This window comes from Natrinema sp. DC36 (genome assembly GCF_020405225.1).
Lineage (GTDB): Archaea > Halobacteriota > Halobacteria > Halobacteriales > Natrialbaceae > Natrinema.
This window is the reverse complement of the sequence record NZ_CP084472.1, coordinates 1168594-1224775: the sequence shown is the minus strand read 5'-3', so window position 1 is coordinate 1224775 and position 56182 is coordinate 1168594. Positions and strand designations below refer to the sequence as shown.

Genomic DNA, 56182 nt, shown 5'->3' with positions numbered 1-56182 from the left:
GTCGAGCGATTACCGAAAACCGCTCGAGTGGGCTGTGGATCGCGCGCTCTCGCCGCTCGCCAGCGCCACGGTTTTGTGACTCGTGTGCCAACTGACTGTATGGTCGTAATCACCGGCGGCGGGACTACCGTCTCGTCCTCGCCGCCGAGCGACGTTCGCCGTCCCGTCGGGTCGACGGTGGGACCCCATCGAATCGGTACTCGAGCACAGAACGGACCCGACGCGACGGTGACGGCACGGCGTCGCTCGCAGCCACTGGGGTGGAGCCGATGGTAGAAGTGGATCTCGCGTTCTCGTTCGGGCGGCTCCTCTTCGCTCTCTTTCTGGTCTTCCTGAACGGCTTTTTCGTCGCCGCGGAGTTCGCGTACGTCCGGATTCGGCCGACGCAGATTCAGACTCTCGTCGACGAGGGCCGGTCGTCGGCGAAGCTCGTCCAGGAGGCCGAGGAGAACCTGGACGATTACCTCGCGACCACCCAGTTAGGGATCACGATCGCCTCGCTGGGACTGGGGTGGGTCGGTGAACCGGCCATCGCCTCGCTGCTCGAGCCCGTACTGGGGCCGGTGCTTCCCGCCGGCACGCTTCATCTGGTTTCCATCGCGATCGGGTTCAGCATCATCACGTTCCTGCACGTCGTCTTCGGTGAGCTCGCGCCGAAGACGCTCGCCATCGCTGACGCCGAGCGGATCGCGCTGCTCGTCGCCGCGCCGATGAAGTTCTTCTACTACATCTTCCTCCCAGGAATCATCGTGTTCAACGGGACGGCGAACTTCTTCACGCGACTCATCGGCGTCGCGCCGGCCTCCGAACGCGACGAGAGCCATACGCCAAAAGAGATCATGCGCATCGTCTCGCAGTCGGGAGACCAGGGAGCCGTCGACACGGACGAGGTCGAGATGATCGAGGCCGTCTTCGATCTGGGTGATACGATCGCCCGCGAAGTGATGGTCCCTCGGCCGGACGTCGTTACCGTTCGCGCCGGGATGCCCCTCTCGGAACTCCGGAGCGTCGCCGCGAGCGGGAACTTCACCCGGTTCCCCGTCGTCGACGAAGCGGACGACGAACCGGTCATCGGCTTCGTTCACGCGAAGGACGTCCTCAAAGCGATCGAAGCCGCGGACGGAACCGATGGGCAGGCGGGCGAGGAATCAGCCGACGAGCCGACCGCGCGCGACCTCGCTCGAGAGGTCCTCATCGTCCCCGAGACACGCCGGATCGACGAGGTGCTCGCGGATTTCCGCCGACAAAACGTCCAGTTGGCGGTCGTCATCGACGAGTGGGGTGCCTTCGAGGGGATCCTGACGATCGAGGACGTTATCGAAGAGGTCGTCGGCGAGATTCAAGACGAGTTCGACGTGGCGTCGATGGAACCCTCGATCGAGGAACTCGCCGACGGCCGCTACGAGATGGACGGCAGCGTCCCGCTGGACGTGGTGAACGAGACCCTCGGAACGACGTTCGAAAGCGACGCGTTCGACACCATCGGCGGACTGGTGTTGAGCCGTCTCGGTCGCCCGCCCGAGGTCGACGACGCGATACAGGCCGACGGCTACGAGGTAACGGTCGACGACGTCGAGGGAACGCGCGTCTCGAGCGTAACCGTCAGTGAGGCCGTCCCGGAGGCCGAGGAGTCCTCGGACTGATACGGACTACTGTCAGTCGGTTTCGGCGCACCCGCAGGACGGTCGCAGTCGCGTCGGGGAACCGTTACAACGATTCGTCTGACCACTCGGCCACGGTTTTCGCGCCGAACAGACTCGATGTCGATCCGCCCCATCACGTCCGGATCGATGACTGTAATCGGACATAACATATTTCATACATTTTATGGTGCGGGGCGGACTGGTCCAGTTATGGACCGCCGAACACTCATCGCCTCCGCGGGACTCGGAGTTGGACTAACGGGTTGTCTCAACGTGAACGGCAACGAAACGGACGGAGAGAACGGAACGAACGACGGCTCCGACCGTCTGGATTCCGGGACTGGCTCGGAAACGAACGGGACCGAAGGAGGAGCCGACGGTTCGGCAGCTGACAGCGGCGCGGAGAACGATAGTTCGGACGGCGAGACGGAAACGGGAGACGAGAGTTCGGACGACGATTCCGAGACGGAGACCGACGACTCGAGCGGCGAGACGGAACGGACGGTGGCGTTCGACTCCTGTTCTCGAGCAACGGTTACCGGCACGTTCGAGGCCGGCGACGTCGCCTACGCAAGCACGGGATTCTACGCCGACGATGACCTGTATGGCGACACCATCCTCGAGGACGGCGTCACCTTCGGCGAGGACGTCGACGCCCCGTTCTCGGGAACGGTCGTTTTCGAGATCGGGGACGGGTCGAACGTACGCGCGGGTTCCGACGAGATCGCCGTCGAGGTACCGAACTACGGCAGTACCGGCACCGTCCTCTCGTCGCTGACGACACGGAAGGCGGACTACCAGCGAGTGTCCGCGACCCACGAGAACCCGCGTGCCAGCGAGTGTCTCAGCGAAATCGATCCAGACGGCGGCGACGATAGCAGCAGCGATGACAGCGACAGCGGTGACGCGACGTTCGAAGTCGGCCCGCTCGAGACGAACACGCCCGTCGACTCCGGCGAGTTCCTCGAGGTGAGCGTGACGGTCGAGAACACCGGTGGGGCCGCCGGCACGCAGGACCTCGAACTCCTCGTCGGTACCAGCGCGGAACTGGTCGAACGGCGTTCGGTGTCGCTCGATGCCGGCGAGCGGACGGTCCTCTCGACGGGGTACGAAACGCCCGTCATCGCGAACGATCACGAGTTTCCCGTTCGGGTCGAATCGGCGGACGATGCGGCTGAGCGGTCCGTTCTCGTCTACGGGAGGGAGTGACAGGGCGGAGGGAGAGTGAGACGTCACCCGGTTGCGACGTGTTCGCTTGCAGCACGCACCGAAGCAATTTGCCAGGTCGAAGCGCTGGTCGTCTCCCAGTTCATGACCACTGGACGAGTGGTTCGTCGGTCGCGGCTCGACGGATGTAGTCGGCTTGCATTTCGTGCACGGCGTCGTCGAATCGTTTGCCAGCGTCGAGATAGTCCGCGACGCGGGCCAGTTTCCATCGACTTGGAGTCGTCCGATCGGTCCAGCGCGCCTCGATCGGCCCGACATAGTCCTCGATGATTTCCGACGAAACTCCCTGCTCGCGGAGGCCGCGGCGAGCGAACTCGAAGAGCTCGTCGTAGATTACAGTCAGATCGGTCGTTCGATCACCGTCCGCAGTGACCCATGCAATCTCGGCGTCGAGCCCGTCTTCGACGGCGGCGTAAAAGCTTCGTTCGGCGATGTCGTGATCGAGGCTCGAGAGCGGATGGTCGGCCGTACACAGCCCGTGGACGAGCCCCGCAACCAGGACCTGGAAGCCGATGTTCTCCGCGATGGTCGGCTGCGTGGGAAGCGGTCGGTATTCGATGCGAACCGACCAGTGGTCCCCCTGCTCGACCGGTTGCCCGCCGATGACGGCGCGGAGCCACCGCCAGTACGTTCCCCGCTTGTGATCGAGTTCCCAGAACTGGTCCGCGAAGGTCTCGCGAGCCCCGTCTTCGAGCCACTCGCGGAGAAACGGCGCACACGTCCGGTCGGCGACGAGCCGGTCGACGGTGTCGACCGCCCGCTGTATTCCGTTCGGGAAGCGAACCTTCTCCCATCCGTGGTTGACGGATTGCTCGAACACCGGAATCCGAAGTTCGTGAGACGTTTCCTCGAGCAAGCGGGACGGATCGTCGATCTCGTACAGCTCCGGGGGCAGCAGCGGCGAGTTCGTCGCGAGCGCGAGCACCGGACCGAGCGTCCGGATCGCGGTGTTGTAGTAGGGCGGAAACGCCTCGACGTCGGGAATCTGGATGTGGGGCTGGATCGAGGTCGCCAGCGACTCGAACAGGATCGACGGAAACGCACGCTCGACGCCCGGAACCGAGAGGGTGACCGATCCGTCGGCTCGCGCCAGAATGTCGTTGTCGATCGCACAGTATCGCGGCGACGGCGTCATGTTGTCGGCTATCGTCATCCCCTCGCTCTCGCGCACGGCCGTGAGGTAGTCGTCACTGCCGTCCGGCGGCGGAATCGTCCACATCGCATCCAGGACGATCTCGAGCCCTTCGCGCTCTGCGGCGCGCTGAACGGCTCGATAGTCCCGCCGGAGCGTCGCCGCCTGCGTTTCGATCCCGTCGCCGTCGAACGAGTTCGGATCGGTGTGGAGCTCGACGTTGTGTCGGCCGAGCTCCTTCTCACAGCGGCTCTCGAACAGGGAGTCCGGCACTCGAGCGAGGCGGTTTTCCTCGTCGACGACGTAGGCCTCGAGTTCGATGCCGAGCCCGAAGCTGGGGTTGTCGAGTCGCCCCGCCCGAAGGGCGTCGGTGAGACGGACGGCCTGCTCGTCGACGCGCCGGTCGAACTCGATTCGCGTCTCCTCGCGGAGCGATCGCGTGACGAGGTCGATGAACGCCGCCATCATCGAAACACAGCGGGGCCAGTCGCTTAGAGGTGGGGTACAATGCTCATCGGTACAGTGCGCAGATCGTCTCTCGGAACCCGACTGTCCCGTTTGATAGTCGGATCCCTACGGATGTGATGAACCCGTTATTGGCCGTTCGTCCGACGACATGCATGGGTATGTCTTTGGGTGAGGGGAATATTCTTATTTCTGCCCACAATACGTTCGCGTATGTCCGATGCGACACTGGACGACCGGGGTCGTCTAACACTCCCGAAAGGGCTGCGAGAGCGATACGGCGACCACTACCATATCGTCGAGCTTCAGGACGGAATCAAGTTGATTCCGATCGCAGAGAACCCGCTCGAGGCGCTCCGTGACGAGTTCGAAGATGTCGAAAAGACGGCTGACGAGCTTCGGAAGGAGGCACGCGACGCGGCGCTGGACGAGGCGGGACGCTGAATGTACGCGGAAACGGATTTCCTCCTCGCACTCATCAAAGACGACGACTGGCTCGGAGAGGCCGCCGAGTCGATGTACCAAGAACACCGAGATGAGTTGTGGACGTCACAGTTCACGCTTATCGAACTCCTGATGGTCGCCTACCGCGAGGAACGTGATACCGAGCGCGTCGTCTCGAACGCCGCCAACCTCGTCGAGGTACGCGGTGACATGGAGACGGTCATTACGGCGGCGACATACGTGGAAGACCACGAGTTCACACCGTTCGACGCACTTCACCTCGTCGAATCGAATGGAGATTCCATCGTCTCGAGCGACGACACGTACGAGGACGTCACCCCTCGTCTTGACCTGAAAATAGTCGGCGAGGAGTGACGCTCCGCAACCACTAAACGCGACTCGCACCAACCGGTATCCAATGACCGACTGGACGGAAACGTACCGCCCGACGACGCTGTCGGAGGTACGCGGCAACAACAAGGCCCGCGACAAACTCGAGGAGTGGGCCCAGAGCTGGGACGACCACCGCAAGTCGGTGATCGTCCACGGCAGCCCGGGCGTCGGGAAGACCTCGGCCGCCCACGCGCTGGCCAACGATATGGGCTGGCCCGTCATGGAGCTCAACGCCAGCGACAGCCGGGGGGCCGACGTCATCGAAAAAATCGCCGGCGAGGCCGCCAAGAGCGGGACGCTCACCGCCGGCGGGGCGGGTCGGCGGCTCGTGATCCTCGACGAGGCGGACAACTTTCACGGCAACGCCGACTACGGCGGCTCTCGAGAGGTCACGCGCGTCGTCAAAAACGCGAACCAGCCGATCGTCCTCGTGGCCAACGAGTTCTACGACATGAGCCAGTCGCTGCGCAACGCCTGCGAGACGATCGAGTTCCGGGACGTTTCGAAGCGCTCGATCGTCCCCGTCCTGCGGGACATCTGCCGGCGCGAAGGAGTCGAGTTCGAGGAGGAGGCGCTCGAAAAGATCGCCGAATCGACGAGCGGCGACCTGCGCTCGGCGGTCAACGACTTGCAGGCGGTCGCCGAGGAGGCCGAGCGATTGACCGTCGACGACGTGGTCACGAGCGAGCGCGACACCACCGAGGGCATCTTCGACTTCCTCGACGAACTCATCAAGGAGAAAGACGCCGAGGGTGCGCTGCGGGCATCCTACGACGTCGACGAGACGCCCGACGAACTGCTCAACTGGATCGAGGACAACGTTCCAAAGGATTACGAGGGAGCGGAGTTGGCTGACGCCTACGGATTCCTCTCGAACGCCGACCGGTGGCTCGGTCGGGTGCGCGCCACGCAGAACTACTCCTACTGGCGCTACGCGACCGACAACATGACCGCGGGCGTCGCCGCCTCGCGCCGCGGCGACAAGGGCGGGTGGACCCGATACGGTCCGCCGAGCTACTGGTCGAAACTCGGCCGCACCAAAGGAACGCGGAACACCCGCGATTCGATCGCCGAACGTATCGCCGAACGGGAGGGCGCGAGCGTCGCGACGGTCCGCCGGGACATCCTCCCTTTCCTCTCGGCGATGACCCACCACTGCAAGAACCGCGACCTGACCGTTCGGATGGCGGCGGCCTACGATCTCGACGAATCGGAGGTCTCGTTCGTCACCGGCAGCGGGAAGGACACCAACAAGGTCCAATCGATCGTCGAGGACGCCGCGGAGCTGAAAGCCGACGCGGCGGTCGAACACTCGGGTAACGCCTTCTTCGAGGCCGAGCGCTCGAGTGACGAGAGTACTGCAGCCACTGCCGATACCGAGGCCGGAGACGACGGCGACGAGTCGAACGAGCAACGGGCGCTCGCAGCGACGGAGTCGGACGACGGGACCGACACCGAGCCGGCATCGGATCCCGCGTCAGCGGACGACGAACCGGACGACGATCAGTCGGGATTGAATGACTTCTTCTGAGCAGCGCTCATCTCTCGACACCCACCGGCGAGATCGATTCTGACGCCCGAACGTAGTACTGTAGCACGAAAGACAGCGTGGCGGATGGTGATGAACCGGTTTTATTCGCCGAGAATATATCTATACATAGATTGATCGACACTATTACGGTGGTGAGCGACGAGGGTTCCTCACGGTGATCCACGAGTGACAAAACCACACAGCTGCCCGCTCTGTGCGGAAGCGTACGACGACAAAACCGGTCTCCGGGTCCACCTCGAGGTGGAGCACCGGAAATCCGAAGTGGTCTCCTACCTGGTCGAGCTCGACGGGGCGAGCACCGATATTTCGTCCGACTACGAGTCCACGACGGCCAACGAGGAGCGACCGGCACCGTCGGCCTGATCGCACGGTTCGATCAGCAGTCTTCTACCGGGAGCCGATCGCGGAACGCCGGTGACAGTGCATCGCTGACGCCGGCAGCGAGGGTACCTGGTTCAGTATCGCCGTCGCTCGCAGCCGCGTCGAGCGACGGGACCGTCTCCACCGGAGAGCCGGTCATCCGCTCGAGTTCGGCGGGATTCGTCCGCTCCGCCATCGTCTCGCCGGCGTATTCGTTGACGATAACGCCGCAGACGTCGATTCCGCGAGACTCGAGGGCGTCGACCGAGAGCGCGGTGTGGTTCAGGGTCCCGAGACCCGAGCGCGTGACGACGACCGCCGCGGCCTCGAGGTCGGCGACCAGATCGATCACCTCACGATCGCCGGCCAGCGGAACCCGCAGGCCGCCGATTCCTTCGACAATCGGGACCGATGTCGCCTCGATCTCGCGCTCGCACGCCGCCCGGATCGACTCGTACTCGAGTTGCTCGTCGGCGACATCGGCGGCGACGCTGGGTGCCAACGCCGGTTCGAGATAGCGCGGACAGGTTGCGGCCTCGGAATCCCCACAGGCCGCGGCGACGAACCTCGCGTCGTCGTCCGGCGGGTGGCCGGTCTGGGCGGGTTTGATGGCCCGCGCATCGTGTCCCGCCTCACGGAGCAGGCGCGTGAGTCCGGCCGTAATAACCGTCTTCCCGACGTCCGTCCCGGTTCCGACGACCGCGATCGGCTTCGTCGCGGTCACAGCAGCCCCGCCTCCTCGCCCGCCGCGCGGAACGCCTCGAGGCAGTCGATGATATCGTCACGGTCGTGGGTCGCCATCGGGGCGACGCGGATCCGACTGGTCCCCTCCGGGACCGTGGGCGGCCGGATGGCCGGCGCGACGACGTCACGTTCGCGGATCCCCTCGGCGAGAGCCATCGCGTCCGCGCGGTCGCCGACGGCCACCGGGAGGATCTGGGAGTCCCCTCGGACTGCGAACCCCATCGACTCGAGGCCGTCGCGAAGGTGGGCGACGTTCGCCCAGAGTCGCTCGCGCGCGTCGCCGTGTCGAGCGACGTGCAGCGCCTCGCTCGCGGCCGCGGCGGCCGGCGGCGCGAGACCGGTCGAGAAAACGAACGAGCGCGCGTCGTTGCACAGGCACTCGATCAGTTCCGCGCTACCGGCGACGTACCCGCCCTGGCTGGCCAGCGCCTTGGAGAGCGTCCCCATCTGAATCTGGACCCTGTCCTCGAGTCCTTCGGCCTGCACGACGCCACCGCCGTCCGCGTACAGCCCGGTCGCGTGGGCCTCGTCGACCATCACCCACGCGCCGAACGCCTCGGCGGCGTCACAGATCGCCCGCAGCGGTGCGACGGTGCCGTCCATGCTGAACACGGAATCGGTGAGGATCAGCCACGATTCGTCGGCCGGCTCGCGACCGTCACGGGTCGCTCGGTCGGCTCGCTCCTCGAGCATGGATCGCAGGCTCTCGGCGTCGCAGTGGTCGTAGACGACCGTCTCGGCGTCCGCGAGCCGACAGGCATCGATGATGCTCGCGTGGTTTAACTCGTCCGAGAAGACGACATCCGGCTCGAGCGCGGTGATCGTCCCGACGTTCGCGGCGTAGCCCGAGGAAAAGGCGAGCGCGCGGTCAGTACCTTTGGTCTCGGCGAGCAACCGCTCGAGATCGCGATGGACCATCGTGTCGCCGGTAACGAGCCGGCTCGCGCCGGCACCCGTGCCGACGGTCGCGGCGGCCTGTCGGGCCGCGTCCTGGACGCGCTGGTCGTCGGTCAGTCCGAGGTAGTTGTTGGAGGCGAAGACCAGCGCCTCATCCGCCTCGAGCACGGGCAACTCGCCGCCGGAGGGCTCGGCGAAGTAGCCTCGCTCGGCGACCCGATCGACGGGCGAGAGGGCGCGTTTCAAATCGTTTGCCTCGAGCGTCTCGAGTCGGTCCTCGAGGTCGAACCCGCGGTCGGCCATTCGGCTAAACGAACTCAGCGCCACGGTTTCACTCTCACGGTTCGGCGCTCCGCGGCAGCTGGGCTCGCTCGAGCCTCGAGCCGCCAGGTTTCGGAAATTGCGGATTCGCGTCGGTCCCGCGCGAGCGAAACCGACGAGGGAAAGGGTGACATCTCACTCGCGATCAGAAGCCCGGCATCAGGTCGGCGGGACCGAAGACGCCGTACTCGCCGGCGCGGTTCCGCCGGACGCCGGCTTTGAGGTAGCCCAGCGCGGGTCCGTTGACGTTGGCCTCCATGCTCGTCTCATCGCCGAGCTGGAACGTGTTGGTCGCCGTCTCGCCGTCGAAAGTTCGGCCGGTCACGCGGACCGTCGTCGTCGTCGGCTTTTCGTCGTTTCGCACGTCGAGGATCCCGCCGACGGTGACGTCCGCGGCGTCGCAGACGCCGGCGCGCTCGAGCAGGACGTCGTCGGCGTGTTCCATGTCTTCGAACTCGATGACGCCGTCGTGGTCGTCGATGATCGCCTCGATCTCCTCGTCGGAGAGGTTCCGTGCGGTCTCGATATCGTACTCGGGGAGGTGGGCGATGTCTTCCCGGACGGTGCCGCGGTTGTCCTCGTAGCCCGATTTGAGGCCGACGCCCCAGTGGATGTCGACATCCGTGACCTCGACGAACGACTGGGCTGCGAGCGCGGCCGCACCCGTCAGGAGGCCGGGCGTCGCGCCCGCACCGCAGATGAACGTGATGCTGGCCTCGGCGAACTCATCGCTGCGGTCGTCGAGCATATCGATCACGCGCGAGCGCTTGAGTACGTCGATCATGACTCCGGAGTAGCCGCCCTCGGCGAAGCGGTCGGCCGTCCGCGGGATGAAGTCGTGCTCGTAGTTCGGTAGCGCGAGCAGGACCGCGTCGATCCGGTCGCCGTGATCGATGATCTCCTGAATCGGATCCTCGCTGGGCCGGGCCTGACTCGAGGCGACGACACCCCTGTCCTCGCCGTGTTGTTTGACGCCGCCTTCGGCAGTGGCTGCGCCACCGTCGGTTGCGACTTCGTTGTCAATATTGCCCTCCGTCGCCGCCAGCAGTTCGTCGACGTCGAGGCCGTCGAAGTCGAATGCGACGCCGTGGCGGTCACACGCCGCGACGGGCGTAAGCGCGTCTTTGTGCTGGCTCACTTCGAGTGCTCGTCGGCCGATGCCACCCGTTCCGAGTACCGCAAACGTGATTTCGTTCATGGATATCGTCTGCTGTTATCGTTTCGCGTCAGTCGTCGCTCGGTTCCGCGCCCGTACTCGCCGTCGTATCGGTCGACGACTCTGCGGAGTCGCTCCGTCGGGCCTTGACCGCCTCCGGATCGAAGTCGTTCGTGTCCCGGTTGGGCTCGAGGCCCGCGCGCTCGATGATCTCTAAGTCGTCGCCGGGCGATTGGCCCTCGGTCGTGAGGTAGTCGCCCGTGAGGATGCCATCAGCGCCGGCCTCGAGGGGCAGGTGCTGTTCGTCCGGCTCGAGGTTGACCTCGCGGCCGCCGGTCAGTCGGACTCGTGACTCGGGGTGGAGCAGTTTGTAGACCGCGACCGTCTTGACGATCTCCTCGGTCGTGATCTCGCCGCCCTGCTCGGCCATCGGCGTCCCCTCGACCGGGTTCAATACGTTCACCGGAAGCGAGGAGACGCCGATGTCCTGCAATGCGATAGCCGCTTCGACCCGGTCGGTCGGCGTCTCGCCCATCCCGAGGATGACGCCGGCACAGAGATCCATCCCGGCCGCCTTGGCGACCTCGAGCGTCTCGACTCGATCATCGAAGCTGTGGGAGCCAACGATTTCGGGGAAGTAGTTCGGAGAGGTCTCGATGTTGTGATTGTAGTGGTTGATCCCTTCCTCGGCGAGAATCGCGGCCTCCTCCTCGGTTAGAATGCCCAACGAGGCGTCGACCTCGAGGTCGCACTCGTCGCGGACGAGTCGGATCGACTCGAGGACCTCCGCCCACTCTTCGGGGCGGTGTTTCTTCGAGACGCCCTTCTCGGCGACGACGATTCCGAAGCGCTGAGCACCGTCGCGTTCGGCTCGTTTGGCCGCCTCGAGGATCTTCTCGGGGCCGAGGAAGCCGTAGGTGTCGATGCCGGTGTCGAAGTGGACCGACTGCGCGCAGAAGCCACAATCCTCGGCGCAGTTGCCCGCCTTCGCGTTGACGATCGAGCAGGCGTCGACCGTGCCGTCGCCGAAGTGATCGCGCACGGCCGCGCCGGCCTCCGCGAGCGCGTCGACCGGCTGGGCGATCAGCGCAAGCCCGTCGGTCCGGTCGAGGTGTTCACCGGCTAGCACCCGCTCGAGTGCGTCGTCGACCGTCTCGTTTCCAGTCTCGTAAACCACAATTCTAAACTTGGTTGACGACATTATAATGGTTTTGGATAGTCGTGGCTGTTGTCGGGTACTCCTCGATCGGTCCGCTTCGGGTGAACCCGGCGCGTCGCCGAGTGGGGTTTACGGCCGAAACTGTCGGTCCGAACAATGCTTACAGCGTTCACATCGGTTCCCCAACCTTTGAATAGTGGTATGTAATATCACATCGTATGGTCGTTCGTGTACCAGCGGAGCGATTCGAGGACGTGCCGAATTTCGACTACGAACCGCAGTACGTCGACGTCGGCGAGTTACGGATGGCGTACGTGGAAACCGGCGGCAGTGCAGACGGAGACGAAGCCGAGGAAACCTTCCTCTGTCTGCACGGCGAGCCCACGTGGTCGTTCCTGTACCGGAAGATGATGCCCACGCTGGCCGAGCGCGGGCGCGTGGTCGTCCCCGATCTGATCGGTTGTGGACGCTCCGATCGGTACGAGGACCGCGACGAGTACTCCGTCGAGATGCATTACGACGCGCTGAAGACGTTCGTCGAGGAACTCGACCTGACGAACATCACGCTCGTCTGTCAGGACTGGGGTGGCGTCCTCGGTCTCCCGCTCGCGACCCACGAGCCCGAACGGTTCGCGCGTCTGGTGCCGATGAACACCGGCGTCCCGAACGGGTCACAGGAGATGAGCGACAGGTGGCACGAGTTCGCCGAGATGGTGGCGACCGCAGAGGACCTCGATATCGGGAGGCTCGTCCGGAACGGCTGTTACCGCGACCTCTCCGAGGACGTGGTCGACGCCTACCGCGCGCCGTTCCCCGACGAGCGGTACATGGCCGCCGCGCGGACGTTCCCCGGCCTCGTTCCCACGTCGCCCGACGACCCAGGCGCGGAACTGTTCGACGAAACCAGAGAGCGTCTCGGCGAGTGGGAGAAACCGGCGTTCGTGCTGTTCGCAAAGGAGGATCCGATCACGTCCCACGACCGCGATCCGCTTCGACACCACATTCCGACTGCGACCGAACAGCCCGATGTCTGGATCGACGAGGCGGCCCACTTCCTGCAAGAGGACGCCGGCGAGGAAATCGCCGAGCATATCGTCGACTTCGTCGACCGGACACCGCTATCCGAGTGACGCGGACTCCGACCCGAGGAGATCGTATTCATTCGTAGAGTACGCTCAGCGTCGCTCGTCGAAGAACGACCGGAGCAGCGGGTACCACGCCCCGAAGACGGCCCCGAACAGCAACAAGGCGTAGAAACTCCCCCAGTGGTGGAAGGGAACGGGATAGGTGTCCCCGGTGATGAAACCGAGCACGAACGGGGCCGTATAGGCGACGATGGCGGCCCATAGTACGACACCGTACGAGAGTCCCACGCAGGCACAGAGAAACGGGCTTCGGTAGCTCTCCGCGAGGGGGCTCGGGACGCGTCGACCCCTCGAAAGCCGCGTGATGATCGCGACGAACGGCCCACCCGCGACGAGGCTGTGACAGAAGACGAGCGTCCACTCGTTGACGACGCCCTCGAGCCCGTACACGCCGGCCACCGTTCGGAGGTTTCCGGTCGCGTGTAACGCGCCGCCGAGGGCAGCCCCGGCGATCAGGGCGGCCGCCACCGTGGTGAGGACGGTCACCGGCGACGGACGATCACTTCGGCGTGATTGTCTATATGTCATTGACGGATATCTCAATCACATTTATAAATATCTATCTTACTTCTAGACGAATGTCTAGTTTTTCGAGATTATAAGAAGTAATCGGTCGGGGAACGGGTGACCGGCGATGAAACCGACGTCACCGCGGCGTCTCAGCACCCCACTTCTCGAGCGCCGTCGCCAATTCCGCGTGGTCGTCGGCGTCGGCCTCGAGACTGTCGCCCGCCATCGACGCCTCGACGGACTGGCGGGACGCTTTCTCGCCCGCGCGGGCGTCATCGGGATTGGGCGTGGATCGTCAGCCCGTGATCGTCGCATCGCTCCTGTACCGACTGGACAGCAGCCCAGCCGTAGGTGATCACGTCGACCATGACGAACCCGCCGCCGTGTTCCGCGACGAGGTCGACGCGGTCGAGCGACAGTTTTCCGAATCAACAACTACGATGACGTTCCACTGGTCGATTGTCAACCTCCACGACCGTCGATCCCCGCTGATGGCCAGCACACTAATACGTCATCGATCTCATCTCACGTGACTGAAAAAATTCCAAAAGTTAAAGGCGCGTGATAATCGACTAGCAGAGAAGAATTTCATGACAGATAGTACGACAGACACGCAGTCGGCCGACGACGGGTTCGACGTGGGCTCGAGCGTCGACGATCTCTTCGGGGAGATCGAGTCGGACGCTGATTCGGGGGGCGACCAGTGGGCCGAAACCGAAGACGGGGACGGGTCCGACGCCGTCGAAGATCAGACGGCCGCCGACGTCTTCGACCAGCTTCGGACGGACGCCGGCGACGAGAGCGGTGCCGACGACATTCTCGCGGACGAGAGCCCGGACGACATCATCGCGAGCGCGGACGAGCCGGACCCCGAGCCCGACGCGACGGTCGATGCGGACCTGCTGGCCGACGACGACGAGCTCGCGGATCTCCTGCTCACCGGCCGGTCGAAGGAGACCGACGGGGAGTTCCTCTGGATCGATCCCGCAGACGACGCGGGGACGGACGGCGTCGAGACGGGTGACGAAGGTCGACTCGAGGAGAGCGCAGACGCGACACCTGCCGGGGAATCCGACGACGCAACCGACGATACGGCCGACGTCGAGCAACCCGACGCGGACGAGTCGATCACGGACGATACTGACGGCGACGTCGACGAATCTCCCACCCCGAACGATATCGAGGCCAAACCCGAGCCCGCCACGTCGTCGACGCCCGAGATCATCTCCGACGACGGTTCCGAGACGATAGCGGACTCGAGCGACGACACGGACGAAATCGACGAGGCCGACGAAACTGCGCCAGAACCCGCCGCCGACGGAGACGACGCCGAGGAGGAGTCGGGCCGTGTGGACGCGGACGATGAACCCTCCGGTCCCCTCTCCAAAGTTCGTGCGACGCTGGGCGGACTCTTTTAACCGCCGTGAAATCGGTCGCGGCAACTCCCGGATAATCGGTACGCGTTCGTTCTACGCTCTCGACTGTTTCGTACGCAGGGCGTTACAGGTCGGGATGCCACGCGATGTCTGCCCGCCGAACCGTGTACGGGCGCTCGCCGCACTCAGGACAGCGCGTCCCGTCGCCGGGATCGTCGGCCCGCTCCGGAATCGTGTGCTCGTCCCCGCAGTCGTCGCACTCGAGCCAGACTGGCATACGAGATACTGACGGGTGACGCACCCATGATCGTGCTGCGGGAGAGCGACGGGGCGACCGTACCGAGCCGGAACGGCGATAGGAGTTGTGACTCGAGAAGCGAGATCGCTCGAATCGTCGAAACGAGAGAAAGAAAAGACGGAGAGATAGCCCGCTGCGTCGGTCACGGGCCGTCTCGAGAGCGAGACCGCGACGTTAGTCGAGGAAGCCTTCGATGTGGTCGGCGACTTCCTCGGGCGTATCGCCGACGGGAACGCCGGCGTCGTTGAGCGCCGAGATCTTGCTTTCCGCGGTCCCCGTTCCGGAGCCGGAGACGATCGCGCCGGCGTGGCCCATCCGCTTGCCCGGCGGCGCGGTGCGGCCGGCGATGAAGCCGGCGACCGGCGTGTCGACGTAGTCGTCGATGAACGCGGCAGCTTCCTCCTCGTCCTCGCCGCCGATCTCGCCGCACATGACGATGGCGTCGGTCTCGGGGTCGTCCTCGAACAGCTCGAGGGCGTCGACGAAGTCGGTGCCGATGATCGGGTCGCCGCCGATACCGATGGCCGTCGTCTGGCCGATGCCGCGGTTAGTCAGGCTGTCGACGACCTGATAGGTCAGCGTCCCGGAACGGGAGACCAGCCCGACGTTCCCCTCGGAGAAGATGTTCCCGGGGAGAATGCCGAGTTTGGCCTCGCCGGGCGTAATGAGGCCGGGACAGTTCGGGCCGATGAGTCGCGTGTCGGTCTCGGAGAGGCGCTTGTTGACTCGCGCCATGTCCTGGGTCGGGATGCCCTCCGTGATCGCGACCGCGAGGTCGAGACCCGAATCGAGCGATTCGAAGACGGCGTCGCCGGCGAACGCCGGCGGGACGAAGATGACGGACGTGTCCGCGTTCTCCTCGTCGACCGCTTCGTGGACCGTGTCGTAGACCGGCACGCCTGCGGCCTCCTGGCCGCCCTTGCCGGGGACCGCGCCGGCGACGACGTTGGTGCCGTACTCCATCATCTGTTCGGCGTGGAACTTGCCTTCCCCGCCGGTGATGCCCTGTACCACGACGCGCGTGTCGTCGTCGACTAGTACACTCATTGGTCGTTCACCTCCCCAGCGTACTCGACAGCACGCTGGACCGCGGACTCGAGGGTCTGTTCGACCGTCACGAGGTCCTCGTTCAGAATCTCCATGCCTTCCTCCCAGTTCGTCCCGGCCAGTCGAACGACGACCGGCTTGGGAATCTCGTCGAACTGCTCGAGCGCCTCGTTGATTCCGCGGGCGACCTCGTCGCCGCGCGTGATCCCGCCGAAGATGTTGAAGACGACCGAATCGACGTTGTCGTCGGAGAACACCATGTCGAGCGCGTTCGCAATGCGGGCGGCCTTCGCGCCGCCGCCGACGTCCAGGAAGTTCGCGGGCTCGCCGCCGTAGTGGTCGACCAGATCCAGCGTCGTCATCACGAGTCCGGCACCGTTGCCGATGATGCCGACGTTGCCGTCGAGGCGGACGTAGTCGAAGCCGTACTCGTCGGCCTTCTGCTCGAGTTCGTCGCCGCCGGCGGCCGCCTCCTCCATCTCGGCGAGTTCGGGCTGACGGAACAGCGCGTCCTCGTCGATGTTCATCACGGCGTCGGCCGCGATGACCTCGTCGTCGCTGGTGACCATCAGCGGGTTGATCTCGGCGTCAGCGCCGTCCTTGTCGTCCCAGAGCTGATAGAGGGTCGTGAGAACGCTCGAGACGTCGCGCGCGACGGACTGATCGACGCCGGCGTCGTAGACGGCCTTGCGGGCCTGATAGGGGTGCATCCCGAAGGAGGGATCGATGTGCTCCCGGGCGATCGCCTCGGGATCCTCCTCGGCGACCTCCTCGATGTTGACCCCGCCCTTGGTCGAGACCATCGCGACGGGTTTGCCCTCGCCGCGGTCCATCGTGATCCCCACGTAGAGTTCGTTCGTAAAGTCGACCGCTTCCTCGACGAGGACGCGATCCACGTGATACCCCTTCAGATCCATTCCGAGGATGGACTCGGCCGCCTCGCGGGCCTCGTCCGCGTCATCGACGAGTTTGATCCCGCCGGCTTTCCCCCGACCGCCGACCTGTACCTGCGCCTTGACCGCGACTGGATAGCCGATCTCCTCGGCCGCGGCGACGACGCCGTCGACGTCGGACGCGAGCTGCGAGTCCGGCGTCGGTATCCCGGCATCGGCGAAGACCTGCTTCGCCTGGTACTCGTGTAATTTCATACCATTCGAACGGGCGTTCCGACCTTGCTTAAATCCTGCCAGTTTCCACTCGCCACCGGTATCCATCGACGTGTATCAACGACACGACCGATGTTACTCCCATAGCGTGTTCTCGTTTCCCTCGTTTGTGTAGATTTTCAATTGAAGCGGGGAGAGAGACAATCACACGTCCGAACTCGAGCCCGCAACGGCGTCACGAGTGGTCGATCTTCAATACCTCATCACCGTCCGTTCGAGAGAGACTGCGGAACGCCTTGGACTCTGACGTGTAGGCTGTAAACACTCCACACGGTATAGGATGCCATACGCTGGCCGCGAGCGCTGGGAACCGAGCAGGTCGACATCGACTCGAGCGCCGACCTCCAGCAGAGCATTCAATGCTCGCCTCTCCCTACCGACGCGTAGAGGCCGCCCTGTGACCAACCCTACCGCAACTCGTCGACAGTCGGGGTGGCTGTCGTCGATAACGGCCGTACTGCGGTTTCTGGTTCACAGCAACCTCTTTATCTCGCTGGCGACGGTCAGCGTGGCCGTCACGACGCTACTCCTCGCTGACCTCCCCCTCGAGCCCCTGCCGCTGTTCATCGTCTTCGCGGCGACGATGTTCGTCTACACCGTCAATCGGTTCACCGATCTCGAGGAAGACGAGCAGAACGTCCCACAACGCGCGGCGTTTACGAAGCGGTACGGCCGCCTCTGGCTGACGGCGGGAATCGCCCTCTACGTCGCCGCGATCGGGATCGCCGTCGCGCTCGGTCTCTCGGGGGCCGCGTATCTGTTCCTCCCGCTCGCGGTCGCACTGATCTACTCCCTCGGCGGCGTCAAACGGACCTTCCTCGTGAAGAACCTCGTCGTCGGCCTCGCGTGGGGCGCGATCCCGCTCGGCGTCGGCTACTACTACGATCAGCTCGGCTCGCTCGAGATCCTGTTCCTGTTCGCGTACGTGACGGTCATGATCACCATCGCCGCGGTGATCTTCGACGTGAAGGATATCGAGGGCGACCGCGAGGAAGACATCCCGACGGTTCCGAACCTGTTCGGCCCGCGAGCGACGCGAGCGGGGTCACTGGTGGCGACGGTCGCCGTCGCCGCCGCGGTCGTCGCCCTCGCGGCGACGGGCACGATACCGCGCGAGTTCCTCGTCGTCCTCGCGATGAACGCCTACGTCTGCGCGTACGTGCCCTTCGCGACCCCCGACCGCGGCCCGCTCTACTACGGGCTCGTCGTCGACGGCGAACACGTCTTTCTGGCCGCCGTCGTGTGCGCGCTCGAGTGGCTGATCTGATGACTCGTACCCGTTCTCAGTCTTCTGGTGACGCGGAATCGCCCTCAGTCGCCCGTGTCGCCAGTCGCTCGCAGGGACCCCCCGATCTTCCTCGAGCAGCGTCGGGACCCGATCAGTCCCGTCGAGATTCGGCCTCGATATCGGCCACGGAAGCGGAATCCCCCGGGCTCGAATCGGGGACCGAATCGACCCCACGGAATTCGAATCTGGCACCGCCGGTCTCGCTTTCGGTACTACCGCTCGTCCAGCCGTGGGCCGTCGAAATTCGGTCGACGATCGAAAGCCCGAACCCCGTCCCCTCCTCGTCCGTCGTGTACCCGCCTTCGAAGACTCTCTCCCGTCGGCAGGCCGGAATACCGATGCCGTCATCCTCGACGTAAAACCCGTCGAAAGAGCCGTCCGCGGAGTCGTCGATCGTTCCCACTCGAATCTCGAGGCCGGGACCGTCCGCGCTCTCCGTCCCGTGGTCGATCGAATTGCGAAACAGGTTCTCGAGCAACCGCGTCAACCGCGTCCGGTCCGCGAAGATCGAGACGTCCGCGTCGATGGCGAGCGATGCCGATCCGGTATCGACGCCGTCCCAGGCCGTTTCGGCGATCGTGTTGAGCGCAACGGGCTCCGGGTCGGTGACGGCCGCCCCCTCACGGGCGAGCGTGAGGACGTCCTCGATAATCGTTTCCATCCGCTCGTGAGAGCGTTCGATTTCGTCGAAATACCCATCGTTGTCGTCCGTTTCGGACGCGAGTTCGAGATAGCCCCTGGCGACGGTTAGCGGGTTCCGGAGATCGTGCGAGACGACGTTGGCGAACTGCTCGAGACGCGCGTTCGATTCCTCGAGTTTCGATTCGCGGTTGGTACGGTCGGTGATGTCGCGGGCGATCAGCAGCCAGCCGACGTGTCGATTTCGGTCGTCGTCGATCGGCGTCACCGTCAACAGGAAATGGGACGAGTCGATCGTCGCCCGTGCGGCCGTCCCTTCCCCGCCGTCGGTGAGGGTCTCGTACCGGTCACTGAAGTCCGTTCCGGCGAACACCGATGGAAACGGTCGACCGATGGGAGAAGCGGTATCGTCACCGACGCGATCGAGCAGCCGGCGGCCTTCGGGGTTGATATCGATGAGGCGATCGGTATCGTCGATGACGAAGATAGCGTCGGTGACGCTGTCGAACACTCGATCTCGGGCGACGGGCATGAGGTCCAACAGTCGGTACCGAACGACGGCGACCGTAAACAGGATGCCCGACGTGATACCACCGATCGGCGTCGGATCGATCGGGACGAGGTCGAGTGCGTAGGTCACGTGTGCAAGCCATGGTGCCACCGCCGCACCGAGCAGGACGAGACTCTGGCCGCGATATACCGCCCGCGATCGATACAGAAACCCGAGGATCATCGCGGTAGTGACGGCGTTCACTGCGTACGCGTACCCGAGGTAGAGCACGACTGCGGGGCCGAACTCGTAAGTGATCGCTATCGGTCCCGCCGTGGCCGGCTCCAGCGTCGTATACAGGAGATTGCCTGGGTTAGTGTACGCGAAGACCACGAGAGCCACCGACGGAATCGCGAGCGCGCCGACGATTCGCGGCCGAAGCAAGCGTTCCCGCCCGGTGTACTCGAGGACGAACACGAGTTTCATTAGCGAGACGAGCGCGATACCGACCGACACCGTTCGGAGCGAGAGCGAAGCGACTGTGACGCTTTCGGTGAAGAGAACGATCGAAACCGACCCGTTCCAGATCGCAAGCCCGCCCAGCAGCGACAGGAGCGTCAGCGCGCCGGTTCGGTTCCGATACTGCCAGAGGAAGGCGCTCGCCACGACGGCCGTGAGCGTGGCGAGCACGTAGATCATCTGAGTGATCGACAGGAGATCCGCCATCGCCTGATACGAAGTCCGAATCAAGTAATAGGCACCGGCCGATGATGTCGCTCGAACGACCGGTCGACTGCCCGACAGCGTCGGTTCAGGACGGCCTCGGTTCAGGACGGCGTCGTATCCGACAGCTATCCGTCGGACGCTCGCGCGGGAGACCCGGGTGTCCCGAGCGAATCGTCCGCGCCGGACTCGCTGGCACCGTCGGAATCGACACCGGTGAACTCGAACCTGGCACCACCGCGCTCGCTCTCACCGGCAGTGACGGTCCAGCCGTGAGCGGCCGCGATTCCCCGAACGATGCTCAGGCCGAATCCGGTTCCCTCCGCATCGGTCGTGTAGCCGTCCTCGAAGACGTCTTCGCCCCCATCGGGCAGTCCCCGACCGTCGTCGGCAACGGAGAACCCCATCGATCCTCCGCCATCGTCCGCGGCGATGGGGGCCACCTCGACCTCGAGCGACGAACCGATCGGGTCCGCGCCGTCGTCCGTTCCGTCCGGTGTCCCGTGCTCGACGCTGTTCCGAAACAGATTCTCGAGCAGGCGTGTCACCCGCTTCGCATCGGCGAGAATCGTCGTATCGGACGTCACGGAGAGGGAGGCATCGCCGGTGTCGACGCTCTCCCAGGCTTGCTCGGCGAGATCGGCGAGTGAGACCGGTTTCGGATCGGTGACGTCCGCTCCGTTGCGGGCCAGCGCGAGCACGTCCTCGATGATCGTCTCCATTCGGTCGTGTGATCGCTCGATCTCGTCGAAATACGGGGCCGGATCGTCGGCCTCGCGAGCGAGACCGAGGTAGCCGTCGGCGACGTTCAGCGGGTTTCGCAGGTCGTGTGAGACGATATCCGCGAACCGCTTGAGTCGTTCGTTTTGCTGCTCGAGGCGCTCCTCGTGACGTTTTCGTTGGGTGACGTCGTGGGCGATCAACAGCCAGCCGACGTGGCGATCGCGACCGTCGTCGATCGGGGTCGCGATCACCTGAAAGTGATTCGCCGCGGTCGAAACCTCGACGGTGGTCTCCTCGTCCCGACTCGTTATCTCTCCGTACTGATCCAGAAACGCCGTCCCGTCGACCAGTGACGGGAACGGGCGTCCGATGAGCTGCTCCCCCTCGTCGACACCGACGATCCGCAGGATCCCGCGTCCCTCCGGATTGATGTCGATAAGTCGATCCTCGTCGTTAACGACGAAAATGCCGTCGGAAACGGTCTCGAGGACGCGGTCGCGCGCGATCGGGACGATGTCGGTCAGCCGGTAGCGAACGATCGCGACACCGTACAAAATTCCAGCCACGAGGAAGCCGATCGGCGACGTATCGAACTCGATCGGACCGGCGATATAGACGACGTTGGCGATCCAGGCGGCGATCGTCCCGACGAGCAGTGCGGCGCTCTGCCCGCGGTAGAGCGATCGCGAGCGGTAGAGCAGGTCGAAGATCAGTGCCGTAGTGATGGCCAGGATCGCGTAGGCGTAGACAACGTGGATCCAAAACGCGATCCCCCATTCGACAGCGTCCCCCGACAGCGTGAAAAAGAGGTTCCCGGGGTTGACGACCGCGAAGAGAACGACGAGGACCGGCTCGATGGAAAGCGCGGCGAGGACCGACGGTCGGACGAACCGTTCTCGGCCAGTGTACTCGAGCGTGAAGACCAGCAGCGTCATCGACGAGAACCCGACGCCGAGAAACAGCAATCCCAGAAACGCGAGGGCAAGCGGACCGCTGTCGATGACCGTCAGTGCGAGCAACGACCCAGCCCACATCCCCGCACAGAGGACGTTCCCAAGTAGCGGGGTCACCCCCGTGTGGCCGCGATAGCGCCACAACACCCCGGCGAGTATCACGCTGTTGAGCGTCACGATCGCGTAGATCGGCTGTACATAACCGATCTCTGCGCCGGGGATCATTGTGCGTACTCGAGTAGCGAACACATAAAGTACACTGGCCGTTCGACTGACACGGCGAGCGGGGTCCGGTCAGTGGTCGACCGAATCGGCCGACGCAGTCGGTTACCGAACCGTCCGTTCGGGTTCGTCCGGAACGGCGACCTCGATGCCGAGGAATTCGAACTTGGCACCGCCAGTGTCGCTCTCGCCGGCCTCGACGGACCAGCCGTGAGCGGTCGCGATACCCCGGACGATACTCAGCCCGAACCCGGTGCCGTCCTGTGCGGTGGAATACCCGTCCTCGAAGACGCGTTCGCCCCCCTCAGGCAAACCCCGACCGTCGTCAGCGACGTAGAAACCCACCGGATCGCCACTGTCGGACGTGACCGCCCCCACGTCGACCGCAAGCGACGCGGCCGTCACGTCATCCTCGTTGCGCTCGTCCGGGATGCCGTGTTCGATCGCGTCTTCAGAACCGTCAGGTTCTGAACGGCTCGTGGAGCCGTGCTCCACGGCGTCCTGACGAGCCTGCGAGTCAGGGCTCGTCGAACCGTGTTCGACGGCGTTGCGAAACAAGTTCTCGAACAGGCGCACCACTCGGTCGGAGTCGCCGAAGAAGGTCAACTCCGACGCGACGGAGAGGGTGGAATCGCCGGTGTCGACGTTCTCCCAGGCTCGCTCGGAGAGATCGGCGAGTGAGACCGGTTCGGGATCGGTGACCGCCGATCCCTCCCGGGCGAGCGCGAGCACGTCTTCGATGATCGTCTCCATTCGGTCGTGTGATCGCTCGATCTCGTCGAAATACTGGACCGGATCGTCGGCCTCGCGAGCAAGATCGAGGTAGCCGTCCGCGACGTTCAGCGGGTTTCGAAGATCGTGGGAAACGATGTTCGCGAACTGTTCCAGACGCTCGTTCTGTTGCTCGAGGCGTTCTTCGTGGCGTATCCGTTCGGTAATGTCACGGATGATGAGCAGCCAGCCGACGTGGCGATCCCGGCTGTCCTCGATCGGCGTCGACCGAACGTGGAAGGCGACGGTATCGAGCGAAAACTCCCGCTCCGATTCGACCAGGGCGGTCGTGATCTCGTCGTACTGTTCTTCCAAGACGGGATAGCCGTCGACCAACGAGTGGACATCGGTTCCGATCACGGCTCTGTCGGCGTCCTCGAACAGGTCCCGCGCGGCGGGATTGATATCGATGATCCGGTCACCCGTATCGACGACGAAGACGGCGTCTGTGACGGTATCGATGACGCGATCGCGAGCGATCGGGACGACGTCGGCCAGTCGGTAGCGAACAATGGCGACCGCGTACAACGATCCGGCCACGACGAATCCGATCGGTGACGTATCGAACTCGACGAAACCGGCGACGTAGACGCCGTTTGCGATCCAGGTCGCGAGGGTTCCGGCGAGGAGCGCTGCACTCTGGCCCTTGTACAGCGACCGAGACCGGTAGAGAAATCCGAATATGAGGACCGTCACCAGTCCCAAAACGAGGTACGCGTAGCCGAGGTGTATCCAGAGTAGCGGGCCGGGATTAAAGGCGCCGTTGAACGACTCGAAGAGAAGATTAGACGGATTGACGACGGCGAGGACGGCCAACAGTATCGGTTCAGCCGACAGGACGGCGAGTATCGGAGTCGTGAGGAATTGCTCCCGTCCGGTGTACACGAGGGTGAAGACGAGAAACGTCATCGTCGCGAATCCGACGCCCAGGAATAACGTTCCGGTCAGGACGGTGATTGCAAGGGGATGATCGACACCGTACAGTAACACCAGCGACACGTCCCACACCCCCACCGCGAGGACGGTCCCGAGAAGCGGGATCACGCCGGTCTTCCCGCGGTGCTGCCAGAGAATCACCGCGAGTGCACCGCTCACCAGCGCCGAAAGTATGTAAATCAAGAAGATGGGGTCAGATCCCTGTATCATCGTTCGTAGTCGAGCACCGAGTATGTAAAGTGCAACGGCCATTTCGCAAGATCACAATGCTTGCGCCGGTCCGGAAGCGGCGCTCATCGCAAACGCGTGAGATCGCGGTCGGCCGTCCGCTCTCGTCTCGATCGATCGGGAACGAACCATTTAGGCACCGGCCGACGATACGGTGGTGTATGCCCGTCCCCAAATCGGAGTTCGAGAATCTCCCACCGTGTGACTTCTATACGCCGGCGGAGCTGCTCGAGGACGACCAGATGTACACCGTCTACGAGATCGCTCGATTGTTGCAGGGCGTCGAACCCGACGCCGAACTCGAGCCCGAGACCGAGGACATTCTGCTCGATTGGGCGATCCCGTGGGTCATGACCAACGCCGACGACCTCGTAGTCGCCGAGCCCCGCGACGAGGACGAGCCCGGCTACTACGGCCTGAGAGAATGATCCTCCTCGTGGTCGGTGCCGATCGGGTCGACGCCGGCAAGACCACGTTCTCGGCCGGCCTGCTCGAGCGAACCGGTGCGGTCGGCTACAAGCCCCGCGCCGGCAACGACTTTTGGTTCGACCACGACGACTGCCGTCGCGCCCTCGACGGCGGGCGACTCTACGGCAAAGATGCGATGCGGCTCTCGGCAGCAAACGGTCGGGATCGACCGCCCGAACGACTCAATCCCGTCCACCGGCTCTGGCGGCCCACCCCCGGCGGCGGAAGCGGCTTACTCGGGCGGACCGATCGGGAGTTCGTCGTCGACCGGATCGGTCGCGGGGTCGACGAGTCGCTGTTCGTCCGCAACGCGACCGCAGAGATTCCGGACGCTGTCACCGAGGCGCTGCCGCTGGCGGACGCGATCCCCGTGGAGACCGTCGAGGAGTACAACGATCTCGCCGAACGGGAGTACGTCCCCGCGTTCGAACGACTGGCCGACGAAATCGAGGCAACCGAGGTCGCCGTCGTCGAATCCTACAGCGACATCGCGCTCCCGCTCGCGTCGCTGGATCCTGCATCGATCGCCGCCGTCGCGGCCGTCGAACCCGGTCGCGTTCGGATCTACGACGGCGATCGCTACCGTCGGGCCTGCGAGATCGCGAGCTCGAGTCCGAGAGACGGAACGCTCGAGAAGCGCGTCCCCGACGTGCTCGACTATCTCGATCCGCTCGAGCGCGTCCGGCTGCCACCGCTCGACAACGACGCACGGGACGATCCCACACGGGTCGCCCGCGCGTACGATCACGCCTACGACGCGTTGCTCGACGCCGTCGGTCGAGTACCGGTCTAACCGCTCTTCAGACGGATCAAACGGCCCGCTGATCGGGTTTCCGATCACGAACTTCCGGTGACTTCTCTACAGGTGGTTCGAGGCGAGTGGTTCGGGATCGAGTGGTTCGAGACGCCGGGGAGAGTTCACATCTGTCGCGCCATCTGCGCCGACAGTTCGACGTGGTCGTAGGGGTCGCTCGTCACGCTGGGCCCGTGACCGGTGTGCATCGCCTCGAGTCCCGGATCGATCCGCTCGAGCACCCGATCGATGCTCTCGATCAGGGCGTCTCGGTCGCCCTCCTCGAGATCGGTTCGGCCGAAGCTCCCGTTCTGGAAGACGAGGTCTCCCGCGAACAGCACGCTCGCGTCGCTCGAGTGAAAACAGAGGTGATCGTTCTTGTGGCCGGGCGTGTGGAGCGCGACGTACTCGTGGTCACCCAACTGGACCGTCTCCTCGTCCGCGATCGCGTGGTCGACGCCGTCGATCGAGGTGTCGTACCCCCACGCGTCGACGTCGAAGGCGTCTTTCACCGCCGGGAGGTTTCCGACGTGGTCGCGGTGCGTATGCGTCAGGATGACGGCGTCGATATCGTCGATTCGATCGCGGACGGCGCCGGCGAGGTCAAAGTTCGCACCCGTATCGACGAGCACGGGCCGATCGCCGGGGACGAGAAAGACGTTACTGGTAAACGCCCGTACGCCTTCCGCGAGGTTCGTGATCATGTTCGGCGCTACTCGGTCGAGTGATTTGTGGCTATCGACACGAGCCGGAGCAGCGATAGCAAAGACACCACGATCCAGTCCAATGTCTCGAAAGTCCCGAGCGTATGGCTCTCGAGAACGCTCCACCGACTACCCGGCCTGTGTTCCGGTTTGCGTCGATCCCGCTATTCACAAGGACTTTTAGCTCCGACACGTACTGAATAGACGAATGAACCGGCCGGGCACCGTCGGATTCGTCGGTCTCGTCATCCTCGCGCTCGTGATCGGGGTCTGCGGACCGATCGCGGTGGCCGACACTGGGTCCGCTTCGCAATCAGCGACGGAGCCGGCTCCGATCGAGACGCGATCCGCGACGATGGTCGCCCAAGCGGACGGAAACCCGCTCGTCACTCAGGAAACGCAGGACTTCGACGAGACGACGTTCGAGATCACCGTCCACGAGAACGGCAGCGCGACGTGGACGTTCAGATACGAACGGGTGTTCGCGAACGACGACAACGCGACCGCTGCCAGAGAGAACTTCGAAACCTTCGCCGAGGAGTTCGAAGCCAACGAGACGGATCTGTACGACGGGTTTACCAATCAATCGCGCACCCTGACCGAAATCGGTACACAGACGACCGGTCGAGAGATGGACGCGACGAACTTCCGCCGCTCAGCGCAGGTCGAAGAACAATTCACTGCCACGGGCGCTGCCGGGAACGAGTCTACCGCGACGGGCGTCGTCGAAATGTCCTTTACCTGGACGGAATTTGGCGTCGTCGAAGCGGACCGGATCGTCGTCGGCGACATCTTCGAACGTCTCCCGCTCGCATCTAATCAGGCGATCGTGATTGAGGCGGGCGGCGATCTCACCTTCCGATCCATCGAACCCGACGACGGACAGTACGCCGGCACCTCGCTCGAGGACGCGACGTCGGTTCGGTGGAGCGGCCAGCGAGAGTTCATCGACGGCCGGCCACGGGCGGTGTTCGATCGGCCCGGCGCCGCGAGTACCGAAGCCGGACTCCTCGCGACGATGAGTAATCTCGGTCTGGGCTGGTATTTCGTCGGTGCCCTCCTCTGTGCAGGCATCGGCGTCGCAGCCGTGGTCTGGTACCGACGACGCGGGCCCGGAAGCGAGGACGTCGCCGCTACGGCGTCCGATTCGACCGACGATTCGTCGCCGCCGGCAGCAGCGGCCGACACGAACGGTGAGTCCAACGGAGAGCCCGAACCACTCTCCGACGAGGAACTCATGACGGACGAGGACCGCGTCGTCACGCTCATCCAGGAAAACGGCGGCCGGATGAAACAGGTCAACATCGTCGAGGAAACCGGCTGGTCGAAGTCCAAGGTCAGCATGCTGCTCTCCGATATGGAAGACGACGGCACCATCAGCAAGCTCCGAGTCGGCCGCGAGAACATCATTAGCCTCGAGGGCTTCGAACCCGAAGCGACCAAGTCGCCGTTCGACGAGTAACGGCCACCGACGAAACGCCGGCCACTGAGCCGCTCTCGCGTGACAGGGGTCGACAGCCCCGAAACGAAACGGAATCCTTAAACATCGTACTGCGCAACGATTGAATAGAGACGACGCCCGCTCCGATGTCCTGTGTACCACCGCGACGCAGGGCCCGGAGCGAGACGGCGCGTCGCGCTCCGATGGTGTAGTCCGGCCAATCATATTGCCCTCTCACGGCAATGACCTGGGTTCGAATCCCAGTCGGAGCACTGTAGCGAACGTAGTGAGCGAAGCGCGCACAGGTGGGATTCGAAGCACGGAAATCCGAGCGGAGCGAGGATTTGCATCGGGTTCGAATCCCAGTCGGAGCACTCTTCTGCGCGAGCAACTTCGTGGGCGGAACGTGAAACCGGAAATTCGACGTTATATACAGGTCACACCCGTGGGTAGCGATTCGGCAGTTGTTCGCCACCCAGAGTCATGGACGGGGCCCAATCGATGGACCCGTAGATCTCCCACAGCGATTCCGATGACGATCGACTCTCTCGAGAGCGACACACCGGACTCTGGCAGAACGCGTATGCACCATGTCGAAAACGATACTCTCTACTGGTTCCCCCCAATTCACCTGCCTTAATGGCGCCTTCAATGTAGCGTACCTTCGCGGTTGGTGATCGACAGTAGAGAGCAGAAAGAGACACTCGGTTATCGAATCACAGACGGCCCTTCGACTCCTGCTACACTTTGTCCAGTCCGAGATTCCTCACCACCGAAATTACGACGAGAACGACCAACGGAAGCACGATCCCGAGGCCGATACCGTTCGCAACGATGCCGACGTATGGAAACTGCGGTATCACTGCAGAAACATCGACGAAGTGACGGATAGTATGACGGAGTCCTAAATACAGGAGAAGCCCAATTGCAACGCCTTCAATAGCGAAAATCACAATATAGCTATTTCGCATACCTCCGGTTTTCGACAAGAGTCCATTACGCTTTACGGCCACATGTCAACAGCACTGTTACCCGTTCGTCGAGTATCGGTACACCCGACTCGAGGGCCGACCCGTTCAGTCTCCCACGCCCGTGAGAGGGAGTTCTCAGGCGGGCATGTGAAGCAGTAGATGGGTGCCCGGGGAGGGCTCCGAACCACGGAAAGACTCATTTCATTCGACTTTCCTGCCTTGCGTTCGCTCCTCACGTCGCTCACGCAAGACCACCGGGTTCTCCGCCTCCCCGGGCATTTTCACGGCGTTGTCACTCACTCCGTTCGTGACGTCGCGTAGAAAGCCAGTGCCCGGGGAGGGCTCCGAACCCTCGATCTCCGCATGTCCCAGGTCCGAGGCTCGGCAGTCCTCGAGGGACACGGAGGCTTCCAAGGCGAAACCGCACCGAATCTCTGAACCCTATGAGTGCGGCGCTATGTCCAGCTAAGCCACCCGGGCTCGGTTACGAGTAGTGGGGTGCATTTCTTTAAGCTTTGTATTCGAGGCCGCCGTGCAACGTCGACCCACGGATTTATCATACGGTGTTACGAACGCCAGTGCATGAGCGTTCCCGGCATCGTCAACTCTACTCTCGATGGCGAAGAGATCGCGGCGCGCGTCTCTCTCGGCAGCGACGACGAGCTCTTCATCACGCCCACACGGACCATCGTCTACCGTGCAGACGGTCTTCTGAGCGACGAATCGGCCGACGAATACCCCCACGACGCGGACCGACTGACGCTCTCCGAGGGTCGTCGCAAGACGAAGTTCACGCTCGAGTACGCCCTCGACGGGGAGCGGACGTTTTCGATTCCCTCGAGCGCCACCGACGACGTGCTGCATCCCGTCCTCGCCGGCGTGCTAAACGGCAACGGGATCACCGATCCAGGCGAAACTGTCGTCAAGACGTATCGGTTCAGTGAACTGACGCTGATCATCACGAGCGATCGACTGGTCAAACACATCGGCGGGGCGGTCTGGGACGGGGACTTCGAGGAGTACCACTTCGAGGACGTGACGCAACTCGCCTTCGAAGACGGTAGCGTCGCCACCCAGATCGTCCTCACCGTCGACGGGCGACCCCAGCGGATCAAAGCCCCTAACGAGCAAGCGAACGATCTCCGGGAACGGCTGCAACGGGCCCTGTTCGACTATCACGACGTCGGCTCGCTCGAGGAGCTCAACGAGGCGGTCGGCGGGGACGACGAGGATGATACCAGTCGTGGGGGATCGGTCGACTTCGGCGGCGGCGTCGACCCCCTCGACGCCGATCCGCCCGAACCGGACGATCACGACGCGACCGTCGAGGCGGCACGCGATGCTGCCGGGTCGGGGAGCACGGATCCGCTCGCCGGCGGCGAAACGGACGACGTCGCGACCGCCGAACCGGGACGGCAGTCGAACGAGAGCGACGGCGGACAGTCCACGTCGTCACAGGCATCGGCGACCGCGGATCGCGAGCGTGACGGCCCGGTGGGAACCGCGGAGACCAGCACCCTCTTCGAAGCGGGCGACGACAGCGATGCGTCGGCCAGTGCCGCCGATCCCGCGGAGCATGCCGACGTTGACACTCCCGAGGCCACGGCCGGAACCGATCCCGAACTCCTCGAGCGCCTCGACGCGCTCGAGGTGGCGGTCGAGCGCCAGAGCGAGATCATCGAGCAACAGGGAGAGACGATCGAGAAATTGATCGCGGAACTCCGGCAGGGCCGGTAGCGTCGCTTCCGCGCTCCACTGAACGGTTGATACGGGAGCTGTGAAGTGATCCGCTCTCAGTCGCCGATGAAACCCGGTTAGTCCTCACGTCCAGTTACTTTTCGAATACACGAAGAGCCGAAGGGACCGAGTTCGCCCGCCTCGAGATCGATGAAGTAGCCGGTCGACAACCCGGAGCCACAGCGCCGACAGGTAAACTCACCCTCTTTCGTACTGACATCCTGTTCGAAGCGGACGTACTGACGGCTCTTCGGGCGGACGATCCCGTCGTCGCGTTCGATGAGACCGCGGAGTTCGGCTCGATCGAGGATCGTTCGGGTTACCGTCGGATCGCTCGTCACCGTCTCGAGGCGGTCGATCACTGCGGCTAGCGGAAGCGATTCGTGTTCGAGTCGGGCGAGCAACGCCAGTCCGAGTTCGACGCGGTGATCGTCCGCCTCGAGGTCCGCGTCGACATCGGACCCGCTGCGTTCGGTTCGATCCCCGTCTCGAGCCATCTATCTGTGGTGTCGTCTCGGAACGAATAAACGTTGTTCCTCTCAAATCGAAGCGTGATCTGCAGTAGCGATAGCAGCCACTGACACGATTGACACGCTGATCGTATGGCTGTTGTCCGATCAGTATGTCCCTCGTTTCAGTTGGTACTATAGCTCGTATCGAATAATATCGTCCGAATCGCATTCAGGGCAGACTTCGGCATCTGCACTCACATTTTTCCCGCAGCGCCGGCATTCGAACAGGGTTTGCTCCCGGTTTCGATTGAAAATGCGTTTTAATTTGATCATAGAGAGTCCGTCACGGTATTCGGATTCGATGGAGTCGTCGGTTGAACAGTCGGACCGGCTCCAATTCTCGCGGGGACAGCGTTCGACCGTAACCAGCAGCTATCGCCGAGAACGGTCATCGCTGTACCGGAGTACGAACCGGATACGGAGCGGTCTTGCCTCATAGGGTTGCTATTGATGCCGGCGATACGGCGTCGTTCAACCGGATTCGTCCGGGAATCGGAAGCACGGTTGGTGACAGGTGGTCCGTGAGCGCGTGAACCCGCCCCCGCGCCCATGCTCTTCAGGCCCTGTATTGTGTTGGTCCCCGTATATACGTAAGCCAACCGGAGTGAAAGTAGAATTCTGGAACGGCCGTTAGGGGCTAACCGGCCATTTTCGGCGGTCTCGCGGTGCTTTCCTCGTGGGTACTCGAGATGGCCGTGCCCGTGCTGCGAAGCGTCACGTGGTGCAGAATACGGTCAGCAGTATATTCGACCTGCCACCGGAACCCCTGATGGCCTCCTAAACGGTACGTGAAAGCGTGAGCAAGTGAGTGAACGCGTATTCCCGATGCTATCTCCACTCGTTTGTTCTCGGAAACCTTATCTGACGACACGCGGAAATTCCGATATGTACGATCTTACCGGCTTCCAGCGCGACCTGCTGTATACGATCGCCGGGCAGGACGACCCGCACGGACTCGCGATCAAAGAGGAACTCGAGGACTACTACGAGAAGGAGATCCATCACGGCCGGCTCTATCCGAACCTCGACGAGGTCGTCGACAAGGGTCTCGTCGAGAAAGGCGAACTCGACCAGCGAACGAATTACTACACGATCACGGCTCGCGGTCGACGCGAACTCGAGGCTCGCCGAGAGTGGGAAGACCAGTACGTCGGCGAGTTGCTTTCCGAATCGGAGTAAGGACTGCTCCCGTTACTCGGAGGAGATACGCTATTACATCGGCCTGCGCGTGGTCGTCGATCGTTCCACGAAGCGTGATTGAAGCCAGTAGTAGCCACTACCAGTACTCCAAACCGGATCGCATGAGAGCGATGCAATCAGCGTATGATCCGTTTCAGTGGCTCCAATAGTACCGGTGGGCGAACGAATTCGGGAGCAACCGGATAGAAGGTACCGGTACACGTTGTACTCTCGATTCGAGGGTTTTCGAATCGACCGGAGACCGCTCCGAGAGAGAAGCGCGTCTCCGACCGTTCCCACGGCCTGGGAATCCGCCGGTCGTTGATACTGTTGCTCCACCGCAATCCAAGAGAGGCAATCACACGGCCGGAATGCACTCCGGCGGACACAGATCAATGAGTCAAACGATCGTCGATACGGCTGACGGAAGATCGACCCGGAACGGAGAGCGCGAGACCGCTCCTGAGCGTCGGGGATCCGAGTGTCCGGAATGCGCAGGCTCGATCCACCACGACGAGGAACGCGGCGAACGGGCGTGTACGGAGTGTGGCCTGGTTATCGAGACGGACGAGATCGATTACGGCCCCGAGTGGCGATCGTTCGACGACGAGGAGGACAGGCGACGGGTCGGCGCGCCGGTGACGACGCTTCGACACGACAAGGGCCTGAGTACGACCATCGGCTGGGAGGATCAGGACGCCTACGGCAACCAGCTCTCGGGGCGAAAGCGCGAACAGCTCCGGCGACTGCGAACGTGGAACGAACGCTTCACCTCGAAAAACGCCGCGGAACGGAACCTCAAACACGCGTTCGGCGAGATCGAGCGCATGGCGTCGGCGCTCGGCTTACCGAAGCCCTGTCGCGAAACGGCCGGCGTCCTGTATCGCCGCGCCGTCGAGGACGGACTGCTTCCCGGCCGCTCGATCGAGGCGATGTCGACCGCGTGTCTGTACGCCGCCGCTCGGCAACACGGCACGCCGCGGACGCTGGTCGCGTTCGCCTCGGTGAGTCGCGTCGAAAAGCTCCCCGTCCAGCGAGCGTATCGCTATCTCTCGGACGAACTCGATCTGCAGATCGAACCCGCCGATCCGATCCACTACCTTCCGCAGTACGCTTCCGAACTCGAGATCAGCGACGACGCCGAACGGCTCGCTCGCGAGATCCTCGAGGCGGCCACGGAGCGGGATCTCCACAGCGGCCGAAATCCGGCCGGGCTGGCGGCCGCGGCGATCTACGGTGCGGCGCGGCTGACGAACGAACGGATCACCCAGGAGACCGTCGGCGCCGAAACCGGCGTGAGCAAGGTCACGGTCCGAAACCGCTATCAGGAACTACTGGACGCGTACGGGGAGGCCCGTGATCGATAGATGTTCGGACACCGACTCGAGAACGAGATTCTCGATGCGCTCACCGACGGAACGCCGAGCTACGTCGTCGACCTCGCCGCGACGATAGACGAGCATCCGGTCGCGGTCGAGCACGCCTGCGATCGCCTCCACGAGGACGGAGCGGTTCGGTCGATCGGCTGCCAGCGGTACGCGATCACCGCGTCGGGTCGTCACCAACTCGCCGGTGCGAACCCGCTACCCGTCGACTCGGAGACTCCGACAGAGACGGAAGGGCGAACGTAAAATTAGTTGAAACACCGTTCGAGTCCGTTCTCTACTCGCTTATCCCTCGTAGCCCGCGTGCTCCATGAGATTTGCGAAGATATCGGTATCCATCGCGTCCCGGTAGACGATACCGTTGACCATTCCGCCGGGGTAGGAGTTCCCGTTCATCGCGTGGTTGACCTTGTGGCAGTGCATGAGGTAGATTCCGGGGTCGGCGTTGGCCTCGAACTCGATGGTGTGTCGTTCCGCGGGTGCGATATTGGTGACGTCCTGTTCGTACTGGGCCGCTTCGGGGACCTGCCCGCCGTCTTTCTCCACGAGACGGAACCGGTGGTTGTGCGTGTGCATCGGGTGGGACATGTAGCCAGCGTTGACCATGTGGAGGCGGACGGTGTCGCCGTGGTCGACGATGATCGGTGAGCCGTCTTCCGGGTGAAGGGTCCGCGGGAGGCTCTTTCCGTTCATCGTGAACACATCCGGATTGCGGTCGCGGGGACTGTAGTCGACGTCCTCGCCGGCCATCTGTCGGTTTACGCGGGAGTCCCAGTCCTTCAGCGTGAAGAAGTATTCCTTGTCCGCGGGCTCGTACCCCTTCGGATCGACGCGGAAGATGCCGTACATCCCCATGTCGATGTGACGATGGGTCTGGTAGTGACAGTGATAGAGGTGCGTCCCCGGAACGTTCGCGGGGATGGTGTACGTGTGTTTCTCGCCGCCGTTAACCGTAATACCCGTCGTGGTCGGGACGCCGTCGTTCTTCCAGGTCTTCTGCGACCCGTGGAAGTGCAGCGTGTGGGGCATGCCGGCGTCCGTGTTATCCAGCGTCACTTCGATGTCGTTGCCTTCGGTCGTTCGGAGGATCGGCCCCGGAACGCTCGGCTTTCCGTCGTCGGCCTGAAACGCCCAGACCTTCGGTAGTTCCACCGGGCCGCCCATCGAGTCCATCGGATGGGCGGCGTGGCGGGACGTCACCGACCGGAGCGTGACGCTGCCGCCCTGCTCATCGACCTGCACGACCTCCGGGGAACTCGTCCACGGGAGATCGGATCCGGAGGTGTTGGCGGAACCCTCGGACGAATCCGCCGGCTCGGAGTCCTGCGTGGCCTCCTGGCTCATACAGCCCGCCAAGCCGGTCAGTGCCGCCACACCGCCAGTCGCAGCAACGAATTCGCGTCGCGATAGCCCCAGTCCGGGTGCGCCAATACGATCACTCATAACAACTGATCCTACGAAGTACCGGCGTATAACGGGTCGAGCCAGTTCTTACGGATCGGGAAGTCTCGAGAACATGTTCTCCGATAGTATATAAACGACCGGCTGGGCTCCCCACTTCCGAGCAACACGCAGCCATCGAATCGGTCGTGATGCCGGCCGCTCCCGGGAGCCGCCTCGTCCAGCGTCGTCGTTCCGAACGAGTTCGTCTGTAGATTCACGTACGAGAGCCGACACGGTTCATCCATGCCGGAACTTTCGTCGGTAGACGCGCTCGAGGAGACGCCACACGCCGAGGTTTTCGACAAACGGATCCCCCGAACGGTACGATTACGCCTCGAGGCGGACGATCGCGTGCCCGCGCATCGCCATCCGGAGTCGAACGTCGTCCTCCACCTGCTCGAGGGAACCGTCGACCTCACGCTCAGCGACGACGTCTACACCCTCGAGTCGGGGGATGTCGTCCGATTCGACGGCGATCAGGAGATCTCCCCGCACGCGGTCGATGACAGTACGGCGCTGCTCGTTTTTGCGCCGAAAACGGACTCGTAACGAGCGCCCCAGTTCCCGCTCGGTCGAGCGAGTGAGCGACGAGACCATCGCTCAGCCGACCGTCGTCGCGACACCTTTCGTCTGCCGGTAATCGCTCGCGAGCAGCGCCTCGAGTCGCGCGACGATCGCCTCGCGATCACCGTCGACCCACTCTGCAGGATCCTTGATCGGGACGACCATGAAGCCGCGGCCGCGGATCTCGGCGGCGTGGAGCGCTCCCATCTCGAGGTCGAATCGCCGTCGCTGCGTCGTGTACTCTCGGAGGACACGGTCGGTCGCCTGGGCTCCGACCGGCAGGAGGATGTGAGCGTTGATCGCGCGAAGTTCGGCGTCGAAGAAGCGCTCGAGGTCGGCGTACGCCTCGGCGGTCGGTGGCTCCCCGTCCGGGAGGCTGCACATGTGGATGTAGCTCAGGAAGCAGTTCTCGAGGACGGGTTCGTCCCGCGGGCCGCTCGCGAAGCCCGTCTCGCGAAGAACGTCCTGGAGCGCGAGTCCGCTCTCGGTCTCGGTGAACGGGACGCCGGTGGATTCGCCGCCGTGGATGCCGGGGTAGTCGCCGATCACGTGGAAATCGGCGTTAGCGTCTCCGTAGCCGAAGACGGCCGCTCGGTCACCGGGGTCGGAACGGTCGAACGGCGGTCGGAGTCCGAACGGGTTGCTCGTCCTGTCGGTCACGTTTCGCACGGCCGGGAGAATGCCGTCAGCGGTCAAAACCCCAGCGATCGCGGCGGGCCGATCCGGAACCGACGTGACCTCGTCCCTGTCGAGTTCGTCGTATCGTTCGGTCGGATGACGGTGGGTTTATACTCCGTTCGCGTGTCTCGTGTCGTACATGTATCAGGTGGGGCACTACGGTGGTGCGCTCGCAGCGTACGCGCCGCTCGGCACCATCGTCACCCTGGGTGGATACGGCGAAATCGCCATCGTCGGCGGTCTCGTCTGCGTCGCCCTGTCGACGGTCCCGGACTACGACCACCGGCTGCCGCTGATCGACCACCGCGGCCCGACCCACACGATCCTCTTCGCGCTACTCGTCGGGGCCGGGCTCGCGGCGCTGACCGCCGTCCTCGTCGACGCCTCCTCCGCGTTCGTCGACGCCGGCGTCGTCAGTTTCGCGTTCCTCGTCGGTTTCGTCTCGATCGGCTCGCACCTCCTCGCGGACGCGCTGACGCCGATGGGAATCCGTCCGCTCTGGCCGGTCTCGCGCCGTCGATACTCCCTCTCGGTGACGACGGCCGCAAATCCGATCGCCAACTACGGACTGCTCGGACTGGGCGTCGGCGCCGTTCTCGCAGGAATAGGGATCGTCGTCGTCTTCGGCTGATTCGCTCTCACAACGGAACCCCACTGCTACGGTGAGAGTGTGTCTGACGGCTCGCTCGAGGTCGTCCCCCGTCGAGTGAGAACGAGTCCAGCGACGAACGTCGCGAGAAGCGCGACGGCAGCGACGAGGTACGGAATTTCGATGGTCGGGTTCGCCGCCTGCCGACCGAAGAAGAGAACGACGACCACGAGCGGCGGGGCCGCGAGCAGCGGGGTAACGACCCGTCCCGTAAACCGCCGGTGACCGATCAATGCGGCGACGACGGCCGCACCGAGCAGCGTGAGAGCCACGGCGTACTGAATCAGTTGCATGGTCGGCGAGTAGCTCGAAATCTCGGAACCGATAACCGGGCTGAGGGCGACGTGTGCCGGCAGCGCAACGATGCCGAGTGCGAGCGCGCCGGTGACGTGCGTTCCCGTCAGTCTCGGTGCCCAGACCAGGACGGTGGCGATCAGGAAGAGCGTGAAGATGGTGACGGCCGTCCAGAAGTGTAAGGAAAGGATATTCATCGTGTACTGCTGGACGGTTTCACGGCCGAGCGCGACCTGGACCGGCGTGAGGACCATTCCGGCCACGACCAGTCCGGTAACCCGTCGGTCGACGTCGGGGAGCCGCCACGCAGCGAGCGCGGAGCCGACGATGGCGAACCCGGCGAACATCGAGACGAAGCGGTGGAACCACTCGTAGAAACTCGGCATGCTCCCCGGGAGCAGGTTGTACGGTCCGGCGTCACACCGGGGCCAGTTGGCCTCGCAGGCCAGCCCCGAACCGGTCGCCTTCGCCGCGACGCCCAGCAGAATCGTCGCCGCGACCAGCGCGAGCGTTGCGGTCAGCAGGTGCGGATAGCTGAACCGATCGATCAACGACCGAAGTCTCGAGTCGGGCGCGTGATTGTCGTACGACACGGGCGTTCTGTCGAGGGTTAGGACGGCCCGTACTTAGGTTGACCGAGTCGTCCGATTCGGCGGGAATCGGGTTCGTTGTCGACGGCTGAACGACCGGCTTCGACTCGACATGTGCCCGCTCGCTTCGAACGCTCACGGCGACCGACGGCCCGGTGTTCGCCGGATTCAAGAACCGTCCCTGCCAGCACCCGACATGGACAAACGCGAGCGACTCGAGGACTACCTCGAGTCCGACGGGCTCGATTCGATTTGGTTCGCCCGGCCGAACTCGTTTGCGTGGCTCACCGGCGGAAACAACGTCATCGATCGCGAGGGCGATACCGGCGTCGCGGCCGTCGGCTACGACGGTGACGAACTCGTGATCGTGACGAACAACATCGAAGCCGACCGCATCGCGGCCGAGGAATTGCCGGATCTCGATGCGAGCGAAGTCTCGATCGAGCAGTTCCCCTGGTACGCGTCGTCGCTGGCCGAAGCAATCACTGACCGCGTCGGGAGCGACGAGCGGGCCGCGATCGACATCGAACTGCCGGGGTTCGAGCGCGTCGAGCCGACATCGCTACGTCAACCGCTGACCGAGCGCGATCGTGAGCGCTATCGCGACCTCGGCGGCCAGACGGCATCCGCCGTCGAGTCGGTCTGTCGCGAACTGCAGTCCGACGACACGGAACACGAGGTCGCATCCGCGCTGCGAATCGCTCTCTCGGCCCGAGACATCGAAGCGCCGGTCGTCCTCGTCGGTGGCTCGGAACGGGCACAGCGGTACCGCCACTACACGCCGACCGGGGCCAACCTTGGCGACTACGCGCTCGTCTCCGTGACCGCCCAGCGGGCCGGCCTTCACGCGAGTTGCACCCGGACCGTCGCCTTCGATCCGCCGTCGTGGCTCGAGGAGCGTCACGAAGCCGCCGCTCGCGTGGAAACGACGGCGCTGGCGGCAACGCAGACGGCAGCAGCGAGTGACAGTCGCGCGGGCGATAACGGCGGAACCGCCGGCGATGTCTTCGCCGCCATTCAGGATGCTTACGACGCGGTCGGCCACGACGGCGAGTGGGAGCACCACCATCAGGGCGGGGCCGCCGGCTTCGCCGGTCGCGAGTGGATCGCCACGCCGAACCACGACGTGCCGGTCGAAGCGCCGATGGCCTACGCGTGGAACCCGACGGTGCAGGGCGCGAAAAGTGAGGATACCGCACTGGTCACCGACGAAGAAATCGAGACGCTGACGACGACGGATCGCTGGCCGACGACGACCGTCTCCGCGGTCGACCGGGACGTCGAACTCGAGCGGCCGGACGTACTCGAACTCGAGGACTAACGACGAGGGAGGACGCAGACCCGTCGGAACCCTATTCGTCGCCCGATCGTGCGTCGATCTCGTCAGTCTCGTCGGCTGTATCGCCCGCGACGTCGTCGTCGGATTCGTCAGGCTCGTCGGGTCTCTCGGACCCGTCGGATTCAGCATCGACGGTGTCGATCTTCATGTCGTCCTCGAACTCGATGACATCGGCGTCGGGGTCGATTTCGGGATTTGCATCCGTCCCGGAGTCGCCATCGATCGTCGGCGCCGTGTCGTCGACGGTGATCTTCACCGGTTCGACCTCCTCCTCGAGTTCGGCTCGAGCGTCGCGATCGGCCTCGCGGTCGAGGACGCGGTCGAGCGTGAAGATGGTGTTCAGCTCCTGTTGAACCTGGTCAACGACGCCGCCGACGAGGTCGCTGGGCTGGATCGCCGTGTACTCGTAGGGGTTGTTTCCGGCCCCCTCGCTGGCGCGCTTTTCGCGGGTGACGCGGTCTTCCTCGTGTAGTTCCGCGAGCGCTTCGCGGACCGTGCTGGGATAGAGCCCGGTTCCCTTTGCGACCTCCTCGGAGGTGCTTCCGGGGTTCGCCAGCAGATACACGTAGATCTTCGCGCGAGTTTCGGTGTCCAAGATCCACGAGAGCAGGTCGACGATCCGCTGGTCGAGCTCCTCGACGGCCGGGCTTCGGCCGGCCTCGCGCTCGACGAAGTCGTCCGGTCCCTCGAGCGATTCGTCTCCGTCGTCGGTACCGACCGGATGCTCGTCCGTGTCGTCGGAACTCATGTGGGTTCTCGTACAGGACGAGGCCTCGAGCGGAGTTAAACCTTTGCGGGGTGGTCACTCCGTCTGTAGAAACAGCGACTCACACAGCGCGTCGGGCCCCTCTTCCTCGAGCAGACGGCGTTGCCGATCCGCGCCGCTTTCCCGTTCGTACACGTTTCTGATACCGTCGATACCGAGACGCTCGCACTCGCGGTCGACGAGTTCGCCCAGATCGACGGTGCCCTCGAGGTCGCGGTCGATGAAAGAGGCTTCCTGCCCGTGGCGGATCGCCCGCCACTTGTTCTCGTCGAGCAGTTCCCGGCGATGCCGGTGCCCGCTCGCGCCGTCTTCGTAGTCCTCGGCGAGGGCCTCGACGAGCGCGTGGGCGTACTCGACGAACGCCAGCACGATGTCGGGGTCGGCCTGTCCGTCCGGGGTGCGGAGTTCGACCGTCCCGTGGGCGGTGTGGGGCCGGACGTCGTACCAGAGTTCGCCGCGGTCGTTGATCGACTCGGTCTCGAGCATCAGCCGCTCGAACCGGTCGAACGCCTCGAAGTCCTCGAAGTGGGTCGGCATGCCGGTGTTGGGCAGCGCCTCGAAGATCTTCGCGCGGGCCGACTGGAGCCCGGTGTCGTACCCGTTCCAGTACGGCGAGTTCGCGGAGAGCGCGAGCATGATCGGCACGTACCACCGCAGTTCGTTGGCGATCCAGACCGCCTTGTCGGCGTCGTCGACGCCGACGTGGACGTGGACCCCGGCGGTCGTGTTCCGGTGTTGTGGGAACTGAATACGGTCGAGCTGCGAGCGATAGCGGGGTTTCTCCGCGTGCTCGAGTTCCTGCCACTTCGCGAGCGGGTGGAGGCCGGCGGCCGCGATGCGATAGCCGTGGTTCTCGGCGTGTTCGACCAGCGCCTCGCGGATCGCGAGCAGCGAGTCGCGGGCGTCATCGGGGTCCTCTATCAGCGGCGTCTGGGTCTCGATGACGAACTTGAACAGTTCGTGATCGAGTCGGCCCTCGAGGATTTCGGGCGGATCGTGTTCGTAGACGAGTTCGTCGGTCCCGCTGGTCGGGCGGCCGTCGGCGTCGACGACGAAACACTCCTCTTCGACCCCCAGCGTCCCCATGCGCGTAAACGATTCTCGCGACCCGCGTTCCATCGTATCGTGCTTTTGGCCCCGATAGTAAATACGATTTGGAGTCGGTGCGGCCGACCGAATTCCCGAGCCGGGGGGTTCTCGCGCGAGAATCAGGACGCGACGGTTTCGACCTCGGGCTCGAGGCCCGCTTCGTCCTCGCGAAGCTTGAACTTCTGAATCTTGCCGCTGGGATTTTTCGGCAGTTCGTCGACGAAGTAGTACGTTCGCGGTCGCTTGAAGTCGGCGAGTCGATCGCTCTCGAGGACGAACTCGTCGAGGGCGGCCGCGTCGACGCCCGCAGCGACGACGTAGGCGACGACCGCCTCGCCCCACTCGTCGTCGGGTTTGCCGACGACGGCTGCCTCTTCGACGGCGTCGTGGGCGAACAGCACGTCCTCGACCTCGGCGGGATAGACGTTCTCGCCGCCGGAGACGATCATGTCGTCCTTCCGGTCGACGACGTAGAGGTAGCCGTCGTCGTCGCGGTACCCGAGATCGCCGGTGTAATACCACGTCGTTCCGTCGGCCTCGCGCAGCGACTGCGCGGTCGCCTCGGGGCGGTTCCAGTACTCCCGCATCGTACACGGGCTGGCGATCAGTATCTCGCCGATCTCGCCCCGCTCGACCACCTGGTCCGGGTCCGCGTCGGGTTCGACGATGCGCAGTTCGTGATTGAGTCCGGGCAATCCGGCCGAGCCCTGTTTCGGGATCTGCTCATCCGCCGACTGGAAGACCCCGGCGGGCCCGATCTCCGTCATTCCGTAGGCCTGGACGTAGTCCTCGCAGAGGTGTTCCATGCAGTTCTCGAGCACCTGTTCGGGCATCGGAGCCGCCCCGTACAGTCCGAGCCGGAGCGACGAGAGATCGACGTCCATCTCGGCGGCGGTCATCGAGAGCGCGTTCCAGGCGGTCGGTGCGGCGAAGAGAACCGTCACGTCGCGGTCCTCGATCGCCTCGAGAACCGCCTGCGGTTCGAACTCGTGATGGATGACGTTCGCCGCGCCGCGGTGGACCCGCGCGAACAGGTTACAGTGGAGTTCGGCGCAGTGATACAGCGGCATCATCGACAGGCCCACGTCGTCGCGGGTGAGGTTCATCTCGGCGATACACAGCAGGTCGTGCTCGACCATGCTCCGGTGCTCGTGGACGACCCCCTTCGGCCGGCCCGTCGTTCCCGACGTGTAGATGAAGGCGTAGACGTCGTCCTCGTCGACGCGGACGTCGGGCCGTTCGGCGGATCCGGACTCGAGGAGGTCATAGAACCCGCGCGCGTACTCCGGAACGTCCGCGTCCTCGCGGTCATCGTCGATGAACACGTACTCGTCGACGGACTCGAGGCTCGGTCGAGCCCCCTCGACGGCCTCCCGCGTTTCGGACTCGAAGAGGACCATCTTCGCCTCGGCGTCGTTGACGATGTACTCGATCTCGCCCGCCGGGAGGCGGAAGTTCAGCGGGGTGAACACGGCACCGATCTTCGCGCACGCGTAGACGGTGAGCGCCATCTCCGAGCCGTTGTACAGCACCGTCGCGACCCTGTCTCCCGTCTCGATTCCGGCCTCGAGCAAGGCGTTTGCCAACCGGTTTACCCGCTCGTTGAACGCCGCGTAGGTCCAGTACTGGTCCTTCCGCGGATAAATGATCGCGTCTCGCTCCGGGTAACGGTCGACCGTCTGCTCGAGGGTGTCACCTATCGTGGGATGATCTGACATGCCACGATAAGGTATCACGGAAGTGCTTATATTCTTTATCGGGGAAATCTCTCGTTCACCGTCTCTGGGACACCGAATCGTGCCGATCACGTTCTCCTCGAGTCGCTCCGGGTCGAGAGGCCGTGCCCACGAGAACACGGGAATTCGGGCCGATCCGAACGCGGCCACCCGGAGGCGCTTATCGCCGTAGGCCTGGGTATCGGTATGATATCGAGATGAAGATACCGTTACTCGGTCTCGACGGCGACCACGTCCTCGGTGGAGTAGTGGATGCGTTGTTCCTCGTCGACGGCTGCAACGGCCTCCCTCAGCAGAACCCGATATTACGCCACTGATTGGGAGACTAACGGTCGGAATAACGCTCTTACCCCGATTGTCCCTTCCGGCGAATTCGGATATTTCTACTCATGAAACGCTCGAACAGAACTTCCGGTTTTTGTCGGACTATAACGGTGTCATCGATGGTACGATGCCCCGTGCAAGAACCGTCGGCGTCGCAGTCATCGCGACACTCGTCCTCCTCTCGGGGGCGAGCATCGCGTTCGCCGCGACTGACGCCGGCATAGCAATCCAAGACAACGAGACGGAGAACGAAACGGCCACAGTGACGTTTGAAAACCAGACGTCGAACGGGACGGCAGTCGTGGTCAATAACACGACGCTACCCGAGGGCGGCTTCGCCGTCATCCACGCGGCCGCGCCCGCCGACGAGAACGCGACGGAGAACGAGACCGTGACCAACATGTCCGAGGAGTACGAGCCAGGCGAAGTCCTGGGTAACTCCACCTACCTCGAGTCCGGCGACCACGAGAACGTGACCGTCGAGCTCAACGAGTCCCTCGAGGAGAGCCAGGTCCTGATCGCGATGGCTCACCAGGACACGAACGGTAACGAGACGTACGACTTCCCCGAGGCCGACGACCCCTACGTCAGTGACGGAGAGCCAGTGACCGACGACGCGCTGATCACGCTCGAGGAGGAACAGAACGAGACGACCGGGTGAACGAGCGGACAGAGTTGCGACTCCGCCGTCGTTCACGATCTCTCGTCGTGTAGTGAGCGGAAGCGATAGCGATTCAGACGTGATCGGACAGTCGTTTCGCGCCGTGATCACCGATCACGACCGGCCGATTCCGTGATCCGCAGACCGCCGCCGTCGACTGTACGCTTCCAGTCATCGCAGAGCCACCAGCACCGCAGCGGATCGAGTCCGACATCGAGTCGCACGGCTCTACCGTATTGGTGCCCCTCGCAGCCGACCGTCTCATGTGGCCTGCTGACGCGGATCGAATAACGCGCAGTTCGGACACCACACCGATCCATCCGTCCGTCGAATCTTCTTCCCACTACAGTCGGCGCAGGGCTCTTCGGCATAGCGGACCATACAGTATCTGTCTGAGAGCCAGATAGATATGGGTATTTCGGTGGACTCACGTTCTGTAATGGCTGATTCTCAGGTTATGACGACGGAGACGATGCGGAGAATGCGGTCATCACGTGACCGAATGAGATAACCGCGCGACGATGTCACCGACAACGCTGCACGCTCGAGGCGTCCCGATTGACCGGTCACCCGATCAGATTTCCATCGCCGTCGACCGCGAGTTCGCAGTCGTCGCAGAGCCACCACCCGATCAGCGGATCGCGTTCGGGGAGCGCCCCGTCGCAGTCGGGGCACCGAACCGGCTCCGAGTCTCGAGCTCCGGTCATCCCTGCTCACCCGCCTCTCGAGCGGTCACCTCGTCCGCTCCGAACTCGGTCGCGCCGATCCCGCAGGCGTCCGCGAAGCGCTCGGCGCGTTGCAACAGGAGCGCGCGGCCATCATCGGTGAGGAGGTACTCGACGCGGGCCTCGAGTCGCCGCTTTTCGAGGAGGCCGCGTCCGACGAGGGTACGCAGGTTCGGATCGAGTCTCAATCGGTCGACGCTGGGATAGGCGCGCTCGAGCGTCTGTGTGATCGCGCGTTCGTCGCACGGCACGTCGTCGCGCTCGAGGCGGGCGATCGCCTCGAGACAATCGCGCTGGAAGGCGGTGAGTTCGATCCACGCAGATCTTCCGTCGGTTGCGGGGTAATTTGTTGGTGATTCGTTTGCTCGATCGAGGCGTTCACGGCCCCACGGGAGATCGTCGTTCATGGCTTCAGGTGGGTGATTTCTGGAGTTGCTTCCGGGATCGGGTCACTAGCGCCGGCTCGCTTTTGCTCGGACCCTGACCGTCAGGTCTGTCTATCCCCCTTGAGCAACTATGTTTTCTTAGAGATTGTATAATTAACGATAGATCCGATATAATCATTCTAACTGTTAAAGTTGCTTTCCGACGATAATTTGATGGCGTGAGGGTATTAGAGTACTATGCGGATTTCTGCCGACTGGATGGTTCTCGCTGATGATAGGATTCTCGAGTTCTTAGATGAGAACGGTCCTCGATCCCCGACGAAAATCAAAGAAGAAGGCCCCATTCCTTTCTCGCGACAACATATTAACAACCGTTGCATGAAACTCGAGGGCTACGGTCTGACTCAAAATATCGGGAACGGCGTTTACACGATTACTGAAGCCGGAGAGAGGTACCTGAAGGGCAATCTCGATGCGAGAGAATTGGAAAATCGCTCGAGTTAGAATTTATCGCGGCCGCGCGACGATCCCGAGATGATCCGCGTGATACTCCTCGAGCCCCCGCGTCTCCACAATCTCGTACCCCGCTGAAAGTTCCTCGCGAACGTCCTCGAATACGGCCGACGGCTCTCGAGTCACGTCTTCACTCCGAGCCTTGACAGCCAACAGTAGCCGGCCGTCGTCGGCCAAGAAGCGCCGGTTCTCGAGCGCCACCCGCGCCTGCCCGCGCGTCGCGACGTCCTGGACGATCACGTCCGCGTCCGACTCGACGACGTGGGCGTAGGTCTCGGGTTTCCGGGCGTCTTTCAGCAGCGGAAACAGCCGATCGCGGCTCTCGGCGGCCTCGAGCAGGTCTCGAACCGGCCGCGCGGCGAACTCGACGGCGTAGGTCGGCCCGGCGAAATCGGCTACGTGGCTCACGGTCGTCCCGCTCGCGGCACCCAGATAGAGTACGGTCTCACCGCCTGCGAGGTCGGTCTCCATTCCCAGCTCGAGCATCGCACCCAGTTTCGACCGATTCGGGTTCCACGCGCGCCACTCACCATCGGTGGGTTCGCCGTAGACGGGCTCCCCTCGAGTCGCCAGCCGTTCGACCCCGTCGAACGCGCGTCGCTCGACGCCCGCCGGAAGCTCACTCATCGTCGGCACCTCCGGTATCGGCACTGCCATCGTCGGAGTCCGTATCGTCGTCCACCGTCCGCGACTGAATCGTCTCGATCCGTTCGGCGAGTTCGGCCTCGAGTTCGGGTTTCGACTCGCCCGAGTAGTGATCGACGCGGGCCGCGATGGCGAGTTTGCCCGCGACCGCACGCGCCGCGGAGCCCCTGTTTTCGGGGTGGGTGCCCCGAACCGCGTCGTGCGTGTAAATGATCCCGTGCTTGGGTGAGGGTGCGTGCCCCCGCAGGTGGGCGAACAGCGCGTCCTCCGCGCCGAGTACCTGCACCGTTCCGCTCGGTTTCTTCGCGAGCGCCTCGAGCCCGCCCGCGAGGGAGATCAGGCGAGCCGCCAGCACGGGCTCGGCGAGCGCCGAGAGGTTCGGCGCAACGGCCGGCGTCTGGCGCTCGACGAACTCGCGTAGCTCGTCGGCCTCGTCCGCGAGGCCGGCCACCCGTTCGGCGAGCGAGCGGATTGCAGGGTCCTCGAGTCCGTCCTCGCTCTCGCCGCGAGCCAACGTACGTGCGTACTCGGTGCCGGTTCCGGCGTCGGGGTCGACGGTGCCCGCCCACTCCGCCAGGCGCTCGGCGAGTTCGTTCGCCGTCCGACTGCAGTCGTCCATCGCTCTGATCGCGTGGACCAACTGCTGATCGTCGGCTCGCTCGCGCTCGCGCACCTCCGCTCGAGTCGCGGCCATCGTCGCCTCGTGAAGCCGGTCGTAGTAGTCCTCTCTCGAGTGGGTGTAGCCGGCTTCGACGGCGACGGCGGGCCACTCCCGCGGCGCATCGGCCTCGCCTTCGGTAATGGCGTCGCCGGCAGCCTCGAGATCCCCCGGCTGCAGATCCGAAAACCAGCCCGCGGTCGCGGTATCGGTCTCGTCAGTCATTACGGCAGGGTAGAGCCCGCGGTTGTAAATGCGTTCCCGAAACGACGAGCGGGCGTTTCCGCGGGCCGATCAGTACCGTCTCGTCCTCTCGAGACCGCTTCGGCGAGCGATCGACTGCTCGATGCGATCGCGTTCCCGTTCGTAGTCGGGACTTATTGGCGAGCGGAACTGTGCGGACCACACCTATTTCAGTCGTGGCCGTTTATAAGTACCAAGTCCAGTGCTGTACTTCTCTCGATAGTCCGAGATGGCAGCAGTTCCCGCACGGGAATAGCTTGGGCACCGAAACAGAATCTTATGAAACTACTTGTCAAACCGCTCGACCGGCAGAGTGCAGGGAAGGGTATTGCGGCGATCGATCGCGAAGCGATGGCGGAACTCGGCGTCTCCAGCGGCGACTTCGTCACCATTCAGGGCGATGCGGGGGCTGCGGTCGCCCGCGTCCGACCGGGACGACCAGGCGAGCGACAACGCGGCGTCGTCGGTGTCGACAGTCAGACGCGGAAGGCCACCGGCTCGCGGATCGATCAGTTCGTGCAGGTCGATCAGGCCGACGTCGCACCGGCGGACGAGCTGTCCGTCGCACTCCCCGACGGGCTGCAGATCCGCGGCGATCTCGCCTCGTATCTCCGCGAGAAGCTCGCTAACCGCGCGGTACAGGCCGGACAGACCGTGCCGCTGGCGCTCGGGTTCGGCTCCATGATGGGCCGATCCAGTCGCCGGATTCCGATCCGGATCGTCGATACCGACCCCGACGGGACCGTGGTCGTCACGCAGTCGACGAACATCACGGTGGCCGAGCAGTCGGTCGAGGACGTGGACGTCGAACGCGGAACCGAAGCGACTGACAGTGCCGAGCCGCCGGGAGTCGCCTACGAGGACGTCGGCGGACTCGACGACGAACTCGATCAGGTTCGAGAGATGATCGAGCTGCCGATGACGCACCCCGAGTTGTTCCAGGCGCTCGGCATCGAGCCCCCACAGGGCGTCTTACTCCACGGACCGCCCGGCACCGGCAAGACGCTGATCGCGAAAGCGGTCGCCAACGAGATCGACGCCAATTTCTCGACGATCTCCGGCCCGGAGATCATGTCGAAGTACCACGGCGAGAGCGAGGAGCGCCTGCGCGAGGTCTTCGAGGAGGCCGGCGAGAACGAGCCGGCGATCATCTTTATCGACGAGATCGACTCCATCGCCCCGAAGCGAGACGACACGCAAGGTGACGTCGAGCGCCGCGTCGTCGCACAACTGCTCTCCCTCATGGACGGCCTCGAGGACCGCGGCCAGGTGACCGTCATCGGGACGACGAACCGAGTCGACTCGATCGACAACGCGCTCCGCCGCGGCGGTCGCTTCGACCGCGAGATCGAGATCGGCGCGCCGGACACCCAGGGCCGGAAAGAGATCCTCCAGATCCACACGCGCGAGATGCCGATCGCCGAGTCTGTCGATCTCGAGCAGTACGCCGAGAACACGCACGGCTTCGTCGGCGCGGACCTCGAGAGCCTCGTCCGCGAAGCGGCGATGAACGCGCTCCGACGCGTTCGGCCGGACCTCGACCTCGACGGCGACGAGATCGACGCCGAGACGCTTGAGGCGCTCGAGGTAACCGAGAAAGACATGCGGACGGCGCTCCGGGAGATTTCGCCCAGCGCGCTCCGCGAGGTCTTCGTCGAGACGCCCGACGTCACCTGGGACGACGTCGGCGGGCTCGCGGAGACCAAGGCTCGACTGCAGGAAGCCATCCAGTGGCCGATGGAGTACCCCGACGCCTACAGACAGGTGGACCTCCAGTCGCCGAAGGGGATCATGCTCCACGGACCGCCCGGCACCGGGAAGACGCTGCTCGCGAAGGCCGTCGCGAACGAAGCCAATTCCAACTTCATCTCGATCAAAGGACCCGAGCTGTTCGACAAGTACGTCGGCGAGTCCGAGAAGGGCGTCCGGGAAATCTTCGAGAAGGCGCGGTCGAACGCACCGACCGTGATCTTCTTCGACGAGATCGACTCGATCGCGACGAAGCGCGGGAGCGGCGGCAGCGATTCGAACGTCGGCGAACGCGTCGTCAGCCAACTTCTCACTGAGCTCGACGGGCTCGAGGAACTCGAGGACGTGATCGTCATCGCGGCCACGAATCGGCCGGACCTCATCGACGACGCCCTGACGCGTGCGGGCCGGATCGAGCGCAAGATCGAGGTCGGCGAGCCGGACGAAGAGACCAGACTCGAGATCCTGAAAATCCACACCCGGAACCGGCCGCTGGCCGACGACGTCGACATCGAATCCCTCGCAGCCGAGACGGACGGCTTCGTGGGTGCCGATCTGGCGTCGCTGTGCCGGGAGGCGGCGACGACAGCAGTTCGCGAGCACGTCCAGTCCCAGTCCGAGGAGACGCCGACGGCCGTCGAGGACATCGTGCTTACCCAGGCGCACTTCGAGGCGGCACTCGAGGTGCTCCGTGGAGAAGACGACGACCGCGCCGAAACCGACGAGCTGTAACGGTCGGCCGTCATTGAACCGACCGACGCTGTGATATTTTCGAACGGAAACTCGTTTCGGCGGTTTGTCAGCCTCGAGACGCTCGAATCCGGCGTGTGATTATAGGACTCGAGCCGTCGGAAAATTGAAGCGAGCTGCTCAGACGCCGAACGTCGCCCGCAGCATGTCGCGGGTGCCGGGACCGAGGCCGACGGCGACGACGGTGATCATGAGCAAGATCGCGTAGCGCGGGCTGTCCTCGAAGACCGTCTCGTCGAAGATCCAGATGACGAAGACGGCGGCGGCGATCTTCACGAGCAGGAACGGCCAGGCCGAGCCGGTGATCGAGACGATATCGGCCGGAAGCACGTCGGCCGTCGTGTTCGCGATCGCCCGGTTGATCGGGTGCTTCGGAACGAGGTTCGCCGGGAGTCCGAGCGAGGTCGCCCAATCGAGGCCGATGACGTTCGCGACGCCGTCGACCGCGTGCGCCCAGATGACGACGATCCCCATGTATCGCGTCCCGCGGTTCAGTTCCGGCGCGAACCGCTCGAGTGCGACCCACGTGATCGCCGTCGTCAGCGTCGCGCCGACGAGGATGACGAGCGGAACGAGCGGGTAGAACTCCGCGTACTCCTTCGTCGCGGCCGTGTAGGCCAAGAAGAGGACCGTCACCGTCAGCAGGGTCGTTCCGATCCCGGCCAGCGGGTACTCGTAGCCCGAAACGTAGTCGTTTCGCTCGAGCCAGACCGAACTCACGACCGCAAACAGCGCGACGAAGAAGACGGTGAAGTAGATCAGCGGGCTGATGATGAAACCGGACCACGGCAGGTCGATGGCCATCTCTCCGGTGTACACGAAGGCCGCGGCGTTGGCGTCCTCGACGACCCGCAGCGCGCCGCCGAAGAGCATGAACGGGAACAGCGCGAAAAAGCCCGCGCGGTAGCGCTCGATCTCGAGGCGGCGAACGAGGAAGATGACCCCGGTCAGCATCAGGACCAGTGTCGGGATGTAGCCGGCGTAGGAGACGAACGTATAGCCGGGTTCGGCGGTCGGGCTGGCGTTGGCGGGGGCTTCGGCACAGGATACCGCCTGGCCGTCGACTAACGTGGCGCAGTTCCAGCTGTGGGCGTCGGCGACGACCGGGCCCCAGAAGTACTGCCAGATGATCTCGACGTAGATCCGCTGTGGGAACAGGAGTGCGCCGAGGACCACCGCGGCGGCGAGACTGGCAACGGTCGCGACCCAGACGCGCTCGGCCCCGAACCGGTCGATGACATCGTCCATACCGAATCCCGTAGTGGGGGCCGCTTACCGTTTCCGATTTTCAACGCGAGTGACTGTTCCCCGCGATCGGGTTCGTCGAAGAATTCCCAGTAGAAGAGAGAAATACATCACTCGAGACTGGTCAACCGGCGTGCGGTGGCGCGCGCTGGCGGCCGACCGAGCGTCAGTGAGGGCGGTCGACGATATCGTGCGAGGGATGAGCGAACGAGCATGCGAGTGAGCGAATCGGTTGGGGAGGGTGTGGCGATTCCCTGTTGCCACGATAGCAGGACACCTCTTCCCATTCAGCCCTATCAGAACCGACTGCTCCATTCACGATGCTATAGTAACAACTGCAACTATTTACATACTGATCGCACAGCTGTCGTGCGATCAGGTGTGCATTGACTTGCAGTGGCTACTATAGAGAACGTCCACATCCGAACCCCGCCTCGAGAACCGTCAATTCCGACTATATCCGACCAGCCACTCAGCCTTCGATCTCGCGGGCCGCCGCGAGCAGTTCGTCGTGAATCCCGCCGTTCGAGGCGACGATCCCCGTCCTATCGTGTCGCCAGCGGTCGCCCTCGAGATCGGTCACGACACCGCCGGCCTCGCGGATCAACTGAACGCCGGCCACGGTGTCCCACGAGTTCGCTCGCAAATTGGTCATCGTCCCCTCGAGCGCGCCCGAGGCGACCATCGCCAGCTCGAGCTGGGCGCAGCCAAAGCGGCGCATGTCGCCGAACCGCTGGACGACGGCGCGTGTGGCCGCAGCGTACTGATCGCGCTGGTCGAAGTCCCACCAGAACGTCGGGCAGACGGTAGCCGCCTCCGGATCGGCGCAGTCGCTAACCGACAGCACCTCGCCGTTTCGGAACGCGCCCTCGGGACCGACGTGGTAGGTATCGGAGAGGGCGGGACAGTCGAACGCGGCGCCGACCGGTTCGCCGTCCACGACGGCCGCGACGGCGGTCCCGAACGCTCGAGTACCGTCGACGTAGTTATTCGTCCCGTCGATGGGGTCGACGATCCAGGCCGGTCCGGTCTCGGGGACCTCCTTCAGCGCGTCTTCCTCCTCGCCGACGATCGGATCGTCCGGGAACGCCTCGCGGATGGTCTCGATGACGGTCTCCTGTGCGTCGCGATCGACCTGCGTCACGACGTCCGTCTTGCCGTTTTTCTCCTCGACGGCGAGATCGGTTCGAAACGAGTCGGCCGCGACGGCGGCCCCATCGCTCGCCGCTCGAGCCGCGACGGCCGCGCGATCGGGGTCCGATTCGGGTTCGTACATGGCCCATCCTCGACGGGCGTGAGTGAAAAGTGGTCGTACTACGCGCCTCGAGCCACCGTCGTCGGGCCCCTCGAGCGGACACTCTCGTCGGACACGTTTGATGAACCAGTAGCTGGAGCGGTAGCGGTAACAGTAGCTCGGTCAGGGTACGGTCGACATCAGAAGTTTGCGAGGGCAAGACGCTCCGTCTTGCCGCGCACTGTGGTGAGTGCGAGGGGAGGGGATCGAACCCACGAACTCCTACGAGAGCGGATCTTGAGTCCGCCGCCGTTGACCGCTTGGCTACCCTCGCACGCATCTCTGTCTCAGAGCTTCGCAGGGGTTAAATCGTCCGATTCCCGTCGGGTTTCGCATCGGTTCTTCACCGATACCGAAACGCGTCGGGCCATGCCTCAAACGTCGAAACGGACCTGCGAAACGGTATCACAAGCGAGGCTACGCGTCGACTCGCTCGAGGACCGATGAACCTCCCCGAACCGAAACGGGCCCCGTCGCTCAGGAGGGCTGCGTCTCGAGGACCTCCTCGGTGAACCGCCGATCGCAGTTCAGACACTGGTACCCGCCCTCGATGTGCGCGTAGAGGCGCTCCCCGCAGTGCTGACAGCGGCCGTAGGGCTGGACCATCTCGTTGGAGTATGGGGAAGCCTACCGTGATAAATACGGTGCTTACACACGCTACGGGGTACCTAACCGACGGAATTACCCGTCTCTCGGCCCTCGACATCAACTATGGACGACCACACCCGCGACCCGACCGTCGAGCCACCGGCCGGGAATCCGACCGGCTGGGATCCCTCCGCGGGTCGCTGGGAGCACGCGACGCTGCGCCGGGCGACCGGCCACGGCGTTCGGCTGTTCAACGACGGTGCGTACCACGAGTCCCACGACTGTTTCGAGGATGAGTGGTACAACTACGGGGCCGGCACGGCGGAGAGCAGGTTCTGCCACGGAATGGTTCAGGTGGCCGCGGGGGCCTACAAACGCGTCGATTTCGAGAACGACGACGGCATGCGGAGCCTCTTCGAGACGGCGCTGCAGTACCTCCACGGCGTCCCGAACGACTACTACGGAGTCGACGTGCTCGCGGTCCGGACCGCGCTCACGAACGCCCTCGAGGAACCGGCCGCTATCGACGACTGGCGAATACGACTGGACGACGAGCGACCGACCGCTCGAGCCGTCGAGTACGAGTACGCCGACTCGCTCGAGGAGTGACGCGGATCGAATCGCAGTGAGGGTCGCCCACGGACTCTCCGAGCGAAGAACCGGCCGCGATCCGCGATCGGTCGATGCTGTGAAAGACCGAATTGCCTTTGCCCTTTCAGCCGAACTAACTAGTAATGAGAGTCGCACAGCTGGGGTCGGGAACGCCGGAGATCGCAGTCGTTGCGGGCGTCCACGGGGACGAGCCCTGTGGCGTCCGGGCGATCGAACGCCTCCTCGACGACCGCCCGACCGTCGAACGGCCCGTCAAACTTATTGTTGCCAACGAACCGGCGCTCGAGCGGCAGGTGCGGTTCGTCGACGAGGATCTCAACCGCGCGTTTCCCGGCAGTCCGGACGCGAAGACGCACGAGGGACGACTTGCACACGAACTCGTCGACGAACTCGACGGCTGTCTAACCTTCTCGATGCATTCCACGCAGAGCCACGCTGATCCCTTCGCGATCGTTAACGGGGTCAACGAGACGGCCAAAGATATCGTCCCGCAACTGCCCGTCGCGGCGATGGTCGAAACGAGTAACTTCGCGGAGGGACGTCTGTTCTCCGCGATCGACACCATCGAAGTCGAGTGCGGGCTGCAGGGATCGGAAACGGCCGCCGAGAACGCCGACCGACTGACGCGGTCGTTCCTCACCGCAGTGGGCGCGTTGCCCGGCGACACCGTCCGCCGCGACCTGCCGGTCTACCGACTCACCGACGTCATCCGCAAAGATCAGGCCGACACCTACGAAGTGTTCGTCGAGAACTTCACCGAGGTCGAGGCCGGCGCGCCGTTCGCCGCCGCCGACGGCGAGAAGCAAGTCGCCGACGAGTCGTTCTACCCGGTCCTCATGTCGTCCAACGGCTACCGGAACGTCTTCGGCTACAGCGCCGAGAAAGTGGACGTTCTCGAGACGCCCGCGACGGCGGACTGAGCCGGAACCCGCGATACACCTCCGCCTCTCTTCGTTCCGTTCCAACTCCGTTTCTCCCCGACTCGGTTCCTGCCCTATTCCGTTCCTGCCCTGCTCCGTTCCGCCCGCGCGGCAGGTCGCAGTTCCTCCATCGAGAGCGCCGATGGCGCAAGGCATATCCCCCACACTGCCGTACGGGGAAGTATGGAATTCCCACCGAACCAGGGTCTCGATCAGGAGGAAGTCGACGAGCAGGTTACCGAGGCGCTCGAGGAAAACGAGGTTGTACTCTTCATGAAGGGGACCGAATTGATGCCCCAGTGTGGCTACTCCCGCAAGGCGCTCGGGCTGATCGACCAGCACCGCGACGAGTTCGAGACCGTCGACGTTCTCGAGTCGCTCGACGAGTTCCGGCAGGCGCTGTCCGAGCGCAGCGACTGGGAGACGATCCCGCAGACGTTCGTCGACGGCGAATTCGTCGGCGGCTCCGACGTCCTCGAGGAACTCGAGGAGCGAAATGAGCTCGATGAAACGCTCAACGCCGCGTAAAGAGACGAATGTCTCGTTCGTTTACCGGATCTGATATTTCACACATTTAATAGCAGGTCATATAAGTCACGCCCTCGTACTAGATGATCACGACTATCGCCGTACACACCTTCCCACACAATGTCAACAGAGGAATCCAGACACGTATATCGGCTGCATTCGACACTCGAACTGCCCCTCGAAGACCTTCGCGAGCACATCGACGAAGCGAAGTACCCTGACGGGATCACCGACGTCGAAATCACGCGACGGAACAACACGCTGATTCTCAAGGCCGTCGCCGAGGACCAGTCCGTCAGCAAGTACACCCCGACGGCACAGCTCAAGGCGAGCGTCACGGAAAATCGGGTCTACGAGGAGGATCCCGACGAGCGGCGACAGAAGTCCTTCAGCTGGGACGAGGAGGAAGAAGAAGAGATCGAATCCGAACTCGTCGAGTTCGCCGCCTTCAAGGGCGACCGGGAGACCGTCCTCCAGAACTCGCTGTTACAGTACGAGATGTTCCTCGTTCTCTGTGAGATCGCCGAAGCGGCCGAGAAGGGCACCCTAACCGCAATTTCGGAGCGCAACGGCGACCTCGATGCGACCCGGATCGTCGACGGCGAACCCCGCCCGGCCGACATCGAAGTCGTCGAAGGGCCCCGCGATCACGGCTCGGGTGAGGGCGGCGTCAACTGGCGGGACAACAAGTTCATCACGGACTGAGCGAAGCGGGAATCGATCGCGCGCCCCGACCCACCGACGAATAGCGGCGAGGTCACCGACGCCTCGGCAACGGGATCCTGAATCTTCGAGTGCGAACAGCGTTCATCGCGACCGAATAGGTCTATATCCGCCTCGAGGCTGTACGAACCCCACCATGGAACCCCTCACCAGCCGACGGCGGTTCCTGACGGGTGCGGCCGTCGGCGCGACAGTGGGGCTCGCCGGCTTCGGGAGACGGTCTCGAGCCGACGATGCCACGACGCCGAACGCACTGGACGCGATCGATCGAATCCCGAACGCGGTCGGTCTCGAAACGGTAGTCGACGGAGTGAAGATGCCGGTTGGGCTCGAGTTCGCCCCCAGAGCGAATCGTCGATACGTCGCCGATCGCGGTGGCCGGGTTTTCGTTCACGAATCGGACGGGCTCCGCGACGAGCCGTTTCTCGATCTCCGCGACACCGTCCGCACCGGCGGTGAGCGCGGGCTACTGGGTCTGACACTCCATCCCGAGTTCGCCGAGAACCGCCGGCTGTTCGTCCACTTCAGCGCGCCGCGCCAGTCCGGAACGCCGGCGGATTTCGACCACACGGGGATCCTCGCGTCGTTCCGGGCGACCGACGACGGCAGGAGGGTTCGCCGAGACACCGGGCGCGTCGTTCTCGAGATCCCCCAACCGGCGGACTTCCACAACGGGGGCGATCTCGCGTTCGGACCGGACGGATTCCTCTACGTCGGCATCGGCGCGGGCGGCGGCGGTGGCGGCGGCGGACAAGACGTCACGACGGACTTCCTGGGAAGCGTTCTGCGACTCGACGTCGACGACCGGACGGCCGATCGAGCGTACGCCGTCCCCGACGACAACCCGCTCGTCGGACGAACGGGCCTCGACGAGTACTACGCGTGGGGCTTTCGGAACCCCTGGCGGCTCTCGTTCGACGACGGCGACTGCTTCGTCGCGGACGTCGGCGAGAGCGACTACGAGGAGGTCAACCGCCTCGAGAAGGGCGGGAACTACGGCTGGAACGTCAGAGAGGGGACCCACTGCTACCGGGAGGAGACCTGTCCGGAGCACCCCGCCGAACGCGCCGCCGGCGGCGGTAAGCCGTTCCGCGATCCGATCATCGAGTATCCGCACCCGCCGACGGAATCGGCGGTCAGCGGCGTGTCGGTCATCGGCGGCTACGTCTACCGCAGTTCGACGCTTCCGGCGCTGGAGGGCGCGTACGTATTCGGTGACTTCCTGCCCGAGGGGCGGCTGTTCGCCGCCACCCGTCCCGATGACGGCGACGA

55 protein-coding genes, 3 tRNA genes and 1 pseudogene (1 of these 59 cut by a window edge) are annotated in these 56182 nt (G+C 64.0%); 29 read left to right on the top strand and 30 right to left on the bottom strand.

What is annotated here, in order from left to right:
- The first annotated feature begins 99 nt into the window (after positions 1–99).
- From LDH74_RS06670 to LDH74_RS06660, 3 genes are all read left to right on the top strand, one after another.
- Positions 100–276, top strand: coding sequence for a hypothetical protein (locus tag LDH74_RS06670; protein WP_226041737.1), 177 nt, complete (start codon positions 100–102; stop codon positions 274–276).
- Positions 270–1643, top strand: a complete 1374-nt coding sequence (locus LDH74_RS06665; protein ID WP_226041736.1) for a hemolysin family protein — start codon at positions 270–272, stop codon at positions 1641–1643. Before LDH74_RS06670 ends, LDH74_RS06665 begins: the two co-directional genes overlap by 7 nt.
- A 210-nt stretch (positions 1644–1853) precedes the next feature.
- Positions 1854–2852, top strand: a complete 999-nt coding sequence (locus LDH74_RS06660; protein WP_226041735.1) for a hypothetical protein — start codon at positions 1854–1856, stop codon at positions 2850–2852.
- A 100-nt stretch (positions 2853–2952) separates the two neighbouring features.
- On the opposite strand, the gene LDH74_RS06655 is transcribed toward LDH74_RS06660, so the two are convergent.
- Positions 2953–4467, bottom strand: coding sequence for a hypothetical protein (locus tag LDH74_RS06655; RefSeq protein ID WP_226041734.1), 1515 nt, complete (start codon positions 4465–4467; stop codon positions 2953–2955).
- Positions 4468–4680: 213 nt separating this feature from the next.
- On the opposite strand from LDH74_RS06655, the gene LDH74_RS06650 reads away from it, so the two are divergent.
- From LDH74_RS06650 to LDH74_RS06635, 4 genes are all read left to right on the top strand, one after another.
- A complete protein-coding gene (locus tag LDH74_RS06650) occupies positions 4681–4911 on the top strand; it encodes an AbrB/MazE/SpoVT family DNA-binding domain-containing protein (protein ID WP_226041733.1) in 231 nt (76 codons plus the stop codon).
- The gene (locus LDH74_RS06645) at positions 4912–5286 is read left to right on the top strand and encodes a PIN domain-containing protein (RefSeq protein WP_226041732.1); all 375 of its coding nucleotides are present in this window, start codon (positions 4912–4914) and stop codon (positions 5284–5286) included.
- A 43-nt stretch (positions 5287–5329) separates the two neighbouring features.
- Positions 5330–6835 (top strand): replication factor C large subunit, encoded by a 1506-nt coding sequence (locus LDH74_RS06640; protein WP_226041731.1) that lies wholly within the window; start codon positions 5330–5332, stop codon positions 6833–6835.
- Between the two features lie 186 nt (positions 6836–7021).
- A complete protein-coding gene (locus LDH74_RS06635; protein ID WP_226041730.1) occupies positions 7022–7219 on the top strand; it encodes a hypothetical protein in 198 nt (65 codons plus the stop codon).
- A gap of 13 nt (positions 7220–7232) precedes the next feature.
- Here LDH74_RS06635 and bioD read toward each other — a convergent pair whose 3' ends face one another.
- From bioD to bioB, 4 genes are all read right to left on the bottom strand, one after another.
- Positions 7233–7940 carry a dethiobiotin synthase gene (gene bioD, locus LDH74_RS06630; protein WP_226041729.1) on the bottom strand — a complete coding sequence of 236 codons (708 nt, stop codon included), beginning with the start codon at positions 7938–7940 and terminating at the stop codon, positions 7233–7235.
- The gene (locus LDH74_RS06625; protein WP_226041728.1) at positions 7937–9160 is read right to left on the bottom strand and encodes an 8-amino-7-oxononanoate synthase; all 1224 of its coding nucleotides are present in this window, start codon (positions 9158–9160) and stop codon (positions 7937–7939) included. The genes bioD and LDH74_RS06625 overlap by 4 nt, the downstream gene beginning before the upstream one ends.
- A 163-nt stretch (positions 9161–9323) precedes the next feature.
- Positions 9324–10376 (bottom strand): transcriptional regulator, encoded by a 1053-nt coding sequence (locus tag LDH74_RS06620; RefSeq protein WP_226041727.1) that lies wholly within the window; start codon positions 10374–10376, stop codon positions 9324–9326.
- Between the two features lie 28 nt (positions 10377–10404).
- On the bottom strand, positions 10405–11511 hold the full coding sequence (gene bioB, locus LDH74_RS06615; RefSeq protein ID WP_226041726.1) for a biotin synthase BioB: 1107 nt from the start codon (positions 11509–11511) through the stop codon (positions 10405–10407).
- Between the two features lie 200 nt (positions 11512–11711).
- Between bioB and LDH74_RS06610 the strand changes: the two genes are divergently transcribed.
- A complete protein-coding gene (locus LDH74_RS06610; RefSeq protein ID WP_226041725.1) occupies positions 11712–12623 on the top strand; it encodes a haloalkane dehalogenase in 912 nt (303 codons plus the stop codon).
- Positions 12624–12668: 45 nt separating this feature from the next.
- On the opposite strand, the gene LDH74_RS06605 is transcribed toward LDH74_RS06610, so the two are convergent.
- Positions 12669–13166, bottom strand: a complete 498-nt coding sequence (locus LDH74_RS06605) for a hypothetical protein (RefSeq protein WP_226041724.1) — start codon at positions 13164–13166, stop codon at positions 12669–12671.
- A gap of 118 nt (positions 13167–13284) precedes the next feature.
- Positions 13285–13561: pseudogene (locus LDH74_RS06600) on the bottom strand (hypothetical protein); the annotation flags it as partial.
- Between the two features lie 177 nt (positions 13562–13738).
- Here LDH74_RS06600 and LDH74_RS06595 point away from each other — a divergent pair.
- The gene (locus LDH74_RS06595; protein WP_226041723.1) at positions 13739–14566 is read left to right on the top strand and encodes a hypothetical protein; all 828 of its coding nucleotides are present in this window, start codon (positions 13739–13741) and stop codon (positions 14564–14566) included.
- A gap of 82 nt (positions 14567–14648) precedes the next feature.
- Here the strand turns inward: LDH74_RS06595 and LDH74_RS06590 are convergent, their stop codons facing one another.
- From LDH74_RS06590 to sucC, 3 genes are all read right to left on the bottom strand, one after another.
- Entirely contained in the window at positions 14649–14801 is a 153-nt protein-coding gene (locus LDH74_RS06590) for a hypothetical protein (protein WP_226041722.1), read from the bottom strand.
- Between the two features lie 195 nt (positions 14802–14996).
- A complete protein-coding gene (sucD, locus tag LDH74_RS06585; protein WP_226041721.1) occupies positions 14997–15869 on the bottom strand; it encodes a succinate--CoA ligase subunit alpha in 873 nt (290 codons plus the stop codon).
- Positions 15866–17017, bottom strand: coding sequence for an ADP-forming succinate--CoA ligase subunit beta (gene sucC / locus LDH74_RS06580; RefSeq protein WP_226041720.1), 1152 nt, complete (start codon positions 17015–17017; stop codon positions 15866–15868). The genes sucD and sucC overlap by 4 nt, the downstream gene beginning before the upstream one ends.
- A gap of 454 nt (positions 17018–17471) precedes the next feature.
- Here sucC and LDH74_RS06575 point away from each other — a divergent pair, with 454 nt between their 5' ends.
- Positions 17472–18302: a UbiA family prenyltransferase gene (locus tag LDH74_RS06575; RefSeq protein ID WP_226042507.1), complete on the top strand. Its 831-nt coding sequence runs from the start codon at positions 17472–17474 to the stop codon at positions 18300–18302.
- Positions 18303–18414: 112 nt separating this feature from the next.
- On the opposite strand, the gene LDH74_RS06570 is transcribed toward LDH74_RS06575, so the two are convergent.
- From LDH74_RS06570 to LDH74_RS06560, 3 genes are all read right to left on the bottom strand, one after another.
- Positions 18415–20178, bottom strand: a complete 1764-nt coding sequence (locus tag LDH74_RS06570) for a histidine kinase N-terminal 7TM domain-containing protein (protein WP_226041719.1) — start codon at positions 20176–20178, stop codon at positions 18415–18417.
- A gap of 125 nt (positions 20179–20303) precedes the next feature.
- Positions 20304–22076, bottom strand: a complete 1773-nt coding sequence (locus LDH74_RS06565) for a histidine kinase N-terminal 7TM domain-containing protein (RefSeq protein ID WP_226041718.1) — start codon at positions 22074–22076, stop codon at positions 20304–20306.
- A 102-nt stretch (positions 22077–22178) separates the two neighbouring features.
- Positions 22179–23990 carry a histidine kinase N-terminal 7TM domain-containing protein gene (locus LDH74_RS06560; RefSeq protein ID WP_226041717.1) on the bottom strand — a complete coding sequence of 604 codons (1812 nt, stop codon included), beginning with the start codon at positions 23988–23990 and terminating at the stop codon, positions 22179–22181.
- A gap of 179 nt (positions 23991–24169) precedes the next feature.
- On the opposite strand from LDH74_RS06560, the gene LDH74_RS06555 reads away from it, so the two are divergent.
- Positions 24170–24436, top strand: coding sequence for a DUF5827 family protein (locus LDH74_RS06555; RefSeq protein WP_226041716.1), 267 nt, complete (start codon positions 24170–24172; stop codon positions 24434–24436).
- Positions 24433–25269, top strand: a complete 837-nt coding sequence (locus LDH74_RS06550; RefSeq protein WP_226041715.1) for an ATPase — start codon at positions 24433–24435, stop codon at positions 25267–25269. Before LDH74_RS06555 ends, LDH74_RS06550 begins: the two co-directional genes overlap by 4 nt.
- Positions 25270–25394: 125 nt before the next feature.
- Here the strand turns inward: LDH74_RS06550 and LDH74_RS06545 are convergent, their stop codons facing one another.
- Complete coding sequence (locus LDH74_RS06545; RefSeq protein WP_226041714.1) at positions 25395–25973, bottom strand: MBL fold metallo-hydrolase; 579 nt, start codon at positions 25971–25973, stop codon at positions 25395–25397.
- Between the two features lie 208 nt (positions 25974–26181).
- On the opposite strand from LDH74_RS06545, the gene LDH74_RS06540 reads away from it, so the two are divergent.
- Positions 26182–27435 (top strand): hypothetical protein, encoded by a 1254-nt coding sequence (locus LDH74_RS06540; protein ID WP_226041713.1) that lies wholly within the window; start codon positions 26182–26184, stop codon positions 27433–27435.
- A 176-nt stretch (positions 27436–27611) separates the two neighbouring features.
- A tRNA-Glu gene (locus LDH74_RS06535) sits at positions 27612–27686 on the top strand.
- A gap of 1028 nt (positions 27687–28714) precedes the next feature.
- Here the strand turns inward: LDH74_RS06535 and LDH74_RS06530 are convergent.
- A tRNA-Met gene (locus LDH74_RS06530) sits at positions 28715–28865 on the bottom strand.
- Positions 28866–28967: 102 nt separating this feature from the next.
- On the opposite strand from LDH74_RS06530, the gene LDH74_RS06525 reads away from it, so the two are divergent.
- On the top strand, positions 28968–30122 hold the full coding sequence (locus tag LDH74_RS06525; protein WP_226041712.1) for a hypothetical protein: 1155 nt from the start codon (positions 28968–28970) through the stop codon (positions 30120–30122).
- 77 nt (positions 30123–30199) lie between these two features.
- On the opposite strand, the gene LDH74_RS06520 is transcribed toward LDH74_RS06525, so the two are convergent.
- The gene (locus tag LDH74_RS06520) at positions 30200–30619 is read right to left on the bottom strand and encodes a DUF5830 family protein (RefSeq protein ID WP_226041711.1); all 420 of its coding nucleotides are present in this window, start codon (positions 30617–30619) and stop codon (positions 30200–30202) included.
- A gap of 900 nt (positions 30620–31519) precedes the next feature.
- Here LDH74_RS06520 and LDH74_RS06515 point away from each other — a divergent pair.
- The 3 genes from LDH74_RS06515 to LDH74_RS06505 all read left to right on the top strand — a co-directional run bounded on the left by LDH74_RS06515 (position 31520) and on the right by LDH74_RS06505 (position 33444).
- The gene (locus LDH74_RS06515; RefSeq protein WP_226041710.1) at positions 31520–31813 is read left to right on the top strand and encodes a PadR family transcriptional regulator; all 294 of its coding nucleotides are present in this window, start codon (positions 31520–31522) and stop codon (positions 31811–31813) included.
- 395 nt (positions 31814–32208) lie between these two features.
- Positions 32209–33180, top strand: a complete 972-nt coding sequence (locus LDH74_RS06510) for a TFIIB-type zinc ribbon-containing protein (RefSeq protein WP_226041709.1) — start codon at positions 32209–32211, stop codon at positions 33178–33180.
- Entirely contained in the window at positions 33181–33444 is a 264-nt protein-coding gene (locus LDH74_RS06505) for a MarR family transcriptional regulator (RefSeq protein WP_226041708.1), read from the top strand.
- 39 nt (positions 33445–33483) lie between these two features.
- Here LDH74_RS06505 and LDH74_RS06500 read toward each other — a convergent pair whose 3' ends face one another.
- The gene (locus LDH74_RS06500; protein ID WP_226041707.1) at positions 33484–34641 is read right to left on the bottom strand and encodes a multicopper oxidase domain-containing protein; all 1158 of its coding nucleotides are present in this window, start codon (positions 34639–34641) and stop codon (positions 33484–33486) included.
- 243 nt (positions 34642–34884) lie between these two features.
- On the opposite strand from LDH74_RS06500, the gene LDH74_RS06495 reads away from it, so the two are divergent.
- Positions 34885–35190: a cupin domain-containing protein gene (locus tag LDH74_RS06495; RefSeq protein ID WP_226041706.1), complete on the top strand. Its 306-nt coding sequence runs from the start codon at positions 34885–34887 to the stop codon at positions 35188–35190.
- 51 nt (positions 35191–35241) lie between these two features.
- Here LDH74_RS06495 and LDH74_RS06490 read toward each other — a convergent pair whose 3' ends face one another.
- Positions 35242–35874: a uracil-DNA glycosylase family protein gene (locus LDH74_RS06490; RefSeq protein ID WP_226041705.1), complete on the bottom strand. Its 633-nt coding sequence runs from the start codon at positions 35872–35874 to the stop codon at positions 35242–35244.
- Between the two features lie 148 nt (positions 35875–36022).
- Here LDH74_RS06490 and LDH74_RS06485 point away from each other — a divergent pair, with 148 nt between their 5' ends.
- Positions 36023–36514, top strand: coding sequence for a metal-dependent hydrolase (locus tag LDH74_RS06485; protein ID WP_226041704.1), 492 nt, complete (start codon positions 36023–36025; stop codon positions 36512–36514).
- A 26-nt stretch (positions 36515–36540) separates the two neighbouring features.
- Here the strand turns inward: LDH74_RS06485 and LDH74_RS06480 are convergent, their stop codons facing one another.
- Positions 36541–37419, bottom strand: a complete 879-nt coding sequence (locus tag LDH74_RS06480) for a cytochrome oxidase assembly protein (RefSeq protein ID WP_226041703.1) — start codon at positions 37417–37419, stop codon at positions 36541–36543.
- A 193-nt stretch (positions 37420–37612) separates the two neighbouring features.
- Here LDH74_RS06480 and LDH74_RS06475 point away from each other — a divergent pair, with 193 nt between their 5' ends.
- A complete protein-coding gene (locus LDH74_RS06475) occupies positions 37613–38737 on the top strand; it encodes a M24 family metallopeptidase (protein ID WP_226041702.1) in 1125 nt (374 codons plus the stop codon).
- A gap of 31 nt (positions 38738–38768) precedes the next feature.
- On the opposite strand, the gene LDH74_RS06470 is transcribed toward LDH74_RS06475, so the two are convergent.
- From LDH74_RS06470 to LDH74_RS06460, 3 genes are all read right to left on the bottom strand, one after another.
- Positions 38769–39503: a helix-turn-helix domain-containing protein gene (locus LDH74_RS06470; RefSeq protein WP_226041701.1), complete on the bottom strand. Its 735-nt coding sequence runs from the start codon at positions 39501–39503 to the stop codon at positions 38769–38771.
- Between the two features lie 54 nt (positions 39504–39557).
- Positions 39558–40640 carry a glutamate--cysteine ligase gene (locus LDH74_RS06465; RefSeq protein WP_226041700.1) on the bottom strand — a complete coding sequence of 361 codons (1083 nt, stop codon included), beginning with the start codon at positions 40638–40640 and terminating at the stop codon, positions 39558–39560.
- A gap of 89 nt (positions 40641–40729) precedes the next feature.
- Complete coding sequence (locus LDH74_RS06460; protein WP_226041699.1) at positions 40730–42328, bottom strand: long-chain-fatty-acid--CoA ligase; 1599 nt, start codon at positions 42326–42328, stop codon at positions 40730–40732.
- Between the two features lie 469 nt (positions 42329–42797).
- Between LDH74_RS06460 and LDH74_RS06455 the strand changes: the two genes are divergently transcribed.
- On the top strand, positions 42798–43331 hold the full coding sequence (locus tag LDH74_RS06455; protein WP_226041698.1) for a hypothetical protein: 534 nt from the start codon (positions 42798–42800) through the stop codon (positions 43329–43331).
- Between the two features lie 566 nt (positions 43332–43897).
- On the opposite strand, the gene LDH74_RS06450 is transcribed toward LDH74_RS06455, so the two are convergent.
- Positions 43898–44038, bottom strand: a complete 141-nt coding sequence (locus LDH74_RS06450) for a hypothetical protein (RefSeq protein ID WP_226041697.1) — start codon at positions 44036–44038, stop codon at positions 43898–43900.
- A complete protein-coding gene (locus tag LDH74_RS06445; protein ID WP_226041696.1) occupies positions 44035–44463 on the bottom strand; it encodes a PadR family transcriptional regulator in 429 nt (142 codons plus the stop codon). Before LDH74_RS06445 ends, LDH74_RS06450 begins: the two co-directional genes overlap by 4 nt.
- A gap of 216 nt (positions 44464–44679) precedes the next feature.
- Between LDH74_RS06445 and LDH74_RS06440 the strand changes: the two genes are divergently transcribed.
- Positions 44680–44946, top strand: a complete 267-nt coding sequence (locus tag LDH74_RS06440) for a MarR family transcriptional regulator (RefSeq protein WP_226041695.1) — start codon at positions 44680–44682, stop codon at positions 44944–44946.
- 3 nt (positions 44947–44949) lie between these two features.
- Here the strand turns inward: LDH74_RS06440 and LDH74_RS06435 are convergent, their stop codons facing one another.
- The gene (locus LDH74_RS06435) at positions 44950–45582 is read right to left on the bottom strand and encodes a fibrillarin-like rRNA/tRNA 2'-O-methyltransferase (protein ID WP_226041694.1); all 633 of its coding nucleotides are present in this window, start codon (positions 45580–45582) and stop codon (positions 44950–44952) included.
- Positions 45575–46483 (bottom strand): NOP5/NOP56 family protein, encoded by a 909-nt coding sequence (locus LDH74_RS06430; RefSeq protein WP_226041693.1) that lies wholly within the window; start codon positions 46481–46483, stop codon positions 45575–45577. The genes LDH74_RS06435 and LDH74_RS06430 overlap by 8 nt, the downstream gene beginning before the upstream one ends.
- A gap of 297 nt (positions 46484–46780) precedes the next feature.
- Between LDH74_RS06430 and LDH74_RS06425 the strand changes: the two genes are divergently transcribed.
- A complete protein-coding gene (locus tag LDH74_RS06425; protein WP_226041692.1) occupies positions 46781–48982 on the top strand; it encodes a CDC48 family AAA ATPase in 2202 nt (733 codons plus the stop codon).
- 138 nt (positions 48983–49120) lie between these two features.
- Here LDH74_RS06425 and LDH74_RS06420 read toward each other — a convergent pair whose 3' ends face one another.
- The 4 genes from LDH74_RS06420 to LDH74_RS26435 all read right to left on the bottom strand — a co-directional run bounded on the left by LDH74_RS06420 (position 49121) and on the right by LDH74_RS26435 (position 52145).
- Positions 49121–50248, bottom strand: a complete 1128-nt coding sequence (locus LDH74_RS06420; protein WP_226041691.1) for a DUF63 family protein — start codon at positions 50246–50248, stop codon at positions 49121–49123.
- A gap of 469 nt (positions 50249–50717) precedes the next feature.
- Positions 50718–51521, bottom strand: a complete 804-nt coding sequence (locus tag LDH74_RS06415; RefSeq protein WP_226041690.1) for an inositol monophosphatase — start codon at positions 51519–51521, stop codon at positions 50718–50720.
- A gap of 209 nt (positions 51522–51730) precedes the next feature.
- Positions 51731–51813, bottom strand: a tRNA-Leu gene (locus LDH74_RS06410).
- 203 nt (positions 51814–52016) lie between these two features.
- Positions 52017–52145, bottom strand: a complete 129-nt coding sequence (locus LDH74_RS26435) for a hypothetical protein (RefSeq protein WP_255680958.1) — start codon at positions 52143–52145, stop codon at positions 52017–52019.
- Between the two features lie 105 nt (positions 52146–52250).
- On the opposite strand from LDH74_RS26435, the gene LDH74_RS06405 reads away from it, so the two are divergent.
- The 5 genes from LDH74_RS06405 to LDH74_RS06385 form a co-directional block, all read left to right on the top strand.
- Complete coding sequence (locus LDH74_RS06405) at positions 52251–52736, top strand: DUF309 domain-containing protein (protein WP_226041689.1); 486 nt, start codon at positions 52251–52253, stop codon at positions 52734–52736.
- 125 nt (positions 52737–52861) lie between these two features.
- Entirely contained in the window at positions 52862–53659 is a 798-nt protein-coding gene (locus LDH74_RS06400; RefSeq protein ID WP_226041688.1) for a succinylglutamate desuccinylase/aspartoacylase family protein, read from the top strand.
- A 183-nt stretch (positions 53660–53842) separates the two neighbouring features.
- Positions 53843–54187, top strand: a complete 345-nt coding sequence (locus LDH74_RS06395) for a glutaredoxin domain-containing protein (protein ID WP_226041687.1) — start codon at positions 53843–53845, stop codon at positions 54185–54187.
- 120 nt (positions 54188–54307) lie between these two features.
- Complete coding sequence (locus tag LDH74_RS06390; RefSeq protein ID WP_226041686.1) at positions 54308–54892, top strand: hypothetical protein; 585 nt, start codon at positions 54308–54310, stop codon at positions 54890–54892.
- A 154-nt stretch (positions 54893–55046) separates the two neighbouring features.
- Positions 55047–56182, top strand: the 5' portion of a protein-coding gene (locus tag LDH74_RS06385; RefSeq protein ID WP_226041685.1) for a PQQ-dependent sugar dehydrogenase. 148 nt of this gene lie beyond the right edge of the window; the window shows 1136 of its 1284 coding nt (coding positions 1–1136); its start codon is at positions 55047–55049; its stop codon lies off the right edge, out of view.

Bases quoted from the DNA above. Each gene is read 5' to 3' on its own strand.
- LDH74_RS06495 (WP_226041706.1), top strand. From the start codon at position 34,885: ATGCCGGAACTTTCGTCGGTAGACGCGCTCGAGGAGACGCCACACGCC.
- LDH74_RS06625 (WP_226041728.1), bottom strand. From the start codon at position 9,160: ATGGCCGACCGCGGGTTCGACCTCGAGGACCGACTCGAGACGCTCGAG.
- LDH74_RS06430 (WP_226041693.1), bottom strand. From the start codon at position 46,483: ATGACTGACGAGACCGATACCGCGACCGCGGGCTGGTTTTCGGATCTG.
- LDH74_RS06470 (WP_226041701.1), bottom strand. From the start codon at position 39,503: ATGAGTTCCGACGACACGGACGAGCATCCGGTCGGTACCGACGACGGA.
- LDH74_RS06590 (WP_226041722.1), bottom strand. From the start codon at position 14,801: ATGCCAGTCTGGCTCGAGTGCGACGACTGCGGGGACGAGCACACGATT.
- LDH74_RS06670 (WP_226041737.1), top strand. From the start codon at position 100: ATGGTCGTAATCACCGGCGGCGGGACTACCGTCTCGTCCTCGCCGCCG.
- sucD (WP_226041721.1), bottom strand. From the start codon at position 15,869: ATGAGTGTACTAGTCGACGACGACACGCGCGTCGTGGTACAGGGCATC.
- LDH74_RS06415 (WP_226041690.1), bottom strand. From the start codon at position 51,521: ATGTACGAACCCGAATCGGACCCCGATCGCGCGGCCGTCGCGGCTCGA.
- LDH74_RS06515 (WP_226041710.1), top strand. From the start codon at position 31,520: ATGTACGATCTTACCGGCTTCCAGCGCGACCTGCTGTATACGATCGCC.
- LDH74_RS06435 (WP_226041694.1), bottom strand. From the start codon at position 45,582: ATGAGTGAGCTTCCGGCGGGCGTCGAGCGACGCGCGTTCGACGGGGTC.
- LDH74_RS26435 (WP_255680958.1), bottom strand. From the start codon at position 52,145: ATGGTCCAGCCCTACGGCCGCTGTCAGCACTGCGGGGAGCGCCTCTAC.
- sucC (WP_226041720.1), bottom strand. From the start codon at position 17,017: ATGAAATTACACGAGTACCAGGCGAAGCAGGTCTTCGCCGATGCCGGG.
- LDH74_RS06390 (WP_226041686.1), top strand. From the start codon at position 54,308: ATGTCAACAGAGGAATCCAGACACGTATATCGGCTGCATTCGACACTC.
- LDH74_RS06520 (WP_226041711.1), bottom strand. From the start codon at position 30,619: ATGGCTCGAGACGGGGATCGAACCGAACGCAGCGGGTCCGATGTCGAC.
- LDH74_RS06570 (WP_226041719.1), bottom strand. From the start codon at position 20,178: ATGGCGGATCTCCTGTCGATCACTCAGATGATCTACGTGCTCGCCACG.
- LDH74_RS06485 (WP_226041704.1), top strand. From the start codon at position 36,023: ATGTATCAGGTGGGGCACTACGGTGGTGCGCTCGCAGCGTACGCGCCG.
- LDH74_RS06475 (WP_226041702.1), top strand. From the start codon at position 37,613: ATGGACAAACGCGAGCGACTCGAGGACTACCTCGAGTCCGACGGGCTC.
- LDH74_RS06400 (WP_226041688.1), top strand. From the start codon at position 52,862: ATGAGAGTCGCACAGCTGGGGTCGGGAACGCCGGAGATCGCAGTCGTT.
- LDH74_RS06500 (WP_226041707.1), bottom strand. From the start codon at position 34,641: ATGAGTGATCGTATTGGCGCACCCGGACTGGGGCTATCGCGACGCGAA.
- LDH74_RS06665 (WP_226041736.1), top strand. From the start codon at position 270: ATGGTAGAAGTGGATCTCGCGTTCTCGTTCGGGCGGCTCCTCTTCGCT.
- LDH74_RS06620 (WP_226041727.1), bottom strand. From the start codon at position 10,376: ATGAACGAAATCACGTTTGCGGTACTCGGAACGGGTGGCATCGGCCGA.
- LDH74_RS06550 (WP_226041715.1), top strand. From the start codon at position 24,433: ATGATCCTCCTCGTGGTCGGTGCCGATCGGGTCGACGCCGGCAAGACC.
- LDH74_RS06555 (WP_226041716.1), top strand. From the start codon at position 24,170: ATGCCCGTCCCCAAATCGGAGTTCGAGAATCTCCCACCGTGTGACTTC.
- LDH74_RS06460 (WP_226041699.1), bottom strand. From the start codon at position 42,328: ATGTCAGATCATCCCACGATAGGTGACACCCTCGAGCAGACGGTCGAC.
- LDH74_RS06605 (WP_226041724.1), bottom strand. From the start codon at position 13,166: ATGACATATAGACAATCACGCCGAAGTGATCGTCCGTCGCCGGTGACC.
- LDH74_RS06450 (WP_226041697.1), bottom strand. From the start codon at position 44,038: ATGACCGGAGCTCGAGACTCGGAGCCGGTTCGGTGCCCCGACTGCGAC.
- LDH74_RS06510 (WP_226041709.1), top strand. From the start codon at position 32,209: ATGAGTCAAACGATCGTCGATACGGCTGACGGAAGATCGACCCGGAAC.
- LDH74_RS06465 (WP_226041700.1), bottom strand. From the start codon at position 40,640: ATGGAACGCGGGTCGCGAGAATCGTTTACGCGCATGGGGACGCTGGGG.
- LDH74_RS06505 (WP_226041708.1), top strand. From the start codon at position 33,181: ATGTTCGGACACCGACTCGAGAACGAGATTCTCGATGCGCTCACCGAC.
- LDH74_RS06405 (WP_226041689.1), top strand. From the start codon at position 52,251: ATGGACGACCACACCCGCGACCCGACCGTCGAGCCACCGGCCGGGAAT.
- LDH74_RS06650 (WP_226041733.1), top strand. From the start codon at position 4,681: ATGTCCGATGCGACACTGGACGACCGGGGTCGTCTAACACTCCCGAAA.
- LDH74_RS06525 (WP_226041712.1), top strand. From the start codon at position 28,968: ATGAGCGTTCCCGGCATCGTCAACTCTACTCTCGATGGCGAAGAGATC.
- LDH74_RS06445 (WP_226041696.1), bottom strand. From the start codon at position 44,463: ATGAACGACGATCTCCCGTGGGGCCGTGAACGCCTCGATCGAGCAAAC.
- LDH74_RS06545 (WP_226041714.1), bottom strand. From the start codon at position 25,973: ATGATCACGAACCTCGCGGAAGGCGTACGGGCGTTTACCAGTAACGTC.
- LDH74_RS06595 (WP_226041723.1), top strand. From the start codon at position 13,739: ATGACAGATAGTACGACAGACACGCAGTCGGCCGACGACGGGTTCGAC.
- LDH74_RS06455 (WP_226041698.1), top strand. From the start codon at position 42,798: ATGCCCCGTGCAAGAACCGTCGGCGTCGCAGTCATCGCGACACTCGTC.
- LDH74_RS06655 (WP_226041734.1), bottom strand. From the start codon at position 4,467: ATGGCGGCGTTCATCGACCTCGTCACGCGATCGCTCCGCGAGGAGACG.
- LDH74_RS06560 (WP_226041717.1), bottom strand. From the start codon at position 23,990: ATGATACAGGGATCTGACCCCATCTTCTTGATTTACATACTTTCGGCG.
- LDH74_RS06660 (WP_226041735.1), top strand. From the start codon at position 1,854: ATGGACCGCCGAACACTCATCGCCTCCGCGGGACTCGGAGTTGGACTA.
- LDH74_RS06395 (WP_226041687.1), top strand. From the start codon at position 53,843: ATGGAATTCCCACCGAACCAGGGTCTCGATCAGGAGGAAGTCGACGAG.
- LDH74_RS06425 (WP_226041692.1), top strand. From the start codon at position 46,781: ATGAAACTACTTGTCAAACCGCTCGACCGGCAGAGTGCAGGGAAGGGT.
- LDH74_RS06645 (WP_226041732.1), top strand. From the start codon at position 4,912: ATGTACGCGGAAACGGATTTCCTCCTCGCACTCATCAAAGACGACGAC.
- LDH74_RS06640 (WP_226041731.1), top strand. From the start codon at position 5,330: ATGACCGACTGGACGGAAACGTACCGCCCGACGACGCTGTCGGAGGTA.
- LDH74_RS06440 (WP_226041695.1), top strand. From the start codon at position 44,680: ATGCGGATTTCTGCCGACTGGATGGTTCTCGCTGATGATAGGATTCTC.
- LDH74_RS06420 (WP_226041691.1), bottom strand. From the start codon at position 50,248: ATGGACGATGTCATCGACCGGTTCGGGGCCGAGCGCGTCTGGGTCGCG.
- LDH74_RS06565 (WP_226041718.1), bottom strand. From the start codon at position 22,076: ATGATCCCCGGCGCAGAGATCGGTTATGTACAGCCGATCTACGCGATC.
- LDH74_RS06540 (WP_226041713.1), top strand. From the start codon at position 26,182: ATGAACCGGCCGGGCACCGTCGGATTCGTCGGTCTCGTCATCCTCGCG.
- LDH74_RS06610 (WP_226041725.1), top strand. From the start codon at position 11,712: ATGGTCGTTCGTGTACCAGCGGAGCGATTCGAGGACGTGCCGAATTTC.